The sequence below is a fragment of the Longicatena caecimuris genome (assembly GCF_004341945.1).
GTDB lineage: Bacteria > Bacillota_I > Bacilli_A > Erysipelotrichales > Erysipelotrichaceae > Longicatena > Longicatena caecimuris.
The window spans coordinates 57,672-115,342 of the sequence record NZ_SMBP01000006.1; the positions used below are offsets into that span (position 1 = coordinate 57,672).

Sequence of the window (57,671 nt, forward strand, 5' to 3'; positions counted from 1 at the left end):
AGCTGTTCCTTGATATAATTCGCATCCGTATAATTGACAACTTCAATCATGGCTACTCCCATATCACTCAGCTGTTCACAGAAACTGTGCGAAGATACGATAATGTCGGCCTGTGATCCTCTGGCAGTCGAGGTATCTACCACCTCAACCTCGACATCTTTCATATGTAATTGTTTTAATGCGGTTTCCACCGTCATTCTCAGAATAAGACTGCTGCCTAATCCCATGGCACAAACACATGCTATTTTCATTCTTCATCCTTCTTTCCTTGTCATGAATTAAATATCGTCAGTACTTCTTCTACCGTCTTGGCATGTTTTACCCTTTGTACACATGTCTCATCTGACAATATTTGCGAAACCTTTTTTAATAATTCAATATGCGAATTATTATCTGTCGCTGCCAGACAGATAACCAGCTTGACCGGATTATTTAAAGAATCCATAAATGCCACTTCATTGGCTAGCGTCACCACACTGATATCTACCTGATGGACACCGGAAGAACAGCTTGCATGGGGCATGGCAACACCTGGTGCTAATACAAAATAAGGTCCATATTCCTGCATATTTTCGATAATGGCATCAATATAACAGGATTCTATCGATCCTACATCAACCAGCAACTGGCCACTAACTCTAACTGCCTCCTTCCAATCCTTAACCCTGACCTGCAATGCTACTCTTTCTTTATTCAATAAACGCAAATCTAACACCCCGTTTCTTTCCCTGTTATGTTTTTATTCACCCATCTGTGTCAACATTCAACTGCATATCCGCAATAAACTGTTCATAGTTTTGATGCTTAATCAGTTTATTCACACCGGCGTTTAAGATAAGATTGTGATATAACGTTTTAAATACACGCTCCCATATCTGATACTTCTTTTTTGGAATATTCAACAGAAAGATTACTTGTACCTTCTGCTTATCCCAAAGAATTGGTTTCTTTAAGACCATGATGGATACCGCAAAGCGTTCAATATCATTCAGCATGGCATGTGGTATAGCAATCAATCCCCCCATTTCCGTTGTGGAGATCTCTTCCCGCTTAAATATGGAAGCTTTTACTGCTTCATCGATATACCCCTTCTTCATCATGGCATTTGCCATAAACTCAATGACTTCATACTTGTCATGCAGTTGCTGTTTGGTAAAGAATAGTTCTTTTCTAAAGATGGTCGTATAATCGATTGCTTCCGCCTCGCTATCCTTTTGAATGACTTGTGAGATCATCTTAAAATCATCTTCATCCGGAAATAAACCGATCTTAATGATTTTATTGCTGTGCAGATTGCTTAGATCAACCGTCGTCAAAATGAGATCAACGGCATTTAATAAGGCTTCATCTACCTGTTGTGCAGGACTGGTTCTGACAATTTCCAATACATCACCAAATTTACGGATTAATTTTTCCTTAAGCAGCAACGCCATCGCAACACCGGCAATACAGACAAGAGCCACTTTGATGCGTGGATGAGATTGCTGAGGTTGTGCATCGTTATGAAATCCTTTGCGCTCTAAAGATGCCCCAAAATGAATGGTCAGAAAGCCGATTTCTGCTTCTCTTAGTAACAATGCATAACTTTTTTCAATCGTTCTGCCTGCGATAGTGGCGAGCTCAAATGCTAACGGATAAGAATTTTTCAAAATATCGATGAATTCATTGCGAATATTCATATCAAAATGAACTCTTTGCATCGCCGTATTCAAATGCATTGCCAATCCATTAATCAGCTGTAAATCATCTGCCAAATCAATGTGCATGGTTTCTTTAATTTCTTCCAGAATATGAATGACGATATCCTTATACTGATAATCATCATCGACATTCTCAATAAAGAACTTCTGACTGGCGATGAGATGCTGGCTCAGATAGAAAATTTCATTCATTAGGGAGATACCTAATTCTTTACTGATGTTTGTGATGATCGCATAAGCACATTGATATTCCTTTGAACTTTTCAGCATCTGTATATCCTCATGGTTGTACATGACATGCTGTTTTCCCTTACTGCGTTTCAGCATAATCAATGTATGGATATTTAAATTTTTAAAAGCAATATCTGTTAACTTTAAATCATATTGAATGATGGCATTGGTTAAAATATTTTTAATAATTTCAATATCGCGATGATCAAAGATATCCTCATAAAAAGCTTGGGAATATTGAATGACATTGCTCTTTGCATTAAAGACATATTGTGAAATGCAAAAGCGTATCTTGGCTTCATCTCCAACGATATGTAAACCATCCTGTTTCGTATTACTAATCTTTAATCCATATTCCTTTAAGATTGTTTTGATTATCTGTAAATCTTTATGCAAGGTAGAATCACTGATAAAAAGCTGTTCTTCCAACATGTCTGTGGTAAGCAGATCTTTTTCCTTCAAAGAATGAATCAACAGCTGTGATGTAATGTACCAGATACGTTCATCCGCATTGGAAGGTACAATGTTTTTTAATGGACGAAAGCGTTCCGCAGCTTTTATTTCTTCTAGGAAGTTTTGAAACTTTTGGTTATCATTGATTTTAAGAAAATAGCCGATGCCTATTTCTGATACGATTTCTGCATCATATTGAACAAGCAGAGTGTTAAGTTCTTTAATATCATTGCGGATCGTTCGGCTGGATACACCAACGCTCAAGGCAATCTTATCGCCATTGGCAATATCTTTATGATCAAGAAAATAATACAGAATCGCAATCCATCGTTTGTTATAATTTTCCATTGGTACCTCCTTCGATGTTAGTATATAAAAATACCAAAGAATATAATAGGTATCCTTTTTCCACTTAAAAAGGAAAAACAGAAAACAGATGTTGAAGCAGATGCCAAAGTTTGGTATAAACTGGAAGTTAAACCATCCACCTCTTCCAAATCCATTTATTTCTGTATTGTTTTATCATAGCATTTTCTTTATTATCATAAAACGAGGTTTATCATTCTAAAAACTGATAAACTTTACATTATAAATATCATTATTCAAGCCGCGTACATCCAGTACACAAGCATATCGATGCAACTTATGTATAAAACCATTCGATAATGAATTCCAGTATGCAAATAGTCCAAATATCTTTCTAAACCTATAAAAAAACATTATGTAATTTATTAAAGCAGCAAATAGTCAATCAAGTTTCTTACATACAACCATCATGCAGTCTATGTAATAACAATCATGACATTCCTCTCTACCATGATAAAACCATAAAAAAGTAATACACAGGACATTTGCTGTTTCTGATACGCATCATAAAAGGAAGAATACCAAAGCAGTATCCTTCCTTTTGATGCTATTTGAAAAAACAAGTGTTTAATCTATTCATTCCATATGGTTATAAAAGGATGACATTATGAAGAAAGATTACAATCCGCCAATTCATCAGAAGCCGTCTGCAATTTCATTTGCAACAGCAGTTCATAACGGGTAATGGCATCCATGAGAGAAGTGATGCGACAATTTAGGCGGAAAAGTTGTGAGGCAGTAGCATCTTCCATCTGTATAATTTTCTGCATCTTACTGCCTTCTGCCTGGATGAGATTTGCTAATGCGGCTTCCTGTAAGGCAATGGAATCCATAATATCAATCCAAGCCTGACAGCGTGGTGTTGCAATCGGTGTCGTGATCGTTGCTGTATTATTTTCAAGATTGGGATCCGGTGTCTGGGCACTTACGCGTGCCGTGTTGGTTAGTGGTGCAGTTACATCATTCGCAACTGTTGCCCGTAACAGAAGTGTTCTTGTCTCATTCACATTTAGATTTCCTAAAGATAAACTTCCACCCCATGGCTGAAAACTATTACCGCCATCCAACGAAACTTGTGCATTGTTAAGACCTGCAGCCAATTCATCACTCACCACCACATCCTCTGCGATCGATGGGCCTGCATTCGCAATGGTTAGCGTATAGGTGAGTGGTTCATTGGGCTGGGCATTCGTTGGTGAAACGCGTTTTGTAATGGATACATCTGCTAACGTTCCCACAACCGTTACCGCTACTTCATTGGAAGTTACTTCAAATTCCTGTGGAATTCCACCTTCTACCGGTGTATAAGAATATCGCATATCGGCATGATTTAAGGTAGGATTTGTTGCAGGTATGGCATCTGCACGTACCGTAAAGGTCACTACTACACTGCTATGAGGAGCCACATTCGGTAAAGCAAAGCCTGTATTCGGCTGCAACGTAGGTTGCGAAATACCATTCACAATGACACTGCCAGGCACAAAGCTGAGCCCTTGTGGAATCAGATCTTGGAAGAAGACATCAGTTAAGGGATTATCACAAGTATTTTCTAATGTTACCGTATATTCAAAAGTCTCTTGTAAATATACGGTCGAGGTGCTAGCGGTTTTTACCGGAATAAATTCACGAATGAGTATTTCATGCAAAGCAATATCATCTATAGCATAGTCATTACCGATAACTTCAGGCCCTTCACTGAGAAATTCGACAGTTAACGTCGTATTGTTTTGGGAATTGATCACACTGCCGATTTCCTTCCACTCCGGTGCATTTGTATTTACCGGAATTAAAGCGCCAAGGGTAGCACTATATAGGACAGCACCATTTTGATCAAGTATTTCCACACCTAATTCTGGATTAGGATATCCCGTAACACGAAACAGATTTAAGATCCAAGAACTAAAAAGATAATTCGTATTTGGTGTGACATTTACGGTTTCGCGAAAGAAAATAGCCCCCGGATTAAACCCATTTACGATCATCATTCGTCCAGTTTCATTGCCAGAGGTATGATCCGCAATTCTCCACCAAGCGCCGATTTCTGCACTCCTTGAATTATTCATAATATTTTGTACGGTATATTCCCCATCTAGCGGTGTAAAGGTTTCAGGATTTGGCAATACATAGGTGAAATCAGGTGACACCCCGGGATATGGCTCTGTTGGAGCACCTGTATTCGCAGGCGTACCCGCTGGGAAAGTCCCAAAAGTTCCTTCATCTGCAGCTTGAATTAAGTTTTCCCCGGAAATAATGGCACATTGATCTAGAATTGCTTCAATTGGTGTATAAATAACCGGACCATTGAAGAAATTCTGATTTCCGATATCTGCTTGATTCACCGTAATGAAAAGAGTATCCGGCGTTAAAGAATCAATGTTGGTCGCTCCAGTAGGCGGATTGAGTACGGCACTTATCGGTGGATTCGCACCTGTTGGAATACTCCCTACACTGGCATTGGTAAAATCGGCAGGTGATGTTACCCCACCATTTGTTCCATAAGACTCGACGATACGATAACTGCCATTTGGCACATTGATAAAGCTATAATTTCCATTGGCATCTGTTAAGACGGTTAGTCTTGCCCCTGTCGCAACATTTTGTAAAACGATAGGGATATTGGCTATACCACTGTCTCCAGTATTAACACTGAGACTGCGATCACGATCAAAGATGACTCTTCCTGAAACTGTTGCCACTAGCTATCCACCTCTTCTTCTTCGTTAATGTTACATTCCTGGTTGCTTAGCTCTAATTTGGCCTGTAAGACGGTTTCTAAACGTGCTGCGGCATTGATCATATGCTCAACGGATTGATTCAGCTGTAAAAGCTGTTGTGTACTCACAGTATCCATATTGATGATTGCCTGCATTTTTTCCGATTCGGCATTTACGATGTGCGAAAGAGCTCGTTCCTGCATCGCAATGGATTCGATAAGATCCGTCATCACCTGTTCCTGTGTACGGTTTCCCGGGGTGATCGTCGGCATTCCCATATGCATTCCTCCCTCTTTTTATTTGCATTTACTTACATAGTTTATTCTATGTATGAACAAGCGGAAATGTGCACATGAATACGCATGTTTTAAAAATCATCATCATACACTACAAAAAGAACTACCATGGAGGTGATGAATATGGAATATACACTGCAGCTTACGGATGAAATCGCATTACAAAAAGATGACCTTGCCACTTATGAAGGAGCCGCCTTTACCGGTGAAGAGTATTATCTGACAGTTCCTTTAGAACACAGCATCCATATTTATGGGGCAGATTTTACATTTTTTACGTCATGCACATGTCCACATGCTTATGCGGCGATTTGCTATGATTCCATAAATTATTGTTTTTGGGTAAGTGATGCCCAACAGCATAATGTAGTATACTGCTTGGACAGCGATTTAAATGAGCTTCAATGCTTTTACGTGCAGATGAACCTAACCGGCGATATTCAACAAATCGCATATCAGGAAGAACGTGATACCTTGCTATTGTCGTATACAGATGGAATTGCAGAAATCACAAAAAACGGAGAGTTTCTGCATAAATGCCCGCTTCCCCTACCAGTCTGTCACACTGCGTTACCCTTTGCGGATGCCTTTGCACTTATTCGAATCAGCCAAAACATGTCTTTTTTTGATATCGTCTCATCGCAAGGCGATATGTTAGAAAGCTATGATCTGCCCTTAGAAGGTGTCATAAAAGATATGCTGTGGGATCATGATAAGATGGCTACAGGCTCATCCTTATGTTTCTTATTGTTGCTGCAAAAACCGGATGGCTGTTGTTTTTGTCGTTGTATCTTAAAGCCCTGCACCTGTAAGCAACCATGCTGTTGCGAAATGGATTGTAAAACCGATTGCATATGTAAACTATTATCATCCATTGCCTGTATGGAGGCAGCCCTTTCTCATATTCTCAATGCAGAGGGTGAAAAACTACAGCGAGCCATAGCATTATCCGATTCTATTTGTGAGTTACTGGAAGTAAATCGCTCTATCATCCAGACCATTACCAATGTTACGATGTTGGAACAGGTACTATATGCCAAATTAACAGCGATACAAGAACGACAAAATGATGTATCGTGTGAATAGAAAAGGAAGGGATGCTTTTTCAGAATCTGTTTCAGAACCCCCTTCCTTTGTAATGAACAGGTTCTTCCTTAATCCAACAAATCAATCAAGGAAAAAACCATTGTATAATAGAGGAAAAGGGTTCACGTTAAGAAAGCTTCTTTCTACAGTACTATAATACTGTAAAAGAAGCTTTTTTAGGATATTTTACTAACATGATTACTAAAAGATATGGCTTATGCACTATTCACTGCGCAAAGCTTCCACCGGATCTTTACGAGCTGCTGCTGATGCCGGGAACAAGCCTGCAATATAAGTCAATACCATACTGATAATGACTAAAATGATAGCACCAGAAATCGGCAATTGGGCAATATTTTCAATTGCAAATTCCTTTTCTACAATGATATTCGCCGGAATACATAATAAGGCTGTTACGAAAACGCCCAACATTCCTGCGGCAAAACCGACAATCAAAGTTTCCGCATTAAAGACACTGCGGATATTGTGCTTGCTGGCACCAAGTGCACGCAAAATACCAATTTCTTTCTTACGTTCAATAACCGAAATGTACGTAATGACTCCAATCATAATACTTGATACAATTAAAGAAATAGCTACAAAGGCAATTAATGCTGCACTAATCGTATTCACGATATCAGTCACGGAAGTCATCATCGTCCCTACCAGATCCGTATAATGAATCGGATCTTTTCCTTGTTTCTTTAAATCGGCATTATAACGATCAAGAAAATTCAGAATATTTTGTTTGGATTGAAAGTTCAAAGGATAAATATTTACCTGCTGTGGTGTATTCACATCCGCATAACCTAATGCCGTCATATTACGTTCATATGTCGTTACCACCGGATTCATCAGCGTATTTAAGAAATTCATCAATTCCTCTTCACTCATATTCATCTGGAAAGCATCTTGAAACGCTGTTGTATCTATCTGAATGCTGTTTTTCAGCTGTGCCGGCAACTGTGCCATAAGCTGTTGCATAACTTGCTGCGATTGTCGCTGTATTTGTTTTTCAACGAGTGTGCTCATTTGTTTGACATACGTCTGCATAACACCTTCCATCTCTGTCTGCAAAGCTTTACTTAGCTGTTTCGATAATTTCGTCGTATCAATGGCACTTCCCAATTGCTGCCCAATCTGTGCCTGCACCTCTGGTTTTGCCAGATACGTGTTGAGATCTTGTGACATCTGGGTAGGATCACTTACACCATTTTTTAATTCTTCCGAAATGAAATTCATCATAAGGGAAGAAAAGATTGTCGAGAGCTGATCGGTTGGTATCTGGACCTGACTGGCAACAGAAGCAAACACCTCTTCCATATTGGCGTTCACTTTAGGAAGCTCATCGTTCGGTATTTCAAATTTATCGACCTTAACTCTTATTTTACTCATATCAAAGGCAGAAGTATCCATTTTGAAAGCATTCTGAATCTTTTGTTCATCAATGGAAACAACATCCGCAAATTCCAACTTCGGCTGCTGATCATTGTTTTCTTGTTGAAAAGATTTCCCTGTAAACACATTAATCGTCGGATTTTTTAATTGTTCCTGGACAATTTTTTGCTTTTCGGCTTCCTTCATTAAATAGCTTGTCAGCTTTGGTGAATAATTAATGCCTGAGGATAAAGAGGAGATAGCCGCATCTGATTCAGGTTTGACAATGCCGACAATTTTCAATTCCACGCCATTCGCTATGATTTTTTTCATATACTTCTTATTTTTTGATTCATCATTCCATATCTTATGTTTTTCATCATAACGATATTTATCCGCAGGCAGAATGACCTTGAATTTAGGAGACAATAACGTCTCATAAGAATGTTTCGTTACTGTCTTTTCCTTTTCCACTTTTACTTTCTTACCATTTTGTGAATCTTCCAATAAATTGCGTAATTCTTCACGGTCGTTGATTCCCATGGAATATAAAACAAAATCCGATACTTTGCCACTGGAGGACAAGACTAGCACCATTTCATCATATTCCTTCGCCCAACGCCCTGCTACTACCTCATATTGATTTTCATACATCTTGGTTTCTTGTGGTAATTCATGAAAGGCATTCATGCTGGTGAAATTTCCCATCCCCATCATGGCACTCATATTTTGTGCCGGATCATTTGCGGTGTTAAATAACAAATCCGGATTCACTTGTTCAATCGTTTTATCCGTATCCTTTAAATAAATCTGTGGTGTGATATTGTAGGTATATTGTATCGTATTAACATAAGGTGAGATTGCTGTTTCATGTGTTTCCAGATATGTTTTTAATGCTGTCATATCGTTTTGTTTTTGATAAGAAAACATATCTTTGATCATGCTGATTTCACTAACGCCTTGCTCATCCTTCTTATCTTTTACTTGCGTACTCTGTCCATGTTCACTCATCATACTGGTAAGATCAATACCACTTTGCTGAATCGTCAATGGATACAGGCTTAACGTTTCCCGCTCTACATCTTCGATATACAAATTGATACCATTCGCTAACGATAAGATTGCCGCGATACCGATGATACCGATGGAACCGGCCAAAGCGGTAATAAACGTACGTGCTTTCTTGGTCATCAGATTACTGAAAGACAACGATATGGCGGTACGTAAAGACATCTTAGCTTTTCTTATCGTGCGTTGCACTACCCCTTCTTGCTCATCCAACGCAAATGGATGACTGTCCGCGGTAATTTTCCCATCCTGCAGCTGTACGATACGGTTTGCATACTGATGTGCAAGTTCTGGATTATGTGTTACCATAATGACCAATCGATCTTTGGCAATATTCGTCAATAGATCCATGACCTGAATACTTGTTTTGGTATCCAGTGCCCCGGTTGGTTCATCCGCTAACAAGATTTCCGGATTATTGATCAAAGCTCTGGCAATCGCAACACGCTGCATCTGACCGCCGCTTAATTGATTTGGCTTTTTGTGTATATGCTCTTTTAATCCAACTTCTGTTAAAGCCGCAATTGCTCTTTCTTTGCGCTGAGCCGCCGGTATACCACTTAATGTCAAGGCTAGCTCTACATTGGAGAGAATCGTTTGATGAGGTATTAAATTATAACTTTGAAAAACAAAACCGATACGATTATTACGATACGTATCCCAATCTCGTGAGGTATATTTTTTGGTGGAAATCCCTTCAATGACAAGATCACCACTGTCATAATGATCTAAACCACCGATAATATTCAGCATTGTTGTCTTACCTGAGCCCGATGGTCCAAGAATTGCCGCAAACTCATTGCTGCGGAAATTAATGGATACCCCATCCAATGCTTTTTGTTCAAAGTTACCAGTCTTATAAGTTTTACGTATTGTATCCAGTCTTAACACTTGCATACCTCCTTGTCTTATTGTAAGCATGGTTTTCATGCCTTATGCATCTATTCTTAAGATAATCATAAAAGATGCTGTTATCAAATGGAGAAGATTATTTGAAAAACAGATAATAATTGATATGCTGTATACAAGAATACAGAGGAATCCTTTTTTATGAGCAACCATTTCTTATATCATTTCATGATGCATAGGTTACAAGATAGATTATACCATATTTTATAATCTAACAAAAAGTAATTCCCCTCAAGATATGTAGTCGGCAACAAGCGAAACCGATATGGAACAAACTGCATCAATACTTTACAGAAATAAAGAACTGCGTGTTTCATTAAGCTTTGGATATAAGAAATGGTAATATCCAAAGTGCTTTTTAATAAAAAGAAGCGGAAATAACTTAAAAAGCATCTTATAATGGATATTACAAGATGCCAGTGCGAATCTTACTATCGTCAGGGTTTCATAAATTCTTATGTTATGCTATGACTACATATAAAAAATCTGATCCTTATATTTTTCGATGAGCGCTTTATTGAACGCATCTCCGCCATCAACATTCGCCGAATGAAAAATCGGCGGCTCTATCTGTTGCTTTAATAACTTTTCTACAACTTGAATGACCAAACTGTTAATGATGGCAGCTCCCGTTATTGTAGAAGTAGGCGCTACTTTCTGCTTCATACCATCCATCAACATGCAGGAATCTTCAAAATCCCCGCAATTATCAATTACGATATCGGCGATTTGATATAAGTTTTTTCCACATGCATGACGACTTTTGACCTGTTTGGAATATGTGACATTGGTGATGGCGATTACCGCAATTCCTTTTTTCTTCGCTTCCAATGCCATATCAATGGCGATTGTATTTCTACCTGAGACAGAATGAATGATCAAGACATCATGCGCTTTCATCTTACTATTATCTGCTAAGATCTTACCATATCCAGCCAAGCGTTCCATTTGCGATGTCTGAATGATCGGCCGTACATCTAGCATGACTTCTCTTGGTAAAATAGGATTTACCACTACCAGACCGCCTGTACGATAAAACATTTCCTGTGCCAAAATACCGGCATGAGATGCCCCAAAAATAAAAATGCTATGTTGTTGTTTTATCGTTTCCACAAGCAAATCACTTGCCTGCTGTACATAAACATCTTGCTCATTGGCAATTGCATGCAAAAGTTCTATCACATGCTCAATATACAATTTGCTATTTTCCATAAACAGCTCCTATAAATTACGAATGCGATAAAAATACTTATCGACTAACTGATCATTATGATCTGCACATTCCGGTTTCATAAATGCCATATGCCCATTGTAATACACATCCGGTTCCATGCCTTCTTCAACCAATAATTCAACCATCTGCACCAAAACAGCATTTTGCAAATATACTGAAGGTATCGTACTGGTAGCGCCAACCTTCATATCAAAGCCTTCAATCGCAACTGCGGCATCCCCAATCAAAGAGCAATTATCCAATACAACATCGGCAATGTCCTTTAATTTTACCCCGTCTTTATGCTTCGTTTTTAAATAATCACTATATGCACATGCCGTAATGCCAATCACCGGTATTCCCTTTTCCTTTGCTCGCAGTGCCGCATCTACCGGCGCAATATTGTTTCCGGAATTAGAAATGATGATCATACAGTCTTTAGGGGTAATACGATGGTAATCTACCATTAACTTCCCGATACCATATGTATTTTCAATGTGATAACTTTTGGTTATTTCGAAGCTGCCGGTTGCACTTTGTTCTAATAAAGCACAATAATTAGCCGGTGTAGCTGCTCTCCAAAACGCATCATCCGTAACTAAATGTGAATGACCTGTACCAAAACCATAAATAATACCGCCGTTCTTTGTTGTATTGGCAAGTATTTTCGCCGCCTGCATAATATTTTCTTCCTGTGTATCCAATACCTTTTGTACTACATCTTGCATTGTCAAAAAATAATTTTTCCAAGCCTTCATGATATCCTCCTTTTGTTCTCATGTTTTTCTCTGCATGGTTTTATGCTGCATGCAGTAAGTAACTTATAGACGACTGTTATCTAAACTTTCGATTAATTCTTGATAATCCTGATTTTTCGCATAATATGTAATGCGCGTCTTTACATCGGCCCAGTTTGATATTAAATGATACATATGATGTACCATTTCTTTATCACTTTCTGCATTCATATTCATAAAAAAGATATAACGCACATGCTGCTTTTCCCATAACATATGATTTTTAAGACTTAAAAACGCAATAAATGGCGTATGGTAATCATAGCGGGAATGCAAACAGATGATGTCATTTCCAACTTCATTTCCTAAATGATAAATACCGTTTACCAATTTCGTAGCTTCCGCTTCCCCCCACATAGCTGCCAAGAGCTTTTCTAGCTCCTTGTACACATCTTGTTTATTTTTACACAACAACCCTTCTTGATATAAAGAAGGCAGCAAATATTTGCGGATAGAACAATTGATATCATATTCACTCTTTAATAACGATAAAATCTCATGGTAATAAAATTCTACCTTTCCCTGTATATATACAACCGGTACTTTACTGCTTGGCATAATAGGGATAGTCGTTATTACGATATCATTGTGTTGAAAAGAGAAATTTTCCAATTCTATGACATCACAAGTAACAATATCATCAATAAAACCTTTAAAATTTTCATTCAGCGTATTCAGCGTCATGATCATTTCCGGTCTGCCATAACCACTTACTAATATTAAACGTTTCTTGATTCGGCTCTGATAACGATTTAAAGCTAGATTGAAATATAGTACCAGATACCCAAATTCATTATGGTCTATTTCAATCTGTAATTCCTCTTCAATCACATCAACAGCTTCCAACGTTAGCTCCACTGCAAATTGATAACGCCGATTATTTTCCAATAATAATGGATTCCGTAAAGTCAATTGCAGGCGAATACGCTCTGCCATGGATGGAATATGCAGCTTTAAGAATTCATATATCTCCGTATCCTTTTTGAAAGATATGGCGAAGCGCTGCTCAATACGTTTGAATACCTTTTGTAATAAAGCATCCATATAGGATAAATCAAATTTGCGGATATCTTCATTTCCCATCACTGTCTTAGATAAGATATGCATCGTTAGATAAATCGTTTCATGTTCAGGCAAAATGATATTCATCTGCTCTTCCAACATTTGCTTCAATTCTATGGCAGCTTTGTACGCTTTATGTTCTTTCATCTGCTGCATTACAGCGTCATCAAAACGAACATATTGATAAAATTTACAACGACGAAGCTCTATAACGATATGTATGACCATATTTTGAATAGAAGCATCTGAGAAATGAATGTTATGTTTATTTAAAACATGCAATAGTGCCTCTCGTATATAACGTATCTCATTTTGATTATATTCACTGGAAAACATCACATTGTTTTGAACAAAGAAATCTTGCATCTTATCTTGAAAGAAAAAATCATTGATACAAATACGTTTCTGAATTTCACTTCCTTCTACGATGATTCCATTGTTGTTTGATTGAACGATGATAAGGTGATAATTATGTAATAAACGTTTCACTTCTTTAATATCCAAAGAAATCGTATTGCGGCTTACGTATAGTTCATCCGCTAGATCATCTAATTTTATCGGATAATCTAAAGATAAAAGCTTTCGGATGATATATATGGAACGTTCTTTTTGCGTATGCGGAAACTGCCGAGGCGATTCACTCTGGATACGATTCTTGATAGGTAAAAAAGCTTCTTCATTCAAGATATGCAACCGATAGCCTACACCACGTTTAATTTCTAATTCAGCACCATAGGCTGTTAATTCCATCTTTAAACCTTTTAATGTACTCTTAATGGTTCGTACACTGATATCCATCTGATCCGCCAGTTGTTTACTGGTGATATAATCTTGGGTATCCTTGAGAATACGGATGATACCTTTTAATCGCTCATTTAACAATATCATATTTCTCCTCCTGCTTTTTCCATAAATATCCTGCTGTTTGGATATTCAAAATTAAGAGTACATTATAGATACCTGTTCTTTTTCAACCATGCATAAATGCGCAACATACCCTCTTTTAGCGTTTCTCTTGGGCAGGCAACATTCACACGCTGATATGCTCCATATGCTTTTCCAAAACCAATTCCCGGCTGTAATTCTACATGCGCTTCAAATTTCAGGCGTTCAGCAAAGTCTGCCGGTACCTGCAATGCAGAAAAATCAAGCCAAGCTAAATAGGTAGCCTGAGGAATTTCATATCTTACCAATGGCATAGTATTGGCAAGAAATTCCTTTAAGAACAGAAAGTTATCATAAATGTATGCACAGCACTCCTCCCTCCATTGATCCCCCTTTGTATATGCTGCAATCAAAGCCTCAATACCAAAAATATTGATGCTAGATAAACCGCTTGCTTTCGCTACGGATGCAAATGTTTCTTGTAACACCGCATTTTTAACAATTGCATACGATATTTTTAATCCGGCTAAATTAAACGTTTTGGTTGGTGCACCTAACAGAATCAAATTGTCATGATATGCACATCGGCATTTTAACGCACTCACATGATGTTGATTCGGCATGATGATATCCGCATGAATTTCGTCAGATACTACCCATACATTATAGCGCTTACACAGTTCCATTACATTGTTAATTTCTTCCAATGTATAACACTGCCCCGTTGGATTGTGTGGGTTGCATAAAATAAACATACGAATGGATGCATCTTTTTTCAAACATTCTTCAAAATGCTGCAAATCCATGTGCCATCCGCCTTGTCCATGTTGTAAAGGATTATAAACGACTTCTCGTTGTAAACTTTTTGGTATATTAAAGAAAGGCGGATATACCGGAGGTTGTACGATTACCTTTTCATCATGTTTTACCAACATATCGATCAACGTATAAAAACCATATACAACGCCTGTATTGAAGATGATTTCTTCTTTTCTCACCTCCACATCATGCTGTCGTTTTTCCCATTGTATGATAGCGTCATACAATTCCTTTGGAGGATCTGTATAACCATATATCGGATGCGCTGCCCGTTTTCTTATTGCTTCACTCACTTCAGGCAGACATTCAAAATCCATATCCGCAACCCATAAAGGAATCACATCTTCTTCTATTTGATAACGGCTCTTATAACGATCCCACTTGGTACAACTGCTGTTCAAACGTGATTGGGCTTTATCGAATTGATACATTTCATCACTCTCCTTTTCTTACATCCGGTTTACGATGCTTTATTTGGTATTATGCAGAATAGGACAGAAAACATCACAGAAGCCGTGATGTTTTCATTCTCATAATTTATTAATCAGCTCCATTAGATCATCATCTGCATTATCTGGTACCTGTTTGCCGGTAAGTTTTACACCACGTCGTGACAATTCTTGAAAATCTTTAATTTCTTCATCTGTTACATTGATACTTTTTTTCACATTTCGCGTTCCATCACGCGCTGGAAGATTTCCAACATTGATTTCTTGAACCTCTACACCATGATCCATCATACGCAAGATATCTTTAGGTCTGCGTACGACCAAAATGACACGCTGACCTTCATATTTACCACTTACTAAATTTTTTGTAGCTTTTTCGATATTCAATAACGATGATTTTAAACCTGCCGGAACAACTAAACGTAACGCTGCTTTTTGAACATCATTTTCATACATGGCATCATTCGCCACCATGATTCTTGTCGCGTTTACAGCATTACACCAATATACCGCTACCTGACCGTGAATCAAACGATCATCAATACGAACATGTACCAAACCTTTTGTCATAACACTACCTCCATCAGCCTAAAATGCCGGCTACACTACAGACAATTCCCAAAATCATCACAAAGATAATAGCTTTAAAAGATGTCATTCCCTTTCTATTTAATAATGTATACACCAATGCTACTAATAAAACCGGAATCAATGAAGGCATAATTTGATTTAAGATGTTTTGTAGTTCCATTTTAACTTCGCCGCTTTTAAAGACAAATGGTACATTGGCATTTACAACACTAGGTATCAAAGCTCCTACGACCGTAAGTCCTAAGATACTTGCAGCTTCTGTTACTCGATTCATCTTATCCCCAAGATTTTGAATTAGTTTTGTCCCTTCACGATAACCGATACGAATAAATTGACCTCGCAAAGCAACACGGATACAACCCCAAATCAAATACATGATAATCCCGATAGGATTTCCTTCTAATGCCATATAAGAACCAATAGAGAAGAAGATCGTATTGGCAATCACACCGAATAAAGTATCCCCGATACCGGCAAGTGGTCCCATCAAACCAGTTTTGATGGCGGATACAGCTTCTAAAGCTTCAATTCCTTCTTTTTCTTCCATTGCGATATCTATACCGAGTATGATTTCCGCAAATTCCTGATGAGTATTAAAGAATTGTAAATGTGTATTCAGTGCTTTTTTCATATCCTCCTGCTCAGGATACAATTTTTTTAATACAGGTATCATAGAGAAACAATATCCCAAACCTTGCATCTTTTCATAATTCCATGCTGCCTCACCTAATAACAACCAGCGATATCTAACTTTTTTAATGTCTTGTTTTGTAATTGGCTCATTCATCTTCATCAGCTCCTTCCATAACGGATGTTAATTCTTTTTCGCCACTTCTGCGATATGCCAATAATGCCAGAGCAGCACCGACTAAAGCAACTCCCAACATAGGAATACTCATGTATGCAGATAGAACAAAACCGATTATCAAATATGCTGTATATTTTTTGGTAGGAAGATATTTCAACAAGATAGCAATACCAACAACTGGTAATAATCCTCCGGCAACTTTTAAGCCATCACCTAACCAATCCGGGAAGTAAGCAACAAAATTTTGTACTAATTCACTGCCTAGCAGTAAACATAAGAATACTGGTATTGCTCTTGAGAATCCCCAACAGAAGATACCAAGGACATTCATCCGTTCAATGCCTTTTATATTACCGCTTTCCATATAACGATCCGCACGGTGTTGAAAGAACGTATTCGCAAAACGAGCAAATACATCAAGCTGAACCAATAACATTCCAACCGGTACAGCCAAACCGATACCGAACTCCACACCTTTGCCACTGATCGTACCCAATGCCGTACCAATTAAAGCAGCAGACATGAAGTCCGGAAGTGATGATCCCCCAAAATTAGAAACACCTAAAACCATCAATTGTAAGGTTGCCCCTACAGTGAGTCCAAAGCTCAGATTCCCCATGACCACACCGGCAAAACAGCCGGCAATTAAAGGTCTGTTTAAACCAAAATCCATATGAATCGCATCGTTTATAGCAATAAATGCATAAAGCGATAACAATATAATTTGTAGAAAATTAATTTCCATTTCCTTTTTCTCCTTTACTCATCTTCCATATTTTGTTTTGTTTTCAGTAATAACTCATTCACATTAATCACATTTTCTTTTGCAACGGAAATGAGATTGTCCACAATTTGTGATAATTCCCCATTTCTTTGTAAATACGCTTCCATAACAAGAGGCAGGCTGATGCCGGCTATTAAATAACTCTTTTTTGAACTGGAAAATAACTGCGTAATAGCACTGCGGCAAGGTGAACCGCTGTAGATATCTGCTAATACGAGCAATGGCATAGAATTTTGCCAATGGATACAGGTGTGAATTTTCTTTTCCAAATCTTCACTTGAATCATCCTCTTCAAGTGCGCAGTATGTTATATCTGGTTCCTCACCTAAAATCATTTTCATCGTCTGATGATACCCCTCTGCTAAAGCACCATGCGATAGTATCAGCATCTCGTACAAGTGCCTCTCTCCTTCCTGTTTATTCTTCATCATCTATTCGTTTGCGAACATTTACGATATCTTCTACAGCTGTTTTTTTCACGACAGCAGCCAATGTCTTTACATCATAATTTAAGCTTTCACGAATGGCACTAATCAACATTACCAGATTCATACCCGTAATAACCTCTACCTGTGGATATTGCAAGGATAATGCAGCTATGCGTGTTGTCGCCCCGGACAGCAAATCGGTTAAAATTAAGACAGCGGCGTGATGCGATATAAAGTTTTTTACTTTTTTGTGAACATCGTTTATATCATCATCCGCATAAAGTCCGATAACATGGACTTGCTGCTCAATTTTTATAAACATGGAGGCACTATCCAATAACTCTTTGCCGATGTTTCCATGTGTTACGATCAAGATCGTATTATCCTGTTCCATGTCTGACCTCACTTAGATCTATCAATTGTTCCTTTTCTGCAGGTATTTGACGAATTTCCAACTTAACACCTTTGTTCATGAGCCGCTGACAAATTTCAATATCTTCCTTGCGCAAAATCACAAAACGATTCAATACTATGGCTTCTTTATCTGATTTATTACGGTAACCGCCCACATTAATAGAGTGAATCGTAGGTAATATCTCATGAAGCTGCCAAGCATCACTGAAATTTTCAACGATGACCATCACGCGATCATCATTTTCTAAGGCATCTAATAAAGCATCTCGGCATGCAGCAAGTTCATAAAACAGCAGTTCAACATTTTTAGGCTTCGCTAAATTCAATGTGACTTTAGAAAATTCATCATTCTCCACTTCATCATTGATGATAAAAATTTTGTCAATATGATAAAAGGATGTCCAGCTTTGTGCAACCTGTCCATGCAACAGGCGATCATCTACACGCAATACTTTGATCATGTGCTACCTCCTTCGCTTTTCATATCACTACTTCGGAAAAGATCGTTTTCTCCATTTAAAATATAACGTTTCCACTATTATTTTAAGATAGATTAGGTTACAGCGATATGTAAATCGTTGCACCTATATTCGTGCAATTTTTATTATGACGCATGCTAAGTTAGTAAAGACGTGTATACTTTTGATAAAGGTCATCGTTAATGTTTTGCTTTGCTAATCCGTTTAGACTGACAAAGACAGGTGGAGTTCCTCCTTTTTCAGCAATATATTGTGCTGTTAACACACTGATTGCCTGAACGATGAACGTATTCGCAATCGAGGAGGTTGGCATCATAGCAACATTACATCCTTCTACCGCTAAACAGGCATCACCTAATTCTCCGCAGTTATCAATCACAATATCCGCGATATCCATCAGCTTCTTACCGCTTTTTGCTCGTGATGTCGTTGCCGAAGAATGCTTGATGCTAGTAATCGCAATGACACGAGCACCTTTTTCTTTTGCACATTGTGCCAATTCAACCGGATATGCATTACGCCCCGAATTTGAAGCAATGACAAGAACATCATCTTTTGTAATATGGTAAAGTTCACAAAGAATCGCTGCATAGCCGGATAATTTTTCGATATAAGAACTTTTGGTAGGATGTTCCGTCATGGTCAATTCATTGGTAAGGATGGGTACCGTAAACGCTAACCCTCCGGCACGGCCATAAAATTCTTCACAAACCGTATGAGAATGCCCACTACCACTGACAAAAAAGGTATGTCCATTTAGGAAGGCTTCTGCAATCCATTGCGCGCTTTGCTCAATGGCAGTTTGCTGCGTGGATTGAATTTTTTTGACGACCTGTATACCGGTTTCAAAAATTTTCTGATACATTCATTCATCTCCTTTCTGCCCTTATTGTAAGAAGAGAGCAATGTTTTTCACATATAAAAAAATGCACGTTTTATGGTGCAGGGAAAAATGACAAAAAAATGCACCATGCATAGGTGCAGAATTATTTTGGATAAATGCGCATATAGCTTAAAATTATCTACTAATATGCCTTCGATATGAAAATTATGTAGGATCATCAACGTTTTTTCACTTATGGTGGGTGCAAATTCTCTCCTACTATGGCGCACTAACCTTTTTATGAATCAATTCGATTTACATAAAAAGGCCCTTGTTTTTCAAAATATAAACTTACAATTTTGATTATCAATATATGCCTTTAGAAGAATCAGGCAAATTCTCATAGTCTATTACGCAGATACCTACTATCTATTTTTATTTATTTACGTCTTTCTTTTCGTCTTAATAACGTTACTGTTTCCACATGAGGAGTATGTGGGAACATATCAATCGGTACTACTTTTTCCACATGATAACAACTCTGCAATACTGCCAAATTTTTCCCAAGCGTTGCTGCATTACAAGACACGTAGACGATTTCTTTAATTTTGCTGCGCAAGATGCATTCCAACATCGCATCATCCAATCCACTGCGCGGCGGATCGACAACCAATACGTCAATCGTACGCTTTTTCGATAAATAGACAAGCTTATTGGCCGCATCATCACACACAAAAGACACATGTGCACAGCCATTCTTTTTCGCATTGCGATTCGCATTTACAACAGCATCCTTAATGCTTTCAATGCCGATGATTTCTTTTGCTTTATCCTTAAGGTATAAAGAAATGGCACCGATTCCACTATAAGCTTCAACGATGAATTCATGATTGCCTGATATCATGGACGCAATGGTGCGATATAGCTGAATTGCCTGTTTGGTGTTTAACTGAAAGAATGAACGAGGTGAAATTTCCAAATCCAAACCATCCAGATGCAAGGGCAATAATTTCTCCCCTGCCAAAAAAATCATTTTCGGACCAAAAATTTCCGGTGTTTTCTTAATCGTATGTATGCTTTGCCACAAGCTGTACATGCCCGGTAAGCGCATTAGCTTATCAATTGTCTGAGGCAACAATTCATCTTCTCCGGTAATGATCGTACATTGATAGCGATTGTCAAATCCTCGTACGACTAGATTACGAATCCCACTTTTCTGATGGTGATCATAGCCAAGATAGCCATCAGCGTTTAATATATCCATAATACGTGCGCGCATTTTTTCTAATTCATCTTCATGTACAAAACAACGGCGGATATCAATAAAATAATTTGAATTGGGCATAAACAATCCGCTTCCCAAACGATTCTCTTCCATCGCGCAAGGCATCTTAAATTGATTGCGATAGCCAAATATATCTGCACTCGGTAAGACATTCTGTATTTTTCTTGGATTTACCTGTGCATATTTGATCAAAGACTGTTTCAACACATCTTTTTTATATTCCAATTGCCGTGGATAGCGAGCGATCATCAAAGGACAGCCTCCACAGATATGCTGCATACGACATTTCGGTTGAATACGGTCCTTACTTTTCTTTATAATGCGGTTTACTTCTCCGATGGCATAACGCTTTTTACGCTCTACCACACGAATATCAACCTCTTCATCAACCAATGCCCCTGCTACAAATACCGGCAATCGGTCAATGTAGCCGATACCTTCCCCATTGATTCCCGTTTTTTTAATTACTACTTTCATATGTTTACCTCTATTTCCTATAGCTTTTCTTTTATTTTATCACTGATGGTTCGTGCCCAGTGAAAGATGCGTTCATTTTTCATTGGCAATTCTGCTTCACGACCATATGTTTCTTCCATCACCAAATTCAAACAGAATCCGAAGTATATGATACAGGAAATCAGATAAATTGCCAACAACAATGTGACAAGGGATGCCAATGGTCCGTACACGTCTTGATAAGATGTAAAATATTTTACAATTGTTACAAATAACGTGGCCAATCCCATAATACAAATCGTCGAAAACATTGCCCCCAATAACCCAAAGCTCCAATCATGACGGCGAAAACTTAATGCCCGATACATCATATAGAAGAACATCAGCATGATCAAAGAAGAAATTAGAGGGAGAAATTCTAAAAAGTTTGTCGCAATAAAAATGGCAGCTACAATAATAATCGCCAGATTGACAAAGAGTACGACTGATTTAATACGAATCGACCATTTTGGAACATCGACTTCTTCATGAGATGCGCTAATCAAAAGAAAAGAAAAAATACTGCGACTTGCCAGATAAAAGGAAACACACATCGTAACGATAAAGGATAAGATACTATAATCCTTACTCGTAAAAAACTGAAACAGCTGATTGATCGTTTCCAAGTTGCCATCCGGTATAAAATTCATGATAAAGTTGAGAATGATCGTATCATCAAGATAAGCGAATTTAAACATCAATGCAAATATCAGCAAAGATGGAGCCAGTGCTAATAAAAGAGAAAAAGAGAGCGAGTATTTAAAAAGGCTCCCTTCAAAGGAAGTGAATTCACGATACAAACATTTTATTTTGTACATAGCTCACACCTACTTTATCTCCTGCATATAGTGTACCACCTTTTTTGCGTCTTCACCAAGAACAAAATAATAATATTGCCCAATGCGCCCTTGCAATGCCGAATCTATTAGCGTATTCCCATCCATGAGTATCCCCGCATAGCGCTGCTTCAAATCTTCTTTATGTTCTTGAATAGCTTTTTTCAGCATGGTATCTGCCTGGGGCTTGGCTAAAAACAGGGCTACCTCACTCAATTGTGCCGGAATAAGTGCCTGTTGAACACGGCAATCCTTGATTTGTGTCATATCCATATGATATTGCTTCTCTACTTCCTGTAAGCTTAGCGCTTCATCCTGTAACAATCCCATCTTCCAATGACCATCCGCAATCTCTTCATTTATTTCCTCTATGACTTTTTCCATATCTATATTCCCATCTTCAAAACTTCCTGGTTTTGTACACGCGCATAGAACAAAAAGACAAAGCCATAAACAAATGATCTTTTTCATATGCATCCCTCCTGCTTCAGTATATGAAATCAGGTTTTTATCCATACCTTTCAAGGGATGACGCTTTCTTATTGCGCTTTCATTTTTAACAAAAAAAGAAGCTGAACATGTCAGCTTAATCGTTAACGGCCCATTCTGGAACATCGTTTCCTCTGCGAATCAATACCGCTTTTTGGAACTCTGTCTGATTCAGGAACTCTAAAATATCATGTTCCTCTTCTTCATTGCAGCCAATCAATAATTTTACTTCACAATCCTTTTTCAGGATATCGGCACTGATAACAACTGCCTGTACCAGATTGCTTTTTTCACTGCCCTTAAATACATCAATCGGTGCTTGATCAGAACCTGTTGTATCATTTAAATATCCATAATCAACAGGGTAAATCATATTGCTATACTTGTAATGACAAGTGTTGCGTGGGCGGTCAATGACCAGTTTGCTTGATAGATACAAGGTATCTAATTTTTGCCAGAAAAAGGCATTATTCTCAAATGAACTCATAGTCGTCCTCCTATTTAAAATGTAACTATAACTTTATCTCTGGTAATATCCTGAATGCTCTTGCAACCGGACATTGCCATTGCTTCTTTTAATTCAAGCTGAATCTTTTCCATATAAATGCGGATACCTTCTGCCATGCCGCCGATCACTGCCTGTGATGCAGGGCGGCCAATCAGAACACCGTCAGCTCCTAATGCCAATGCTTTAAAGACATCATTACCGCTACGGAATGCACCATCCACAAAGACTTTCATACGTCCATCCACAACGTTTACGATTTCTTCCAACATTTCAATACCACTTGGACTATCGTCTAAAACACGTCCACCATGATTTGAAACGATGATTCCATCTGCCCCAGCTGCCAAAGCTTTGCGCGCTCCCGCTACGCTGAGAATGCCTTTTAAAATAAAGGGCACCTTGCACATGGCTTTTATTTCCTTTAAATCCTCTACGCTTTTAAAACCAACGGGCGTCACACTGTTTCGCAAGTTAGAAAGACCACTGGCATCAATATCGGAAGCAATGGCCAATGCATTTCCTTCATTTGCCAGTTCAATGCGCCATTTCATATGCTCATATTGCCATGGTTTGATGGTCGGGATACCATATCCATTGTGTTGTTTTACAATTTCCATTGGTCCTTTAAACATTTCATCATGCATACCATCACCGGTGAATGCTAATGTATTTGCCTGCAGACAACCCTCAACCAGTTCTCTGGTATAATCATCATCACGCATCTTAGCGCCATAATTTTGTTCAATACCGCTGATTGGTGCTGCATACACCGGTAAAGCTACCGGATGTCCGAAAAAATCGGAAGCTGTATCAATTTCTTCATTGGAAGTAATTGTATCCATCTGAATCAAAATCTTTTTCAGCATTTCACTATTTCGCACAAAGGCGCTGCCACTGCCCTTTCCGCCGGGACCCGGAGTTTCACCGCGACAGGCTCTGCCATCACAAACAGGACAGCATCGACATTTGGCACACTGTGATTTTGCGTTTGCATAAACCTCATTCCATGTCTTCATCTTCACACATCACTTTCTAAAATCAAAAAGGATCTCATTACGTATTCTTATATATTATACTGGTGATGAAAGAAATTATCAATAGTTTTAGAAAATTTTCACAGTTTCTTTCATTTCATATCATCTAAAATGTGCATCTTTCTTATTGCACACTATTTCATACCCTCTAAATCGTTCTTAGCGACCCACTCCCAAAATCGATCCGGTTGAAATTGGGTGTAGCCTTTTTGCGCATCCGCAACTTCGCCATTCTTGATGTAATAATAATGCGGTGTCTGATCCGGACGATCCAGATATGCCTTTAACTTATCCACATCCTCATTTAGATGCTCCACTGTATCATCTCGCATGATCGTATCATAAATGACCAAGTTATGATCGTTTATGGTATCCTTAAGCATTTCTAGCATAGCTTCACAATATTCACATTGCTTACGGGTTACCAACAAGACAAAGCTTTGCTTTTTCTGTATTTTTACGATGGCATCATCCACACCAATTTCTATAACCTTGCTTTCAGAATTGGTTTTTTTCGATGTTGTGCTGACACATCCTGTCATCACCAAGGCGAAGGTAAACAAACATATGATAACTTTTTTCATATCATCACCTCAATTACATATAAATGGAAACCCCATTATAACAAAAATCAATTCCCTCTTGCAATCTTTTCCATAATTTCACATAGAATATTACAAATAGTTACATCATCTTCCAAGGAATAACATTTTTTCTTTAATCTTTTGCATTCTGCTGTTTGGATAAAGGAAAAAGATGCAATCTGTTTTTTTGATTACATCTTTCATATTGCTTTCTTATTTCTTTTTCATACGTAATATCCGCATCGAATTTAAGACAGCAAGCAAGGTGACACCAACATCCGCAAAAACGCCCATCCACATATTGGCAATACCAAGAGCTGCCAGTACTAATACAATTCCTTTAACACCCAAAGAGAAAACGATATTTTGCCATAGTACATACATCGTTTTACGGGCAATCCGAATTGCTTCATTTAAAGCAAGTGGATCATCTTTCATTAACACGATATCCGCTGCTTCTATGGCTGCATCACTTCCGATACCACCCATAGCTACACCGACATCCGCACGGGCCAACACAGGTGCATCATTCATACCATCACCGACAAATGCCAGTTTATGTTTGGCATCCTCTTGTTGCAGCAATTCCTCAACTCGTGCTACTTTATCCGCTGGCAACAATTGCATATGCACTTCATCCAATGCTAATTCTTTTGCCACATGTTCGCCAACTTCTTTGCGATCTCCACTTAACATGATACAGCGTTTGACCCCATTTCGTTTTAGTTCCTGAATTGCTTGTTTACTTGTTTCTTTCATTTCATCATTGATCAGCACATAGCCAAGATACACATTTTCTTTCGCTATGTGAATGATGGTGCCCGGTGTCGGACATGGAACGGTCGATATGCCATGTGTCCGCATCAGTTTCTCATTACCTAACAATACCTTCTCTCCATGAATGGTAACCTGTATGCCGTTACCGGCAACTTCTTCATAATGTTCTAGACAAGATGCATCTATCGTTTTTCCATAAGCTTCTTTGATAGACAGGGCAATAGGATGAGAAGAATGATATTCACCATATGCCGCCAGTTGCAGCAATGCTTCTTTACTGCCTTGCTGTGCATCGACCTTTACAACGCGAAAGACACCTTTGGTCAGCGTTCCCGTCTTATCAAATACCACAGTATCAATATTCTGCAATGCTTCTAAATAATTACCACCTTTTATCAAGATTCCCTGTTTACTGGCAGCACCGATTCCGGCAAATAAGCCTAATGGAATGGATACTACTAATGCGCAAGGACAAGAGACAACCAGAAATGTCAAAGCACTTTCCAGCATATCCATAACATGAATTTGATTGCTAAACAAAGGAGGCAATATCGCCAAAGCAACTGCTAAAGCAACAACACTTGGTGTATAGACTCTGGCAAATTTGGTGATGAATTTCTCCATTGGTGCTTTTTTACTGCTGGCATTTTCCACTAGCTCTAAAATACGAGATACCGTTGATTCCCCATATGGTTTGGTAACCTTCATGGTCAATACACCACTTAAATTGACAACCCCAGCCAACACTTCATCATCTATATGGACATCGCGAGGCATACTTTCTCCGGTTAATGCTGACGTGTCCAACGCACTGCTTCCTTTTATAATTATCCCATCCAATGGTACGCGTTCTCCCGGTTTCACAAGGATGAGCTCACCGATTTTGACATCTTCCGGTGTTTTTTTGATTTCCTGCTCTCCATCAAGCACATTTGCATAATCGGCGCGAATATTCATTAAGGAAGATATGGATTTTCGAGAACGATTCACGGCATAGGATTGAAACATCTCACCGATTTCATAAAAAATCATAACCGCAACAGCTTCTTCATAATCCTGTATCGCAAAGGCGCCAATGGTTGCTATACTCATCAAGAAATTTTCATCAAACACTTCACCTTTTAACACATTACGCATAGCTGTGATAACAACTTTACCACCGGCAAACACAAAGGCTGCCAGAAAAATCCATACGCTATAAGCTGTTTCATGAAAGAAAAGTCCTACAAGAAAAAGGAAAATTCCACTATACAGTTGAGCATTGTTGCGAAAAGAAAACATGCTATATTGGGGTTCCATTTCTTGCACCTTTTTTTCTTTTTCCACAAGAACGCCATCTTCTAAGGTTGGTATTACCTCCATGATTTTCATCAGCGTTTCTTCTTTTTTCATCTTATCTTTCATCTGAACAAATAAGATCCCATTTGAAAAGTTCAAGCTGGCATCAGCTACATTTTCCATGCCCGCTACATGGCGTTCTATTTTGGCCGCACAGTTTGCACAATCTAACCCTGTAAGATACAACTTGTCTGCCCCTTGCAGTTCCCGTACTTCTTCTACATGTGCATGTGTACAAGAACAACCATCATGATCATGATGATGTTCATGTTCCTCGTCATGAGAATGTGCATGTTCGCAACAGCTGTCTTCCTGTGCATGTACATGTTTCTGCGATTTATTTTCCATCGGTTTCTTTTGCTTAACTTCACGTGGTACAACCTCAGGTTCAATGCTTGTCACTGTAGAAAGGATTGCTTCCTCTATTGTCGCATCTTCATACTCTACATATAACTTCTTTGTGACAAAATCCACATTGGCCTCTTGTACCCCCTTAACTTTTGCTACTTGTCGCTCTATTTTCATTGCGCAATTCGCACAATCCAAGCCTTCTAAGACATAAATCTTCTGCATTCTCTCTACCTCCTTTATTTACGACGCGCGATTAGACAATACCCCTTGTCTTTCCCCATTGTTAATAGGGATTCCTTTGTAAAACCATTACTTTCCATGCTCTGTAGGATCGTTTCTTTTTCATAACAATGAAACATGGGAAACAGCCTTCGTTTGCGTTTCAGCCAGGATGCTGAATAAAAAGCAATCACACAAATGCTGTCAGGTTTTCCACAGCGATATAGTTCCTGAAACCCTTGATCCAGACTTTCCCAGAAATATATCGTATTGATACTATATTGATACGCAAACATTTCATCTTGAAACGGCAGTTCTTCGACCTTTCCATATACTAGTTCCATGCCTTGCAAAGCTTTATCCTGCCGGGCTTTTTTAATCATTGTTTCACTGATCTCTACTCCATAGTATGTGCCAGAATGAAGACGCAATGCTTTTTTAAGTACTTGCGCATTGCCAAAGCCAACATCTAAAATCGTTCTTGCTTCTGTAGTTTGCAGATGCATGAGTACCATATCATACATCTTATGATTCATAAGATTCATTACTTTAGTTGCTAACCTGCCACATATGCCATTGGGATGGGCGAATTGTTTTCCAATTGTATTTAGCATTAATGTTCTAAGATATGCGCTAAGCCTGCATCATAGATTTGTTGGATATGTGCATCATCTAAAGAATAGAAAACATTTTTCCCGCTTCTGCGATATTTAATTAAACGATTCTGCCGTAAGACCGATAGCTGATGTGATACTGCGGAATGTGTCATATCTAAAAGAAAAGCAATATCACAAACACAAAGCTCTTCTTTAAATAACATACCTAATATCTTTAATCTGGTGGGATCCGCAAACATTTTAAACAAGGCAGATAATTCATTCCCCGTTTCCACACTCAGCATGTCCGCTTTGATTCTGGCAATGACATCTTCATGGATTTGCCGTTCTTCACATTCTAGTTTTTCTTTTGCCATCACATGCATCCTCAACTTTCTAACATATGAACAATTGTTCATATGTTTTGCAAACCTATTATATGTCATTTTTCTATGCTTGTAAACACTTTTTATGAAAATTGAAGGAGTTCGATGAATCGAAAAGACTTCTTTCTCATCCTTCCATTGCTTCGTGATGGATAAAAAAAGAAGTAGAACATCACAAGCAGAGCGTGAATGATTATCCTACTTCCTGTTTTTTACCATAATATTATACAACGTTTTTTCTGCATTCAACCAGTTTACTTTAAGGTTGCCAGTTCGTTCGCATACGCTTTGGCTTTCTTTTGATCGTTTAATCTTTCATACACCTGCTGTTTCAGTTCTAATAGAAAACATAATGTATTTTCATTCGTCGATTGTTCTGTATATGCTTGGCGTATGATAGGCTCCATCGAGTCTAATTTCTGCAAGATCCAACGCTTGGTTTGGGTACTGTTAATATCATCATAATACTTTACGCTATTTGCGTATTGTTCATCCGTGATCAAAACCAACTGCAAGAGGCGCAAACAATCTTCTTCGCGCTCTTTTTGATAGCGGGGAAAGATCACATCCAATTCTTTTTGATAGGTTGGAAATGATGAATAAAACAATCCTATCAAATACTTATACATATCTGTATATTCATTATCCCAAACAGTATCGCCTTTTAATAATTTCTCTTTGTTTTGAAAATAGCTGTTTTGCAATGGTTGTCCGTTTTCTATCTTTCGCTTTACAAGCTGCTTTATTGCTATGTGTGGTGCTTCCAGCATAAATTGTTCTTTACCATCACGATATGCAATTACTACCTTGATACGATTACTCATGTGTCGATTTGCGACATCAAACAGGCTTCTGCCCTTCATCTTCCAGACATGTGGTGTTTGCATAATATCCTGCATGAGATCATCTTGAAATACTTGATTTAAAGGATAACGAGCCATCACTTTGATAGTTTCTTTGTCTTGCTGATAAGCAAAGACAGAAATTGTCAGATCATGGATAGTTCCATCCACTTTTTTCAACAATGTTATTTGATAATCATCATATGTATAAAAATAATCGTATGCAATATCAAACAATTCCCCTTTGACGACATGATCATTCGCATAAAAAGTCTTAAGCAATCGCTGCTCCTTTTTACTTAGATCTGTTATCTCATAGGAAGATAGATGATCATGAAAGAAGTATTGTACTCCCCATATAAGAAGCAATAGACTACATAGTAAGCCGCCAATGACCATTAGCCATTTCCGTATTTTCATAAGAGTCCTTTCATTATTTGCTTATACCTTCTCTATTCAAGAATGATTTTTAAAATACCAAATTGTCCGCATAATGCCATATGCAGCTAATTCTAATTTTTCGGGTGCATTTTCTAAAGCTTGTTGGAACGTCATGGCACGATCGGCAATGCTATAAATACCAACAAAGCCTAACTCATATAGATCCATATAACCAATGCCTAAGGCTCCACTGATACAAATAATTGGCTTATCATGTTTTTTGGCCACTTTCAAAATACCAGCCGGCACTTTGCCATACATCGTCTGACGATCACTTTGTCCTTCTCCGGTGATGACCAGATCACAATCTTGTATCTGATCTTCAATGTCACTATAACTCATTAACAACTCAATGCCCGGCATCATCTTCGCCTGCAAAATGCCTATCAATACAGCACCAATTCCTCCGGCAGCTCCACCGCCTTCAAAAGTATCAATATCCACATGGGTATAACGATAAAGCTGATCGCGATAATTCTGCATCGCCATATCCACCTTTTTGATCTGATTAGGAAAGAAGCCCTTTTGTTTCCCAAAAACATAAGTTGCCCCATTTTCCCCCAACAAATGATTTTTCACATCACAAGCCGCAATCAATTCAATACCTTCTAATTTATTTAAACGATTCAAATCAATATAACGAATCTTTTCCAGATTCATCGCTTGCGGAGATAAATATTTATGATTCATATCATAGAAACGCGCGCCTAAGCTTTGTAACAGCCCCATACCGCCATCATTGGTAGCACTGCCTCCCAAGCCAATGATGATTTTTTTACAGCCTTTTGCTACAGCATCCAAAATAACCGTGCCGACACCGAAACTACTGCCAAAAAATGGTGCTCTGCGCTCTCTTTCATGCATATTCAAGCCGATAATATTCGCCACTTCAATCACCGCACAACGGCCATCTTCAATGATGGTATACTCGCTCATGATTTTTTTACCATACGCATCACTGGTCTGTACCGGCTGTTTTATGCCATGACAGGTTTCATGAAAAGCCGCAACCGTGCCTTCTCCCCCATCACCAATCACGTAGGATACCGTTTCAATAGAGGTATCCAGACGGTGGATACCTTTTTCAATTTGTGTGGCTACCTGTCGTGAAGTCATACATCCTTTGTAGGAATCACAGGCAATTACTATCTTCATCTAATCACTCCTATGAACGCGCAAGTATTCTTTCGTTAATTTTACCACAGTTTTATATAAAAGCACTAGTGAAATCAGATTTGGTATGGCCATAAGACCATTTAAGGTATCTGCGACTTCCCAAACAAAGCCCAGTTCCATACCACAGCCATATATTAACAAAACAAGAAAGAGCAGTGAATAGCAAACAATCATGATACGTGTTTTGAATAAATAATGAAGACAGGTGATTGCATAATAGTACCATCCTAAGATTGAAGGTAAAGCAAAGGATATGATGGCAATGGCAAACAGCATACCACCAAAAGAACCAAACCCTTCTTCAAAGCAAGCTACGGTCAAGGCAACACCTTCCAGACTTTGGCCCCATGCATCACTGGATAAAACGACAAGACCTGTCAATGTACAGACGATAATCGTATCAAAAAATACTTCAAATATGCCCCAAAAGCCCTGTTCTACTGCATTCACATTTACAACAGCGGCATGTGATAAGGGAGAGCTTCCCATACCGGCCTCATTAGAAAATACGCCGCGCGATATGCCATAATGCATTGCCCGGGAAATGGCAAAGCCACTGATACCTCCGGCCGCGCTCATGAAATCAAAGGCATCATCAAAGATGAGCGTGAAGACATGTGGCAATTCATCCATATGCAGAAGCAGTAAATAAATACAAGCCAGCACATAGCCAATCGAAATGATGGGAATGATTATTTCATTAAAACGCATAATTCCTTTCGCCTTGCCTAGCATGATGATACCGATGATCAATGCCAATACAATACCGATAAACATAGGGGAAAGTGGCAGATACGTTTGCAAGGTGTGGGCAATCGTATTAGCCGGTGTCAGATTACCTATCCCAAAAGAGGCAAACACACAAAATACAGCAAATAAAACACCAAAAAATCGCAGATGCAAGCCATGTTCCAGCGTCGTCATCGGACCTCCGATATAACTGCCGTCTTCACTTCTTTCACGATAGTGAATTGCCAAGACAATCTCTGCATACTTGCTCATCATACCGGGGATGGCACTGATGAGCATCCAAAATAAGGCACCTGGTCCTCCCATGGTCAAAGCAGTGGTAACCCCTACGACACTGCCAACACCCAATGTACCGGCTAAAGCTGTCGATACTGCTTGAAAAGGTGTAATTCCTTCTTGGGCATTGGTTTTCTTTAAAGCCCCAAGGGTCTTATGAAATATCAGTTTGATCTTACGAAAAGGTAAAAAATTTGTCACGATCATCAGCCATATACCTGTAAACAATAAAAAGAAAATCATATATTTTCCCCAGACAAAGCCATTCAGCACTTGATTGATGTACATAAGCTTGTTCATAGCCACACCTCACCTATGCTATAGTGTATTCCTTTGTGAAACGAAAAATGATGACGTGATGGCAGCTTACGACCTTTTTATGCTATGCATATCCCTGTTTCTTTCTTGAAAATAATTTGCTTATCCTGCATCAGATAGATAGTACTCTGTGCTTCTTTGATAAAAGATGCATTTACTGCCCACTTGATGAAAAATAGGCGTATAATGATGTTGAAAAAAGGAGGCATTTTTATGAGAGTGTTATGTATTTTAACGGATGGTTATGAAGAATTAGAAGCTGTAGGAACCATTGCTTTATTAAGAAGAGCAGGAATTGACATGGATATCAGTGCCGTATCCGCAAAAGAAGCATGCGGACGTTTCCATATCACGATGAGCAATCTGTTAGATCTGGATACGATCGATCCGAATGCATATGACGTTTTATTCTTCCCTGGAGGACCACATTATCAGATATTAGAAGCCAATGATAACGTCATGGCTATTTTAAAAACCTTCATGGATGCAGATAAAGTTGTTGCCGCTATTTGTGCAGCACCGACCATATTAGGCCGTCAAGGGTATTTAAAAGGTAAAAACTACACCTGCTTTACTAGCATGAATGAAGATTTCGGTGGCACGTATGTAGATCAATATACCGTAACGGATGGCAATCTGATCACCGGAAGAAGTGCAGCAGCTGTAATTGACTTTGCGTTTGCTATCATTGAAAAGCTAGCAGGTAAAGAAAAGGCCGAAGCAGTAAAAAACGAAATCTATTATTATTAAAAGACTTTCATTATCCTAATAAAAAGCATATGTGATTGCTGTCAAATGACGCTAGCCATATGCTTTTTTCCTATTTACAAGTAACTTCTTCCGTTTTACAAATCATCATTTGACAGGGATTCCATTCATCCCATAATGGTAATACCTCTACATCCACAAAATTAAGCGAACGATAAAAGGCATAGGTTCTTAAATAATATTCATCTTTCGCCTCAGGTGCCAATGTTTTCACCTGAAGATAATAATAACCATGCGTCTTCGCATAGGCCACTACCGCTTGCATCATGGTGTTGCCAATTCCCTGACGATGATAGGTTGGCAAAATCCCGAGCACATACAGTTCTAAAGTTTTCTCGCTCGTTGGCTTTAAGGTGATAAAACCAATCAGCTTTGTTTCCTCAAAACAACCAAGGACAGTAAGCTTTTGACTTTCTACTACATAACTTTCTAAAGAATCCGGAAGACCAAACCAATCAGGTAACGCTAATAAGATAGTTTTGATATCCGCTTTTTCATCCATGTTTAATAAACGTATTTCTCGCATTTTTTTCATTCCTTTCAATAAACATAAAAAAACAGCACTCCTTGTGCCGCAAGCATAAAAATCCTAACGGCAAGGACAAAATTAGGTAACATAAAAATGGATGATTCATCCTTATGCCCTATTCTCGTTATCCTTTTACCGTTGCCGACAGCAGAAATATCCACCATCGAAAATATCGCCTCCAAATTAGCTTATCGCTTTGTTTTATTAAGTTTACCATATAGAAAAAGAAAACACAAATTACGAAATCAGCTGGGTTATCATGGTTATCCTTTAAAATAGGATATAAATTATAAAAAAAGTTATGTAGGACACTCACAAGTGAAACGAACTGTGCTATAATAAACAAGCTAAGAAGAAAGAAGGTGTTGTATATGTCTCCAGAGCCGGAAAGCCCATGTCAAAATAAGATAAGAAAACACATAACAGGAGGCAGTATACAAACCAGCCTCCTGTAAAAAGGAGGTACGTATGATTGAATTTTACAAAACTTTTGGCACGATGACCAAAAAAATCGACAAACCAGAAAAAGGATGCTGGATCAGCGCTATTGCGCCTACCCAAGAAGAATGTGATTATTTAATTCAAGAAATTGGTGTTCTCCCTGAATTCGTCAAAGCGAGTTTGGATGAAGAAGAAAGTTCTCATATCGATCATGATGAAGACGAAGGACAAACGCTTGTCATTGTCGATTATCCTAATGCTGATGAAGATGAAAATACAGATGAAAATACATTGCTTTATACAACCTTACCACTTGGTGTTATCATTATGAAGGGTTGTATCGTAACAATCTCTTTATATGATAATCTCAATATCGAAGATATGGCAAAAGGTCGTATTAAAGGGATGAATACAGATCTTAAAACGCGTTTCTTATTATTGCTGCTGTTGAAGATTTCACAGCGTTTCCTAATCTATCTGCGTCAGATTGATCGCGTATCTTCAAGAACAGAACGTAATCTTCACCAATCTATGAAAAATAAAGAATTGATTCAAATGTTGGGCTTAGAAAAATCTCTTGTTTACTTCTCGACTTCTTTAAAATCAGATGAAGTTACGCTCAATAAGATCATGCGTGGAAAGCTGATCAAACTATATGAAGAAGATCAGGACATCCTAGAAGATGTGATGATTGAAATCCATCAGGCAATCGAGATGTGTAATATTTATTCCGGTATTCTATCAGGAACGATGGATGCCTTCGCTTCCGTCATCTCTAATAACCTAAATATTGTTATGAAAGTATTAACCGTTATTACCATCGTCATGGCGATACCAAACATTATCTTCAGTTTTTATGGTATGAATGTAGAAGGTTTGCCAATTCCACAATGGTGGTTCCCTACCTTAGTCGCCATTATTGCCTGTGTCATTGCCACCTTTATCTTTAAGAAAAAAGATATGTTCCATTAAACATACGCCCATAGTCAGCTATGGGATTTTTTATGCGACATCTTAAGATATCTTAAGCCATATATGGAAATAAAATCATATATGCTACAATAAAGCGCAAGGGGGAATCAAATTATGGAAAATCAACAACATACGACACACATTCTGCGACGCATTGTTGTAGGCTTATGCTTAACGATGTTTACGGTGCAATTTGCATATCTGGATGTTTTTTTACCATTGATCGGTATAGGTCTTATGACCTACCATCTATGGACATTACATAGACACAATGCATACTTTCAGCATGCCTTTTTCAGCGAGATTGGATTGGCCATTCTCTTTCTAATACAAACAAGCATAGCTGCTACTCCTTATATGGATGGTATCTTACTGCTATCCATCGTATCCATCGCGTTACAAGTATATTTTATCCAACAGTTTTCAAAGGCGATAGAATCACTTTATATCGATGCGCAGCTAACACAACGCTACCCTATGAAGAACGTACGGATTGCTTATCTGCTCTATATCCTTTTCGTATTACTAAGTTATTTCTTTCTTCTATTTGGAATTATTGCCATCATCATAGGATTGGGATTGCTTATTTATATAGCATATCAGCTGTTTCACTCCATTCATCAATTATTGAACGCCGATATCCAAATAGAAACAGAACAACCTCATGTATCCTTTTTCGCCATCGCTCTTATTTACACAAGCGTTCTCGCCATTGGGGTGTATGGAATGACCAAAATGTTTATGACCTATGAAACCGTGTCCTATGAAGAAGTAACACCAGCTTCTACCCAAGTACAAAAAGCGCTAATCAAGAAAGGCATGCCACAAGCTATTGCTGCAGAATTATGCAATGAAGATGCCCTTGTTCTGAATACGGCAACGAACTTCAAAGTAAAAACCACAAAAATCCATTATGATGAGCTGCCTGCATTTCCTTTCACCAGTGTGACTGCTAGAAGTACGGATGGTGCGATCATAATCTTAGGATTCATCGATTGGAATCAGTTGCCAACGACACATACTGCCATGATGAAAGCACAATTGACGATGCAGAAACTGGAAGAAGATAACACCATGGTTAAGTATGTACAGCTCTATCAAGAGAACAAATACCATTATGCCAGTGAAATTTATGATGATGAATCCTTCTCTTTCAAAAAAGGAAACAAACGTAAGAGTTATTTTATCATGCAATACAACTCGCCCTATCAGGAAAAGTGCCTATTGCATATAGACATCCTATATCGCAATGATGCATTCGTTTATCCTTACCGTGAGTTCACTACGTATCAAGCAGGAAACAGTTTCCCAGATGCTTTGGTACAAACCTATCCCTCCTACGGAGTTTCCCACATCACGTTTGATACAGAAATTAGCGTTGATGGAAAAACCTATTCAAAAGATACGCATGAACAAAACGATGATTTATAAATAACTTTAGATAAAAAATACCTACTGCCATATTGGTTACACAGTAGGTATTTTTCTTATCTTTTTATTTAGCCGCATCCAGCATCGTACTGTCTTCTCCACACAATGCTTCAAAGTCTTTTGTAAAGACATCAACAGCAATTCTTGCGGCATCTACTTTAATCAAGCCTTCAATAACATCCGGAGCAATCGTACTAGCTCCTAACCCATACTTCGCCAATTCCAGCACCTGTTGGGAATTTTTAAAGCTTGCGGCTAGTAATTCTGTTTTTAAACCGGCCTTCTTCAGCATATCATGAATATCTTTAGCAACCTGAATACCATTGCTGCCAAGATTATCAATACGATTGACATATGGTGCTACATAGGCAGCACCGGCTTTCCCTGCCAAATATCCCTGCATTTGATTATAAATAGCTGTTCCTGTTACATTTGCACCTTCTTTGGCCAACAGACGAATTGCCTTTAAGCCTTCCGGTACCACCGGCACTTTAATAAAGGTATTTTCCCCAAGCACTTCCTGAATCTTATGCGCCTCTACCACCATATCCTCTGCTTTGGCGGAAATGACTTGTACATGTAAATCCGCATCTTTCCCAATGAAAGCACGAATTTCTTTCAATACCTCAAATGGATTGCGTCCAGTCTTTTTCAAAATGGTAGGATTGCAAGTGACCCCATCTACTGGATATACCTCATAAATCTTTTTAATCTCCTTAAGATCTGCGTTATCTACTAAAATTTTCATGTTATTTTCTCTCCTTATTCCTTAATAAATTGTTGGATGCCATGGGTTTGGGCAATGGCATAAAATTGTTCCATTTGTTCATTTGTATACAGCTTAGGATTTTCATCAAAACAATATTCCATATCCAGATAGCTATATTTGGCTTTTGCTAATGGATTGTAATTTAACAGTTCATAGCGCACCTTGGAATAGCAATTGCTGATAAAGGTGGAAATAGCCGCAATGTTGTCTGGTGTAGCGGTAAGTTTAGGAATCAATGGTGTACGTATGGTTACAACATCTTTTTTCTCACTCTGTAACAGAAAGGCGATGTTTTCTTTAATTTGCTTATTGTCAACACCAGTATAGCTTTTGTGCAAAGCACTGTCAAATACTTTCAAATCCACGTAAATCTGATCAAGATATGGCAATGCCTGTTGGATGATTTCCCAATTTGTATAAAAGGAAGATTCAATTGCCGTATGCAGCTGCTTTTTCTTACATTCTTTTAAAATCTCAATCAAAAATTCGTGCTGTAAGAAAGGTTCTCCACCGGAAATTGTAATACCGCCTTCCCTTTGAAAAAAGACTTCATCTTTTAATAGCTCTTCCATCACTTCTTCTACCGTATAACTGCGACTATCAAACTGCATCGCACGGGTAGGGCAGGCATCAACAATGCGTTCCCAATCTTCTTGCGCTTCTCGCTGTAGGCACACATGCTGCTGCTTTATGGTGACACCGCCATGCTTGGCGCATTGTACACAACTGCCGCAATGCAAACATTTGTTTTCCATATATAAGACTTGCGGCTCTTTTTTTAAGCCTTCTGGATTTTGGCACCAGACACAGCGTAAGGGACATCCCTTTAAAAACAGCGTTGTCCGAATGCCCTTCCCATCATGTGTCGCAAAGCGTTTGATATCAAACACATTGCCTCGACATTCAGACGTTGTCATAGCTTGTTCGCGCAATGATTTCATTTTGCAGCTCACCTGCCAATTCGGTAAAATATGCCGTATAGCCAGCCACACGCACGGTCAAAGAACTATATTGTTCCGGATGTTTCTGCGCGGCCAGTAAATCTTCTTTTCGCACCACATTGAATTGTACATGTGGGATTTCTAACGCTACAAAGGAGCGCAAGAAATTCGCAAATTTTTGAATACCGGTGTCTGTCTTAAAGAAGTCCGGTAAGAATTTCATATTTAATAAGCCGCCATTGCTTGTTAAATTGTTATCGATACGAGATACAGATTTCAGCACAGCAGTAGGGCCTTTCAAATCTCTGCCATAGACCGCAGACATTCCACCATCGGCTAAAGGTGTCATAGATAAGCGTCCATCCGCACTGGCACCGACATTTTCTCCCATCGGCACATGCGCACTGACCGTATACATTCCGCTATGATAAGGTCCTTTACGATAATTCGTATAAGAGCGCAGGCGCTCACGAAACTTTCTGGCCCATTTGATACCGAGTTCATCAACCCAAGCAACATCATTGCCATATTTCGGTACACGATTCAATAACATCTGGCGCATGACTTCCTGTCCTTCAAAGTTGTTATATAGTGCATTTTCCAAATCCTTAGCCAAAAGGCGTTTTTCTTCAAAGACTAGCTGTTTGATAGCTGCTAAAGAATCTGCCAAATTCGCTATCTGAATCATCTGAATACCGGATAAATTATAATGTGCACCACCGGCGGTAACATCCATGCCTTGCTTCATGCAATCATCAATAACACTGGACAAAAAAGGTGTTGGAAGAATATCGATATGTCCTTTTTCCACCTGTTCACAACAAGGAATCATGCGATCTTCAAAATGATACAGCATCTTTTCAAAAGCCGCTTCTAATTCTTCAAAGCTTTGATAAGTGCTTAGCGAACCATAATCAGGACCCATCTGTTTACCGGTTAATACATCAATGCCATGATGCAAGGTCAATTCCAATACTTTATTCATATTGAACATTGCCGCATCGCTCCACCCCAGATTATTGCCCTGTGTCGTTAATTCCACACAGCCGACTATGGCATAATCCATAGCATCCTCATGAGAAATACCAAGTTTCTCCATTTCTTGTATAATTGCCTGATCATTAAAGAATTGCGGCATGCCACTGCCTTTTGCCACAACGCGAATGGCATGATGCAAGAGTTCATCTGAAGTATGGGTATGCAAGCGTACCGATAGATTAGGCTGAGGTAAGCCTAAATCTTCTTGTGCATCTAAGAATAGATGAGAAAGATCATTTACATAATCCTTTCCCTGGGCATCTACACCACCAATCGCAATATTGAAGCCAATCGGAAAACCGGCAAAATATTTTGCGCTGTGTTGATTGCGCAAATACACAATCTCATTAAATTTCAGCCATAAACATTCAATAATTTCCAAAGCTTTCTCTTTATCTAATCGTCCTTGTTTTATATCTTTTTCATAGTATGGATACAGTGTTTTATCCAAACGTCCCGGAGAAAAGCTACTAGCATTGCTTTCCATATGCAAAACCACAAACAGCATCCAAACAGATTGAACGGCCTCATGGAAAGATTCAGCAGGTTTTTCGCTCAATTTCTTACAAATCCGCGCAACTTCAAGCATATGTGAGCGATATATTTCATCAGCAGTTGATGCACTTGATACTAATAGATCATGATAGCGCATATAGAATTTCTTTACGCCTTCCATGACTAAGATCACAGCCTCATAAAAAACTTTTTGTTCTTCCTTGCAAACAGCCAATTGCTGTTTTGCCTCCTCTAATAAACCGCTCGGCCCCTTTTCCAACCACTCTTTGACATTGGGACAAATATGCCCCTGGGCATGGTCTGTCTGATTGATTTTTACGACCTTGCCAATTGCGGATATTTCATCTCCACAGCGTTGTTTGACTACATCCTCTAAACTTTTTCCTCGCCAATAGGGAACGATAACCTCACGAAATGTTTTGATATCCTCAGGGCGTACATGAAACTTATCCTGTGGTCTAGTGGATATCGTTTCTAATTCTCGATCTACCCAGGAAATCCCGCTTTCCGGAAAAACAACCCCGTATCGTACACCCTTGGTACGATTCCCGACTATTAATTCTTCCTGTTCTACGCCGATTTCCAATTGACATAACGCATTGTACAAAGCATGTGCACGTTTCATGATGATAGGTTCTTGCTCATGTTCCTTATATGTCTGCGTAATGATCAGTGCCTGTTCAATGCTGACATAACGAGGCTGATGAAGCATTTTTTCATTTAACGTCGTAATTCTGTTGTTTTCCTTCAGATTCATTCACACATCCTCCTTATGCCTTCATTATAGTATAATTTTTCTTATTGTCAATCATTTCTTTATTACTTTTTATTACTTTTTATTGTTTTTCTACAATAAAAAAGCTCTCTGACAGAAAGCTTCTTCTCTATCTTATGCATAGTAAAGCTGAAGATCATGTTCTGCGAATGCCTTACATACGTCTTTTGCTGGTTGTTGATTCGTAATCACTCCGGTAAAGTCTTCCAATTCCGCATAGGTATAATTTCCTAACTGGGTGAATTTCTCTTCCTCACACATCATATAGGAATTGCGGCTGCGCTTAATGATCGCCTTCTTCATCATACCATCGTTTGCCATATAAGTCATTACCGCATTCTCATGTACGTCCACACCAACAACCCCCATGAATGCTTTATCAAAGCGAAAATTTTTCACCATCTCCATAGCCAGGCTACCAATGAAACCATCCCTGCCATAATCCAATTCACCGCCAATGAAAATGACGCTCATATCACTTTTTACCAGAAGGTTCATAACATCCAACATGTTCGTCACAATAGTTATTTTCTTCGTTCCATTATTCAATAATTTCGCAAGCTCTATATTAACTGTAGAAATATCTAAAAAAATGATATCGCCATCCTGGATCATCGACATAGCTTTTTCTGCAATCCGCTGCTTTTCTGCAGTATGCACATGTTTGCGCTGTGCCGCAATCTTGCGATGCACATTTTCTTTTACCATGACTGCCCCGCCATAGGCTTTTTTTAGTTGCCCTTTTTCTTCTAATGCTGTTAAGTCCTTACGAATCAGATCTTCACTTACTTGAAACCGTTCGCTTAGTTCTTTTACACGCACTTTTCCTTTTTCATGCAACTCTTCTAAGATGAGTGATTGACGTTCCTCTACAAACATGATATCACCTGGTATATTGTAATGACTCCTCGCCGAAGTCATGTTTAACAATACCTATTTCCTTTCTGGTAGTTTCCTTTTCTATCAGCATTATACCATGATTTATAAGAAATAATACGAATTAACGTGATAAACTAATAAAAAGCAGGAAAAGAAAATGCTATCCTAAAAAAGAATAGCACTTGTTTATTTGACGATGACATCATTACCATCTATCTGTTCCTGTTGTTTAGCCTCATCACTGGCAATATCCAAAATTTGTTCACCATTTCTTCCATACCGGCGTACGATGCGTTTATAGTATAAGATTGTATAAAAGTTTGCAATCGCATCCAGAATCAATAAAAAGCTGAAACAATTATGTAAGAGTTTATCCTCCATGTTCACTAAGATCAAAACCATACCAATGAGCAAAGGTGCAATAGCAAATCCTAAGTTCACCTTCCATTGTGCATCTTGCAGGCGGAATAAATTCATGGAATATTGTAAACGCAACGTACTGTCTAAGACAACCAAACCACTTAATACGATAGGATAATTATCTACGATCACACTTGGCTTACATGCGACTATCACACCGGCCAACAAATACAAGACGCCGAATGAAAAACTGAATTCATTTGGCTTTAAATAATCTTTCTTAAAGAAATACACCAGTATTTGAAACAACCCGACAAGGGCGACAATGATACCGGCAATCATAAAGAAATTTAAATACTGTTCCTTTGAAATACTGTAGGATAAGACAGAAAATATCAGATAAAAGATTGATAACACTAATAATTTCCAATTTTCAATTTTAAAATTCATAGAACTTCCTCCATTTTCTATTTAGTTTGGCTGCTTTTTGGTTTTCCACAAGGAAAGATAATCGCATAGAAAGAATAACACCGGGATAAAGACGAAGAAAAGAGCAAATATCACAAAGTTTGAAGGCAATGCCAGACTTTTCATCGTATACATGATGATGGTCCCAAAGATTTTGTTACCTTTTTCATAGTAATGCGCCTCTTTCTATCCTTGGCATTATTATATCACATTCTCATGTTTATGATATTTTTATTCAGACACTATTCAATTCACTATGCGATTAAGAAAAAATTAATGCCTCTATGTTGCAGAGACAAAAAAGAAACTGCGCTTACAGTTTCTCGATTGGTTTACGTTCTGCCTTTAAATTATGTGTCTTTTGGCTTCTTTTTGCCAATTCTTCATTCACTTCTTCTAAGGTGATATCCTGATCGACCATCAATACTAACAGATGATACAATAAATCACTAAGTTCATTGATCTTATCTTCTTTTTGTTGCGCAAGCGTCGCAATGATTACCTCACTGCACTCCTCACCAACCTTTTTCAGAATTTTTTCAGTTCCCTTGTTAAATAAATAGCTGGTATAAGACCCTTCTTCTCCATGCGCTTTACGCTCTTTTATGGTTTCATATAAGACATCTAACTCTTTCATAGCTCTTCTCCTTCTACATTCCGATAAAAACAGCTGTAATGACCGGTATGACAAGCTGCCCCTGTCTGTTCTACAAGTAACAGTAATGTATCGTTGTCACAATCCACACGAATATCTTTCACATGTTGGTAATGTCCGCTAGTTTCACCTTTTAGCCATAGTTCCTGACGGGAGCGACTCCAATACGTAGCAAAACCGCTTGTTATTGTTTTTTGCAAACTTTCTTCATTCATATAGGCCAGCATCAACACTTCTTTAGTCGTAACATCCTGTACGATGACCGGTACTAAGCCATTGCCTTTCGCAAAATCAATCTCTATCATAAACGCACCGCAATTCCTCTCTCTTTTAGATAATGCTTGACCTGAGGCACACTCACTTCACCATAATGAAACATGCTGGCAGCCAATGCGGCATCTGCGGCATCTTCATCAAAAACTTCGGCAAAATGCTGTAAGCTGCCACAACCACCGGATGCAATCACCGGAACATCAACGATATCCCGAACCGCCTTACACAGCGCTATATCAAAGCCTTGCTTTGTACCATCGGCATCCATACTGGTTAATAAAATTTCCCCTGCTCCCAATTCTACTGCCTGCTTGACCCATGTTAAAAGATCCAAGCCGGTATCTACTCGACCGCCATTGACATATACATTCCAGCCACTACCATCTTGGCGTTTCTTTCCATCAACCGCTAAGACGATACACTGATTGCCGAAAATGGCAGCTCCCTCCTGAATCAGCTTGGGATTCTTCACGGCTGCTGAATTCAAAGAAACTTTATCAGCACCTGCTAATAACATCTTGCGAATATCCTCAACACTGCGAATACCGCCGCCAACCGTGAAGGGAATAAAAATAGCACTGGCGACTTTTTCTACCACTTGCACCATGGTATCACGCTGTTCATGGGTCGCAGTAATATCAAGAAATACTAATTCATCCGCACCTTGTTCATAATAGGATTTTGCTAATTCTACAGGATCACCGACTTCCTTTAATCCGACAAAATTAATGCCCTTTACCACACGGCCATCCTTGACATCCAAACAGGGGATGATACGTTTTGTATGCATAGCTATTCCTCCTTACAAAGGGTTAATGCCTCTGGTAGTGATAAGGTTTTGGCATACATCGCCTTTCCGGTGATGGCACCATATATACCCAATTCTTTTAAGGCCTGAATATGGGTGATATCCTTGATTCCTCCAGAGGCAATGACGTTAATAGAAACACTTTCCTTTAACTTCTTTAACATTTCCAGATTAGGTCCCATCATGGTTCCATCCTTGGCAATATCGGTTACAATAATCGTTTTTACTCCTAACGCTTGCATTTCTTTTGCAAATGTCAGGTAGTAAAGCTTTGATTCACTTAACCATCCTCTGCCACATACATAACCATCACGACAGTCAATACCAACCGCGATATGTGCTTGATAGCGCTTAATGGCTTGTTTTAGGAAAGTGCGATCTTCAATAGCAGCAGTACCTAAAATAACGCGCTCTACACCATGCTCCAAATAATATGCCACATCCTCCATGCTGCGAATACCACCGCCGACTTCTACCGGGATATGTAAGGAAGCAGCGACCTCACAAATCGGTTGCTGATTACACTTTTCTCCCTTCTTAGCACCATCTAAATCCACCATATGCAAGTATTGGGCACCTTCTTTTTCAAAGGCTTTTGCGAGATCTAAAATATTGTTTCCGACCTGTTCCTGCTTGTTATAATCCCCTTGATACAAGCGCACAGGCTTTTGTTCAATGATATCAATTGCTGGTAAAATGATCATGCAAATTCCTCCTTGAACCAACGTAATATGTTCAATCCATCTTCTCCGCTTTTTTCCGGGTGAAACTGTGCTCCTAAGATATTATCTTTACGTACAAGTCCCGGTATCTTTAAGCTGCCATAGCTGGAATATCCTAAGATATCTTCAGGGCGATAGTTCTGTGCATAATAAGAATGCACGTAATAAACAAAAGGAGCTTGACTCAGCTTATCGAAAACGGAAGCCTTTTGCATTGGTTCTAACAGATTCCAGCCGATATGTGGAATCTTTACATTCGGATCTTGCATTTTTACGATACTGCCTTGTAAAAAGCCTAAACCTTTTGTGTACGTACCTTCATAACTATCTTCAAACAACGCCTGCATACCAAGGCAGATTCCCAATAATGGTTTCTTTTTCTGCAGCACTTCTTCTTGTAGTACAGGCAATAAGCCTAATTCTTCTAAATGTTTCATACAATCGGGAAAAGCTCCCACACCCGGTAAAACCAATTTATCTGCTTGTTGTATTTGGGCTGCTTGATTGGTAATGATGCAGGCAGCGTTCAAATGATGCAAAGCGTTTTCTACACTATGCAAATTGCCCATGCCATAATCAATGATGGCAATCATTCTAACATCCCCTTTGTACTAGGCAAAGCATCCCCTATGACCTGTGTAGCTTGCCCTAATGCGCGTCCTAAGGCTTTAAAGATCGCTTCTACCTTATGATGATCATTGGTTCCATAGAAAACATTCACATGTAAGGTAATTCCTGCCTGAAATGCAAAAGCACGTAAGAATTCTTCTACCATTTCACATGAGAAAGTGCCAATCGTATCGCGTTTTAATTCACAATGGTATACCAGATAACTGCGGCCGCTGATATCCAAGCTAACATTCGCCAAGGTTTCATCCATGGGCAGATTCATAGAGCCATAGCGCGCTATTCCTCGTTTATCCTTTAGCGCCTGCTTTACACAGCTGCCTAAGATGATACCGCAATCTTCAACGGTATGATGATCACATACTTCTAAATCTCCTTTTGCTTGCATGGTAATATCAAAACCAGAGTGAAACGCAAGCAATGTCAACATATGATCAAAGAAGCCAATACCGGTGGCAACAGCAGCCTGTCCGCTGCCATCCAAGTTGACCTTACATTGAATGTTTGTTTCTTTTGTTGTCCGTACTTCTTCAGCCAATCTCATAGGTATCCTCCTTATCAAATGCTACTAGCAAATCTTTTATGCATGCATTTTCTTCTTTACTGCCAATAGTGATACGAAAACTATCATCATTCGCATAATTTCGTATTACGATGCCATGTTCCTGCAAACGTTTTAACATTGCCTGTTTGCGCTGACTGCGGCCATATAAATAATTGGCCTGTGAAGGATAAAAGGTGATAGTTTGCAGATTTGCTAATGCTTGATAGAGCTTATCACGTTCTTCACAAATCGATTGTATCAATGGTTGATATCGTGAAGCATGGCGCAATACAACTGCCCCTATCTTCTGATCAACGCTTGATATATTATAAGGCACAATATGTGGCCGCAAGGTTTGCATCATCGCTTTATTACCAATCAAAAAGCCTAAGCGCACACCAGCTAAGCCATAGGCCTTGGATAATGTACGAGTTACATACAGATTGGTATAATTGCTTGTTTCCTTAAGCATGCTGTCACGTGCAAATTCCGCATATGCTTCATCAATGACAACCGGTATACAAGGAAAAGCATCGACAATCTTTAACAGTTCTTGATTGGACAGGGCATGTCCGCTGGGATTGTTAGGATTTGAAAATAAGATCATATCCACGCGCTGTTCACGCCCTTGTTCAATGAAAGCATCGACATCAAAACGACCATCCGCATCAGTCACAAACTTGACTACCTGCGTTTCTTGCATGCCGGCATAATAATCATACATGGAGAAATCCGGTTGTAAGGTATATAGTTTCTTATCTTTCCCCAGGAAATACTGAATCAGAAACCCAAGCATTTCATCACTGCCATTACCAGCCAATATACAAGCAGCATCCAGTTCCATAACTTTGGCATACGCTTCAATCAGCTCTTTGCTTGTTTCATCCGGATAGCGATGAAAGGAAAGTTTGCTGAGTTCATATAACACTTCCTTACGCAATGCTTCATCAAGATCACAATACAATTCATTTGCATTCAACATGATCTTGCCATTCTCTTTAGGAGGTGCATAGGTTTCTACCTGTTTCATTTCTTCAACCTCACCTTCACGGCATTGGCATGCGCATCCAGATCTTCCTGTTGTGCCATACAAATAATATTATCGCCATATGCCTGAATAGCTTCTTCACTATATTGTAAATAACTGCTCTTCTTAATAAAACTATCTACCCCTAAGGCACTTGAGAAGCGAGCAGTACCACTGGTAGGCAAGACATGATTGGTACCACCGTAATAATCTCCAACACTTTCACAAGTGTAATAGCCTAAGAACACACTGCCGGCATGACGCACTTCATGAAGCAGTTGCATGGGCTGCTTTACCATTAGCTCTAAATGTTCCGGGGCGATGGCATTGGCAATTTCCACACATGCAGATAAGCTTGCACAACAAATCGCTGTACCATAATTTTTTAAGGATTGCTCAACAATTTCGCGTTTCGGCAAGACAGCAGTTTGCTTGACTAACTCTTTATTCACATTCTCCAATAGTTTTGAAGATGTTGTCACTAAGATTGCACTGGCCATTGGATCATGCTCTGCCTGAGATAACAAATCAGCTGCTACATAAGCTGGATTAGCATCCGCATCCGCGATGACTAAGATTTCACTAGGACCGGCAATCATATCAATATCCACTTTGCCATAAACTAGTTTTTTAGCTGCTGCCACAAAGATATTACCGGGGCCAACAATTTTATCCACTTTTGCGATGGTTTCTGTTCCATAAGCTAATGCGGCAATGCCCTGAGCACCGCCAACCTTATAGATTTCTGTCACTCCTGCTAATTTTGCGGCTGCGGCAATATTAGGATGTAAAGTTCCCATCTTGGATGGTGGTGTAATCATGACAATTCGCTTTACTCCGGCAATACGTGCGGGAATGGCGTTCATTAAAACGCTAGAAGGATATTGCGCCCGGCCTCCGGGAACATAGATGCCCACACTATCCAGAGGCAAGACACGCTGTCCCAAATAAATGCCCTTAGCTTTTTCAAGCAGATAGCCATGCTGCTTCTGTGCATTGTGGAAATATTCAATATTCGCTTTTGCCTGCCTCATGCTTTCCACAAATTTTGGATCTGCTTGGGCAGCCGCTTCATTGATTTCTTCTTCCCTTACTCTGTAATCTTCTAAATCAATGCCATCAAACTGTTTGGTATAACGCCTGATGGCCGCATCTTTTTCCTTTTTCACCGCATGTAATATTTCCGTAACCTTTAAGATTACTTCCGTGCTGATATCCTCACTGCGGCTATCTAAGTATTCTCGTAATTTTTCGTGATCGTTTGGATCAATTTGTCGTAACATCATTCTCACCCAAGCTTTCTTTTAAATCCTCTAATACTTGTGAAATTTCTTTTCGCTTTAATTTAAAGCTAGCTTTATTCACAATCACTCTGGCACTGATTTCACATACCGTATCAAATACCACAAGTCCATTTTCTTTTAACGTCGTACCGGTTTCCATAATATCGACAATACCATCGCAGAGTCCTAAAAGCGGTGCCAATTCCACACTGCCATCAATCTTAATCAGTTCCACATCCATGCCCTTCGCTAAGAAATACTTCTTTGCGATATTAGGATATTTGGTGCCGATCTTGACATGTCCAACTTTATCAAAAGGACTTTTTCCTTGTAATCCGGCAACGATAAACTTACATTTTCCGATTCCCAGATCCAGCATCTCATAATAATCCTTATCGCCTTCTAACAGCGTATCTTTCCCAACTACGCCAATATCTGCAACGCCATGCTGAACATACGTGATACAATCATTTGCTTTCACAAGGAAATACTGCACATCTTTTTGCGAATCCTGAAAAACCAGCTGTCTGCCTTTATTTTTCACACTTTCTATCCCATAACCGCTTTTTTCCAACAGTTTGATGGTTTCTTTCTCTAATCTTCCTTTGGTTAATGCAATCGCAATGCTCATCGTACATCCTCCTTAATCACACAGACATCCTCATACGCCTCATCCTGCAACAATTCCACGATATGGTCCTTGCGCAGTTCTTTCGCCTTTTGCAAAGCTTTTACTTTTGCCTTCATTGGATAACATAACCTAACACTTGGCTGCTTCGTCGCTACTTTTTCCAAGACTGGTAATACATAATCTAATTTTACGGAAAAGCCAATTGCCGGCATCGGACTGCCGAATTTTTCTGCCAAGGTGTCATAACGTCCTCCGCTTAAAACACTGGTTCCAATGCCTTCCACAAAGCCTTCAAATAATAAACCGCTGTAATAATTCAAATGTGGTACTTTACCTAAATCAAAGGTAATATGTTTTTCATAACCTAATTCTTTTAATTGATCATATAACTCCTTCAAACCGGCAATGATGGCTCTAAGCTTGGGATGAAAACAATAAGGCAATGCTTCTTTTAACACCTCTACATCCCCACACAACCATGGCAGCTGTAGAAAGAAAGTCTGTACTTCCTCACTCAGCGCTAAAGATTCTAAAAAAGAACTCAATTCACTCATGCTTTTACGATCAATCAAATCAGCCAGTGTTTTTATATCTTCTTCATCTAAATGTAAATCGCTGCATGCGCTATGGAAAAAATTGATATTGCCTAATTCTAAGGTATATGCATCTTGTTTCAGTTTCTCCATGACTTCACATGCACAAACAAGAATTTCCAGATCACTTTCTTCGGCACTCTGTCCCAACAATTCAATACCACAATCGGTTACTTCATTGCGCTTACCGGCAAAAGACTCCTTTACTTTATAAACGTTCGCGCAATACTGAAAACGAAACGGCGGCTTTTGATCCTTAAAACGCGTTGTGGCAACACGAACGATCGGTACGGTCATATCCATGCGAAGTGTTAAAATACGACCATTATGATCAAAGAATTTATACATCGACTCATCTTTTACGTTATCAAATCCAACCTGATATGTTTGGTAAAATTCAATAGATGGAGTAATGATTTCTTTATAGCCGTAACTATCAAATACAGCCTCGATTTCCTTCTGCAATGCTTTTTTTACACTGCATTCACCTAAAATCAAATCTCTTGTCCCTTCTGGTATGGCAAATTTTTTCATGTTTGTTCCTCCCTTGCTATCTTTCTATCCGTATGCATCTAGATGGGGATAGCATGCATCGCTTTATACAAAAAAAGCTTTCATCCAAAGGACGAAAGTTACCTTACGTGTTTCCACCTTAGTTCATTGATGCCTCACAGCACCAACCTCTTCGAGTACCAACATACTCTAGCACGATAACGGGTGCAGGGTCATTTCCGATTTCAGCTACTGAAGTTCCCTGAAACTGCTCCAAGATGTGTTCGTGAATAGTTATGCATATCTTTCTTCCACCAATGAAAGACTCTCTGTCATGTTCCCTAAACCTACTATTTCTTTTCGACGCATTCATATTCTATATCTATCTTACTTCCAAGGAATGTAAATGTCAATCATTATTTTGAAATATTTTCATTTAATCTATGAAATTAATTTACATACTGTATTCCATTTACTTCCTTTACCTCCCCTTTAAACCATAAAATGATGTTTCTACGAATGGAACTTATATTATGAATATCCTTCGATAATATAGAAATTCTAATGGTACCCATGCTATAGCAAAATGAATATACCATACGATTTCTGTATTAAAACAGTGAATGCTTTATTGTTATAAAAACCATAAACCCTATCATAAACATAGAACCTAAAAAAAACCATTCCTCCTTATGACGAAATGGTTCTCTTAGGTTTTACCGCCTTTTCTCTGATGATCGTTTCTATGATGCTATCACAAATGAGACTAGTTATTGTTTACTTTCTCTGTTACTTCTTCTTCATATGTATCTAGCAGCCTTCGTGCTTCTTGTTCATCCTCACAGCCAAAATATGCCAATGGATAACATATCCCATGTATCTGATTCAAAAAAATCTTACTAGCCAATTCCATAGGACCCCCATATTTTGCACAGCGAATCGCTGCACGATAAACAGCAGGTTCATCCAGTGCGAACACATCCTTATCACAAGGAGCATCATCACAATCCCAACAGCCAGCAATGCCTTTTTCTTTACAACAATGCTGTTGATAACAACCTGTCTTCTGCATATGCCTTGCCAGTGTTGGATCATTGGATTTACAGCCTTTGCAAAACCAAGCATCTGCGCAAAGCGCACATGCCTTTCCGCAATACCCCAGATTATTCCTTACATCCTTTTCATTCATTCGTGTTACCTCTGTCTTATATCGTTATGCATTTGTTATCTTTATTATAGCATAGGCGATAGATAAAGTAAGCCATTTACTCAGCTTTTTTCATCATTTAAAAACTGTTTCAGCGTAATTAAAAAGTCACAGAAGGTTTCCTTTTGTTCATTTGAAAGACTGCGAAAAAACTGGATGATCGCAACTTCTTTTTCATCTACCTCCATTAGCTGTTTTTCTTCCATACCACACCACTCCTTCGTTTTATATAGTATAGATTTCCTTAGCAGTTGTCCATAGATAATCTGCTATAAATAGCAGATTCTACATCCTATTCACCATAATTTCTGATAATTTTACAAAAATTGTAAGTTCTTAGAATAAAAAAGCTTTTTCATAATTTTATAACCATATGAAAAGAATATAGGACATGTAGAATCTTTTAGGCTCTAAGCTTTAAAGCTTGAAACATTGAATAATTTTTCTAGCTCTCTAAAGTGCTGATGAATACATCTGGTTATACTAGACATATCGATGTTTCCATAAAAAAGAAAACAGCGCCGTTGGCACTGTCACTTAATTAGTTTGCGAATCTGTTTGGCTGTCTGAATAAAATCCTTCTTCCCACAAGCATTTAATCCATCCAACAAGGCCATATACTCCAGCTCATCCTTTTCCTTAACAATACGATGTGGATTATGAAATTCCGGAATTAATAAAATCTGATTCATATTAATTTCCAACGTCAAACAGATATGAGTTAGTATATCTAATGGCGGCTGTGTATTCCCAGTCACATAAGACGAAATCGAACGTTGTGTAGAACCTACGATTCCCGCTAATTCTGATTGTGTCATATGTTTCCGTGCTAACCCTTCTTTGATCGCATAACCAATTGCTTGGTTGATCTCCGTTGTTTTTGCCATACTCCCACTCCTTAAGTATGTACATTATAAAATATTTTGATTAAACATTCTCTACGATACCAAAATAAAGAGTATTATCGTCTATTTATTTTTACAAATCCACTATAATGTATATTTTTTAGAAAGATTGTGTATATCTGCATAATTTTGCTACGCCTCACTCCATCTTTCATGGTATACTGAATGCAAAGAAAGAAGGTGCATTATGGAGTTTTTTAAAACCTATCACGAAGTTGTGATGAAGGCGATGGAAAATGCCACAAAAACCAATGAAGATGCCATTGAAAAAGGCGCAAAACTGATGGCAGATGCTGTCCAAAATGGTCATACCTTATATACCTTTGGAACAGGCCATTCCCACATGATCGGTCAGGATGTGTACGCAAGAGCTGGTGGTTATGCAAAAATTTATCCAATCGTTGAGATTGAGATGACTTTGGCAACCCATCCTACCAAGAGTACCCATGTGGAACGTACGGCAGCTTACGCTGATGTATTGGATGTGTTATATCACATAGAAGATGGCGATGTCATCATCGCCACAAGCAACTCCGGACGTAATCCTTTGGTGATTGAGTATATGATGCGTGCAAAAGCAAAAGGTGCTAAGATTATTGCGATTACTTCCTTATCTCATTCAAAGACGATCAAAAGCCGTCATGAGAGTGGCAAGCGTCTGTTTGAGTTAGCTGATGTTGTCTTAGATAATGTCGCTCCTTATGGCGATGCCGGAGTGGATATTGATAAGGAAACACGTATGGGGCCAATCAGTACGCTGACCGGATGCTATCTGGCACAATTGCTGATGGGATGCTTTGTGGAAGATTTGAAACAGCGTGGGGTAGATGCTCCCGTGTTTAAATCCAGTAATATGGATGGAGCAGACGCCTATAACCAAAAGCTGTTTGATGCCTACGTTATTAAAAAGTAGAATGCTTTGCAGGTAACAGATCCTCTGGGAGATTGAAAAGCGATTTGATCTTTACCTACATAGAAAACAAAATAGAAAAGCTGGTTAAAAACAGTAAGTGAATCCCTAAGTTTAGACATCCAAGGAAAGGAAGTCAGTAATACACTTACGAACCAGCTTTTTTTGTATGCTTTTTTTTATTTAAACGATGCATGCCTTAAGCATGAAAGACAAGATAGGCAGCCCCAATCAATCCACAATCTTCATCCAATTGTGCTTTTACCACCTTCACATTATCTTTTAAGGCATCATATACTTTTTCTTTCACACGTGCTTCCATCTCTTCAATAAAGCCCTCAATCTTTAATGCTACACTACCACTTAAGACAAAGATATCCGGATCTAAAACAGCATAGAAAGTCGCCATTAAATTTGCCAAATACTCCTTGGCATCCTCCATGATCTGCATTGCTGCCACATTGCCCTGTTTTGCCAAATCATTGACTTCACCGGCATGCGCAACCGTTAAACCGGCTTCTTGTGCACGTTTGGTAATGGCAGTACCACTGGAAATAGATTCAATGCTGCCTTTCTTTAAATCCCCCTGTGAAGGTCCATCTTTCCAAAAGATACAATTCGCAATTTCTTGGGCAAAGCCCCGGGAACCATGGAAAAGCTGTTTATCAATAGCTAAACCAGTACCGATACCTGTCGATATCGTTAAAAACTGTACATGCGAATATCCTTTTCCTGCCCCGATTGCAGCCTCTGCCAAACAAGCCAGATTTGCATCATTTTCTAAAATAACCGGCACTTGACACACTGTGGATAACTCCTTGGTAAGAGGAAGATGATGCCAGCCAGGAAGATTGGGCGGAGTTAAGACTACCCCATGTACCAGATCCAAAGGCCCTGGACAAGATACGCCAATCCCTTTTACCGTATGTCCAAAAGCGGCAATCGTATCTGCTATTCTTTGAAACGTGATAGCAGGATGAAGGGGATCTGTCGCAAACTGTTCGCGTTGTAAAACTTCATAAGCTTCATTAATCAGTGCTACTCTGGTATTTGTACCACCGATATCAATACCCACTGCATAATTCATAAATTTACCTAGTATAAGAACATCCTTCCTATACCTATCCTTTCTTTCATATTTTTTAAGTTGTACTGCCTGTTTATAAGGATTCCTTTAAAAGCTGTACTAGCAATATCCTTCTTGTGCATGTGCCACCTGCATCAGCCAAAGTATGCTTTTAGTCATAGCAATTAACATCCAGCTAAGGATCTATCTTCAGCCAAAGTATGCAATATTAGCAATTGACAAAAACCTCACCAGTAGCGCACAACATCCATCACAGCACTTAAACAGACATCTTTCACTAAGAAAAAAAGGGGACTTTCATCCCCAAAGCAGATTATTCGTAATAGCACTTCACTTTGTCGTTGGAGTTGAACAAGCGAATTTTTTCTTCGACTACTTTTCCACAAGCTTCCATTGCGTCTGGATAGATTTCCAGTGGTTCGCGATAGCCTGGATTTTCTGCCAATGTCTTACGACACTGTGTATAGAAAGCAACCTTGATATCGCTGGAAATATTGATCTTGCAAATACCATTTGCTACAGCTGCCGCAATTTCTTCATCCTTGTTACTAGATCCACCATGTAATACCAATGGTACATCTACCTGATTTGTAATGTCTTTTAAGATGTCAATGCGTAATTCTGGTTTCATATCTTTTGGATAAATACCATGTGCGGTACCAATTGCTACAGCGAAAGTATCAATACCCGTATCTTCAATAAACTGTTTTGCTTCTTCTGGCACGGTATAGATAACACCTTCCGTTCCACCTTCAATGGAATTGCCAGTAGTACCAATGGTTCCTAATTCAGATTCTACGGATACATTTACGATATGTGCGGTTTCTACAACCTTCTTTGTAATCGCTACATTTTCTTCATAAGGCAGCTTAGATGCATCGATCATAACCGAAGTCATGCCGGCACGGATAGCACGTACAGCAGTTTCATAAGAATCTCCATGATCAAGGTGGATACATACCGGTACATCTGTCTGTGCTGCTTCGTAGATCATTGCCTGAATCTGTGCATTTCCCACGAAGTTAAATTCATCTGGACTCATTTCCAGGATAACCGGACTCTTTAATTCTTTCACTTTCTTCATTACAACTTTTAACAGCTGGTCTGAACCGATATTGAATGCAGGTACAGCAAAGTGATTCTTCTGTGCGACTTTTAATAAGTCTTTCATATTCATTAACATAAGTATTTCGCTCCTTTTCCCTTATAGGGATTTCCCTTGTGATTTTGATAGTTTGATGTAATGCTTAATGATTTCCTGACTGTCTTTTTCTACCTGATGCATCATTACCCAGTAATTGATGTCAGGGTCTTTTGCTAACTGTTGTTTGATACTTGCGACATTGGCATTCATGAAGTCACAGCCAACGTTGATTTTATTAATACCATATTGAACACAATTTTCTATATTCTGATCCCCTGAGCCACTGCCGCCATGCAGCACCAATGGCATGTTTGTTAATGCTTTGATTTCTTTTAGACGTTCAAAGTCAAATTCCGGCACATAGCCTTTTGGATAGTTGCCGTGTGATGAACCAAAGGAGATGGCTAAGGCATCCACTCCGGTTTCCTGGGCAAAACGCAATGCCTGTTGTGGATTGGTTTTCATATCCTCATTCGTAAAGTTATCCCCTGCACTTGCGCCCATGCAGCCGATTTCCCCTTCTACACTGGCGTCAAACTGTTTGGCGAAGTCAACAATTTCGCGCGTCATGCGAATATTGCCTTCTAGATCATAACGTGAAGCATCGACCATAACACTGCTGTAACCATCTTGCAGGGCTTTTTTTAACAGCCCGACTTCTTCACCATGATCGAAATTTAAGGCAACTTCAACACTCGCACGGTTTGCTAACAGCTTAACGATTGGCGCAATCAATGCACTGTCACAATGATTGACCATATGCTCCTGCACAATGTTCACAATGATTGGAGCACGCAGCTCTTGTGCTGCGTTGATAACGGCACGCGCCGTTTCAATATTAAAGCAGTTGATGGCCATAACGGCATAGTTGCCTTCATTGGCACGTTGCAACATGCCTTTCATAGATACGTACATAGAACCCCTTTCTGTTGAATGTCACGATTGGTACTGGTTAAGCGTAGGTTTGTTTGAGAAGGCAGGAACAACCCCTTATATCGTCCCTTGCACCTTCAAGGTTTAGCCACCTTTTCTTAGATAGCACCAATCGTGTTTTTTTCAACATGTTATCTTAGGAAATCTTGATATCAGATAAATCCATTTCCTCTTCTACTTCTTCTTCCTGTACTTCATCAGCAGCAGTTCTTGGTTTCTTAATCAATACCAGCAGAATCGCTGTTACACAAGTACCTGCCAATAGCGCAAACAATGCACCGATTGGATTTGACATTGCCGGAATTACGAAGACACCACCAGATGGTACAGCACTTGCAACACCTAAGCTAAAGCTGATAGCACCACAGACACCACAGCCGGTTGCTGTACAGATGACCGTACGAATTAAGTCGTTCATAGCAATTGGAATAACACCTTCACTAATCATGCACAGACCCATAGGGAAGGCAACTTTGATGTTTTCTACTTCGGTTGAAGTATAGATGTTTTTCTTCATGAATTTAGAGAATACGAAGGATAAGGTAATACCTAGTGGAGGTACCATAGCAGCTAATACTTTAATTGCTTCTGGTTCCTGGATTCCTTCCAGTAACAGACCATCACAGATTAGGTTAGGTACTTTACTGATAGGTCCACCGAAGTCGATACAGCCAAGTGCACCGATGATGAAGCCATACAGAACTTTTGCGCTCTTATCAAGACCAGTGATGAAGTTTGTTAAGGCTTCTGTAGCCCAAACGATTGGTGTACCGATAACGAAGTACATCAGCAATCCACCAAGAATAGCAGATAAGGTTGGAATGATCATCATAGGCATTAAAGCTTCTGCCCAGTGAGGAACTTTCAAGTTCTTGCGGATGAACAGTGCGATGTAACCAACGATGTAACCACCGACCATACCGCCTAAGAAGCCGGCTCCTAAGAAGGATGCAATCTGTCCCATTAAGAAACCTGGGGCGATACCTGGACGATCAGCGATTGAGTATGAGATGTAACCGGCGATAAAGGATGGCAATAGGCCCATTCCCAGAACACCAAGTGAAGTTAAAGCACTTGGAATTGTCATTTTACTTAAATCTGTAACAACTTCGCCACCCATTAAATTACCAATGGCAATCAATAGACCACTTGCTACAACCAGCGGCAGCATGTAGGAGATGGCAGTGAGGGCATGTCTTTTCAATTCTGCTCCCAATTTTTTCATTTCAATTTTCCTCTCTTTCCTTATTTATTTAATTCAGCTTCGATTTTCTGAAGTAACTGTTTTGGCGCTTTTACGCAAACATTGGTTGGAACCTTAACAGTTCGTTTCCCCTCGAATCGTTCTGTTCCCGTGATGGCAATGTCAATTGCCAGGATGACAACATCGGCAGCTTTGATTTCTTCCGGTGTTAATTCATCTTCGGTTCCAATAGTCCCTTGAGTTTCTACGTGAATCGTGTGTCCCAGACTTTCAGCAGCACGAATCA

The 57,671-nt window shown here is 39.0% G+C and carries 58 protein-coding genes and 1 other annotated feature (2 of these 59 cut by a window edge); of the genes, 5 read left to right on the top strand and 53 right to left on the bottom strand.

The annotated features are described in order from the left end of the window. From EDD61_RS04905 to EDD61_RS04925, 5 genes are all read right to left on the bottom strand, one after another. Nucleotides 1-251 carry the 5' portion of a PTS sugar transporter subunit IIB gene (locus EDD61_RS04905; protein ID WP_008689536.1) on the bottom strand. The gene continues 25 nt to the left of window position 1, outside the view, so the window shows 251 of its 276 coding nt (coding positions 1-251); it begins with the start codon at nucleotides 249-251; its stop codon lies beyond the left edge, outside the window. Nucleotides 252-271: 20 nt separating this feature from the next. Then, nucleotides 272-715: a PTS sugar transporter subunit IIA gene (locus EDD61_RS04910; protein WP_243642688.1), complete on the bottom strand. Its 444-nt coding sequence runs from the start codon at nucleotides 713-715 to the stop codon at nucleotides 272-274. Between the two features lie 28 nt (nucleotides 716-743). Beyond that, on the bottom strand, nucleotides 744-2,732 hold the full coding sequence (locus tag EDD61_RS04915) for a BglG family transcription antiterminator (protein ID WP_132224342.1): 1,989 nt from the start codon (nucleotides 2,730-2,732) through the stop codon (nucleotides 744-746). A 623-nt stretch (nucleotides 2,733-3,355) separates the two neighbouring features. Next, on the bottom strand, nucleotides 3,356-5,446 hold the full coding sequence (locus EDD61_RS04920; RefSeq protein ID WP_119957553.1) for a DUF11 domain-containing protein: 2,091 nt from the start codon (nucleotides 5,444-5,446) through the stop codon (nucleotides 3,356-3,358). After that, nucleotides 5,446-5,742 (bottom strand): alpha-helical endospore appendage domain-containing protein, encoded by a 297-nt coding sequence (locus EDD61_RS04925; RefSeq protein ID WP_008689543.1) that lies wholly within the window; start codon nucleotides 5,740-5,742, stop codon nucleotides 5,446-5,448. Before EDD61_RS04925 ends, EDD61_RS04920 begins: the two co-directional genes overlap by 1 nt. Nucleotides 5,743-5,883: 141 nt before the next feature. Between EDD61_RS04925 and EDD61_RS04930 the strand changes: the two genes are divergently transcribed. Further along, nucleotides 5,884-6,846 carry an alpha-helical endospore appendage domain-containing protein gene (locus EDD61_RS04930; RefSeq protein WP_132224344.1) on the top strand — a complete coding sequence of 321 codons (963 nt, stop codon included), beginning with the start codon at nucleotides 5,884-5,886 and terminating at the stop codon, nucleotides 6,844-6,846. Between the two features lie 222 nt (nucleotides 6,847-7,068). Here the strand turns inward: EDD61_RS04930 and EDD61_RS04935 are convergent, their stop codons facing one another. The 24 genes from EDD61_RS04935 to EDD61_RS05050 all read right to left on the bottom strand — a co-directional run bounded on the left by EDD61_RS04935 (nucleotide 7,069) and on the right by EDD61_RS05050 (nucleotide 32,435). After that, a complete protein-coding gene (locus EDD61_RS04935; protein WP_132224346.1) occupies nucleotides 7,069-10,182 on the bottom strand; it encodes an ABC transporter ATP-binding protein/permease in 3,114 nt (1,037 codons plus the stop codon). Between the two features lie 489 nt (nucleotides 10,183-10,671). Further along, entirely contained in the window at nucleotides 10,672-11,412 is a 741-nt protein-coding gene (locus tag EDD61_RS04940; RefSeq protein WP_008689551.1) for a sugar isomerase domain-containing protein, read from the bottom strand. A 9-nt stretch (nucleotides 11,413-11,421) separates the two neighbouring features. Continuing rightward, nucleotides 11,422-12,171 carry a sugar isomerase domain-containing protein gene (locus tag EDD61_RS04945; RefSeq protein ID WP_008689553.1) on the bottom strand — a complete coding sequence of 250 codons (750 nt, stop codon included), beginning with the start codon at nucleotides 12,169-12,171 and terminating at the stop codon, nucleotides 11,422-11,424. Nucleotides 12,172-12,234: 63 nt separating this feature from the next. Then, a complete protein-coding gene (locus tag EDD61_RS04950; protein WP_132224348.1) occupies nucleotides 12,235-14,160 on the bottom strand; it encodes a BglG family transcription antiterminator in 1,926 nt (641 codons plus the stop codon). A gap of 62 nt (nucleotides 14,161-14,222) precedes the next feature. After that, entirely contained in the window at nucleotides 14,223-15,407 is a 1,185-nt protein-coding gene (locus EDD61_RS04955) for a MalY/PatB family protein (protein ID WP_119957550.1), read from the bottom strand. Nucleotides 15,408-15,506: 99 nt separating this feature from the next. After that, on the bottom strand, nucleotides 15,507-15,995 hold the full coding sequence (locus EDD61_RS04960; RefSeq protein WP_008978706.1) for a PTS sugar transporter subunit IIB: 489 nt from the start codon (nucleotides 15,993-15,995) through the stop codon (nucleotides 15,507-15,509). A 13-nt stretch (nucleotides 15,996-16,008) separates the two neighbouring features. Then, nucleotides 16,009-16,803: a PTS system mannose/fructose/sorbose family transporter subunit IID gene (locus EDD61_RS04965; RefSeq protein ID WP_008689560.1), complete on the bottom strand. Its 795-nt coding sequence runs from the start codon at nucleotides 16,801-16,803 to the stop codon at nucleotides 16,009-16,011. Continuing rightward, a complete protein-coding gene (locus EDD61_RS04970) occupies nucleotides 16,796-17,569 on the bottom strand; it encodes a PTS mannose/fructose/sorbose/N-acetylgalactosamine transporter subunit IIC (protein WP_008689562.1) in 774 nt (257 codons plus the stop codon). The genes EDD61_RS04965 and EDD61_RS04970 overlap by 8 nt, the downstream gene beginning before the upstream one ends. Nucleotides 17,570-17,583: 14 nt before the next feature. Next, complete coding sequence (locus EDD61_RS04975; RefSeq protein WP_008689564.1) at nucleotides 17,584-17,997, bottom strand: PTS sugar transporter subunit IIA; 414 nt, start codon at nucleotides 17,995-17,997, stop codon at nucleotides 17,584-17,586. 28 nt (nucleotides 17,998-18,025) lie between these two features. After that, the gene (locus EDD61_RS04980) at nucleotides 18,026-18,430 is read right to left on the bottom strand and encodes a PTS sugar transporter subunit IIA (protein WP_132224350.1); all 405 of its coding nucleotides are present in this window, start codon (nucleotides 18,428-18,430) and stop codon (nucleotides 18,026-18,028) included. Beyond that, entirely contained in the window at nucleotides 18,417-18,911 is a 495-nt protein-coding gene (locus tag EDD61_RS04985; RefSeq protein ID WP_008689568.1) for a PTS sugar transporter subunit IIB, read from the bottom strand. Before EDD61_RS04985 ends, EDD61_RS04980 begins: the two co-directional genes overlap by 14 nt. Before the next feature lie 160 nt (nucleotides 18,912-19,071). Next, nucleotides 19,072-19,794 (bottom strand): sugar isomerase domain-containing protein, encoded by a 723-nt coding sequence (locus tag EDD61_RS04990; protein ID WP_117547123.1) that lies wholly within the window; start codon nucleotides 19,792-19,794, stop codon nucleotides 19,072-19,074. A gap of 397 nt (nucleotides 19,795-20,191) precedes the next feature. Continuing rightward, nucleotides 20,192-21,514: a 23S rRNA (uracil(1939)-C(5))-methyltransferase RlmD gene (gene rlmD / locus EDD61_RS04995; RefSeq protein WP_132224352.1), complete on the bottom strand. Its 1,323-nt coding sequence runs from the start codon at nucleotides 21,512-21,514 to the stop codon at nucleotides 20,192-20,194. Between the two features lie 17 nt (nucleotides 21,515-21,531). Then, the gene (locus EDD61_RS05000) at nucleotides 21,532-22,350 is read right to left on the bottom strand and encodes a YihY/virulence factor BrkB family protein (protein ID WP_008689575.1); all 819 of its coding nucleotides are present in this window, start codon (nucleotides 22,348-22,350) and stop codon (nucleotides 21,532-21,534) included. Nucleotides 22,351-22,359: 9 nt separating this feature from the next. After that, entirely contained in the window at nucleotides 22,360-22,839 is a 480-nt protein-coding gene (locus tag EDD61_RS05005; RefSeq protein WP_026006697.1) for a DUF4358 domain-containing protein, read from the bottom strand. Between the two features lie 115 nt (nucleotides 22,840-22,954). After that, the gene (locus EDD61_RS05010; RefSeq protein ID WP_008689579.1) at nucleotides 22,955-23,344 is read right to left on the bottom strand and encodes an inorganic diphosphatase; all 390 of its coding nucleotides are present in this window, start codon (nucleotides 23,342-23,344) and stop codon (nucleotides 22,955-22,957) included. Between the two features lie 14 nt (nucleotides 23,345-23,358). Continuing rightward, nucleotides 23,359-24,381, bottom strand: a complete 1,023-nt coding sequence (locus EDD61_RS05015; RefSeq protein WP_008689580.1) for an alpha-hydroxy-acid oxidizing protein — start codon at nucleotides 24,379-24,381, stop codon at nucleotides 23,359-23,361. 152 nt (nucleotides 24,382-24,533) lie between these two features. Next, on the bottom strand, nucleotides 24,534-24,983 hold the full coding sequence (locus EDD61_RS05020) for a hypothetical protein (RefSeq protein WP_132224354.1): 450 nt from the start codon (nucleotides 24,981-24,983) through the stop codon (nucleotides 24,534-24,536). 213 nt (nucleotides 24,984-25,196) lie between these two features. After that, nucleotides 25,197-27,671 (bottom strand): heavy metal translocating P-type ATPase, encoded by a 2,475-nt coding sequence (locus EDD61_RS05025; RefSeq protein ID WP_132224356.1) that lies wholly within the window; start codon nucleotides 27,669-27,671, stop codon nucleotides 25,197-25,199. 14 nt (nucleotides 27,672-27,685) lie between these two features. After that, nucleotides 27,686-28,282: a class I SAM-dependent methyltransferase gene (locus EDD61_RS05030; RefSeq protein ID WP_008978770.1), complete on the bottom strand. Its 597-nt coding sequence runs from the start codon at nucleotides 28,280-28,282 to the stop codon at nucleotides 27,686-27,688. Further along, the gene (locus EDD61_RS05035; RefSeq protein WP_008978771.1) at nucleotides 28,282-28,641 is read right to left on the bottom strand and encodes an ArsR/SmtB family transcription factor; all 360 of its coding nucleotides are present in this window, start codon (nucleotides 28,639-28,641) and stop codon (nucleotides 28,282-28,284) included. The genes EDD61_RS05030 and EDD61_RS05035 overlap by 1 nt, the downstream gene beginning before the upstream one ends. Before the next feature lie 263 nt (nucleotides 28,642-28,904). Continuing rightward, entirely contained in the window at nucleotides 28,905-29,912 is a 1,008-nt protein-coding gene (locus EDD61_RS05040; protein ID WP_132224358.1) for a hypothetical protein, read from the bottom strand. A gap of 36 nt (nucleotides 29,913-29,948) precedes the next feature. Further along, nucleotides 29,949-31,088 (bottom strand): glycerate kinase family protein, encoded by a 1,140-nt coding sequence (locus EDD61_RS05045; RefSeq protein WP_008689591.1) that lies wholly within the window; start codon nucleotides 31,086-31,088, stop codon nucleotides 29,949-29,951. Further along, nucleotides 31,089-32,435: an alanine/glycine:cation symporter family protein gene (locus tag EDD61_RS05050; protein WP_117547115.1), complete on the bottom strand. Its 1,347-nt coding sequence runs from the start codon at nucleotides 32,433-32,435 to the stop codon at nucleotides 31,089-31,091. 231 nt (nucleotides 32,436-32,666) lie between these two features. Between EDD61_RS05050 and EDD61_RS05055 the strand changes: the two genes are divergently transcribed. Then, entirely contained in the window at nucleotides 32,667-33,203 is a 537-nt protein-coding gene (locus tag EDD61_RS05055; protein WP_132224360.1) for a DJ-1/PfpI family protein, read from the top strand. 70 nt (nucleotides 33,204-33,273) lie between these two features. Here EDD61_RS05055 and EDD61_RS05060 read toward each other — a convergent pair whose 3' ends face one another. Then, nucleotides 33,274-33,747, bottom strand: a complete 474-nt coding sequence (locus tag EDD61_RS05060; protein WP_008978775.1) for a GNAT family N-acetyltransferase — start codon at nucleotides 33,745-33,747, stop codon at nucleotides 33,274-33,276. Nucleotides 33,748-34,218: 471 nt separating this feature from the next. On the opposite strand from EDD61_RS05060, the gene EDD61_RS05065 reads away from it, so the two are divergent. Together EDD61_RS05065 and EDD61_RS05070 are read left to right on the top strand one after the other, a co-directional pair. Next, nucleotides 34,219-35,163, top strand: a complete 945-nt coding sequence (locus tag EDD61_RS05065) for a magnesium transporter CorA family protein (RefSeq protein ID WP_008689599.1) — start codon at nucleotides 34,219-34,221, stop codon at nucleotides 35,161-35,163. 114 nt (nucleotides 35,164-35,277) lie between these two features. Continuing rightward, nucleotides 35,278-36,594, top strand: a complete 1,317-nt coding sequence (locus EDD61_RS05070) for a hypothetical protein (protein WP_132224362.1) — start codon at nucleotides 35,278-35,280, stop codon at nucleotides 36,592-36,594. Between the two features lie 64 nt (nucleotides 36,595-36,658). Here the strand turns inward: EDD61_RS05070 and EDD61_RS05075 are convergent, their stop codons facing one another. The 18 genes from EDD61_RS05075 to EDD61_RS05155 all read right to left on the bottom strand — a co-directional run bounded on the left by EDD61_RS05075 (nucleotide 36,659) and on the right by EDD61_RS05155 (nucleotide 52,089). Next, entirely contained in the window at nucleotides 36,659-37,342 is a 684-nt protein-coding gene (locus EDD61_RS05075) for a transaldolase family protein (protein ID WP_008978777.1), read from the bottom strand. A 14-nt stretch (nucleotides 37,343-37,356) separates the two neighbouring features. Further along, entirely contained in the window at nucleotides 37,357-38,304 is a 948-nt protein-coding gene (locus tag EDD61_RS05080; RefSeq protein WP_132224364.1) for a glycyl-radical enzyme activating protein, read from the bottom strand. After that, nucleotides 38,267-40,615, bottom strand: a complete 2,349-nt coding sequence (locus EDD61_RS05085) for a glycyl radical protein (RefSeq protein ID WP_008689603.1) — start codon at nucleotides 40,613-40,615, stop codon at nucleotides 38,267-38,269. Before EDD61_RS05085 ends, EDD61_RS05080 begins: the two co-directional genes overlap by 38 nt. A 132-nt stretch (nucleotides 40,616-40,747) precedes the next feature. Next, complete coding sequence (locus tag EDD61_RS05090; protein WP_017144583.1) at nucleotides 40,748-41,512, bottom strand: DeoR/GlpR family DNA-binding transcription regulator; 765 nt, start codon at nucleotides 41,510-41,512, stop codon at nucleotides 40,748-40,750. Nucleotides 41,513-41,698: 186 nt separating this feature from the next. Continuing rightward, complete coding sequence (locus tag EDD61_RS05095; protein ID WP_132224366.1) at nucleotides 41,699-42,322, bottom strand: DUF308 domain-containing protein; 624 nt, start codon at nucleotides 42,320-42,322, stop codon at nucleotides 41,699-41,701. Between the two features lie 331 nt (nucleotides 42,323-42,653). Beyond that, complete coding sequence (hisE, locus tag EDD61_RS05100; RefSeq protein WP_008689607.1) at nucleotides 42,654-42,977, bottom strand: phosphoribosyl-ATP diphosphatase; 324 nt, start codon at nucleotides 42,975-42,977, stop codon at nucleotides 42,654-42,656. Continuing rightward, nucleotides 42,974-43,300 (bottom strand): phosphoribosyl-AMP cyclohydrolase, encoded by a 327-nt coding sequence (hisI, locus tag EDD61_RS05105; RefSeq protein WP_008978782.1) that lies wholly within the window; start codon nucleotides 43,298-43,300, stop codon nucleotides 42,974-42,976. The genes hisE and hisI overlap by 4 nt, the downstream gene beginning before the upstream one ends. After that, nucleotides 43,297-44,058 carry an imidazole glycerol phosphate synthase subunit HisF gene (hisF, locus tag EDD61_RS05110; protein ID WP_132224368.1) on the bottom strand — a complete coding sequence of 254 codons (762 nt, stop codon included), beginning with the start codon at nucleotides 44,056-44,058 and terminating at the stop codon, nucleotides 43,297-43,299. Before hisF ends, hisI begins: the two co-directional genes overlap by 4 nt. Nucleotides 44,059-44,060: 2 nt before the next feature. Next, complete coding sequence (gene hisA / locus EDD61_RS05115) at nucleotides 44,061-44,780, bottom strand: 1-(5-phosphoribosyl)-5-[(5-phosphoribosylamino)methylideneamino]imidazole-4-carboxamide isomerase (RefSeq protein WP_132224370.1); 720 nt, start codon at nucleotides 44,778-44,780, stop codon at nucleotides 44,061-44,063. Then, nucleotides 44,777-45,391 carry an imidazole glycerol phosphate synthase subunit HisH gene (gene hisH, locus EDD61_RS05120; protein WP_132224372.1) on the bottom strand — a complete coding sequence of 205 codons (615 nt, stop codon included), beginning with the start codon at nucleotides 45,389-45,391 and terminating at the stop codon, nucleotides 44,777-44,779. The genes hisA and hisH overlap by 4 nt, the downstream gene beginning before the upstream one ends. Beyond that, nucleotides 45,388-45,969 (bottom strand): imidazoleglycerol-phosphate dehydratase HisB, encoded by a 582-nt coding sequence (gene hisB / locus EDD61_RS05125; RefSeq protein ID WP_132224374.1) that lies wholly within the window; start codon nucleotides 45,967-45,969, stop codon nucleotides 45,388-45,390. Before hisB ends, hisH begins: the two co-directional genes overlap by 4 nt. Next, nucleotides 45,956-46,999, bottom strand: coding sequence for a histidinol-phosphate transaminase (hisC, locus tag EDD61_RS05130; RefSeq protein ID WP_132224376.1), 1,044 nt, complete (start codon nucleotides 46,997-46,999; stop codon nucleotides 45,956-45,958). The genes hisB and hisC overlap by 14 nt, the downstream gene beginning before the upstream one ends. Further along, nucleotides 46,996-48,279: a histidinol dehydrogenase gene (gene hisD, locus EDD61_RS05135; protein ID WP_132224378.1), complete on the bottom strand. Its 1,284-nt coding sequence runs from the start codon at nucleotides 48,277-48,279 to the stop codon at nucleotides 46,996-46,998. The genes hisC and hisD overlap by 4 nt, the downstream gene beginning before the upstream one ends. Continuing rightward, nucleotides 48,263-48,910, bottom strand: a complete 648-nt coding sequence (gene hisG, locus EDD61_RS05140; protein WP_008689615.1) for an ATP phosphoribosyltransferase — start codon at nucleotides 48,908-48,910, stop codon at nucleotides 48,263-48,265. The genes hisD and hisG overlap by 17 nt, the downstream gene beginning before the upstream one ends. Further along, nucleotides 48,907-50,037 (bottom strand): ATP phosphoribosyltransferase regulatory subunit, encoded by a 1,131-nt coding sequence (hisZ, locus tag EDD61_RS05145; protein WP_008689617.1) that lies wholly within the window; start codon nucleotides 50,035-50,037, stop codon nucleotides 48,907-48,909. Before hisZ ends, hisG begins: the two co-directional genes overlap by 4 nt. Nucleotides 50,038-50,121: 84 nt before the next feature. Further along, nucleotides 50,122-50,368 (bottom strand) — a binding site (T-box leader). 393 nt (nucleotides 50,369-50,761) lie between these two features. Beyond that, nucleotides 50,762-51,184: a DUF3795 domain-containing protein gene (locus EDD61_RS05150; protein WP_132224380.1), complete on the bottom strand. Its 423-nt coding sequence runs from the start codon at nucleotides 51,182-51,184 to the stop codon at nucleotides 50,762-50,764. Nucleotides 51,185-51,264: 80 nt separating this feature from the next. Next, the gene (locus tag EDD61_RS13770; protein WP_008689621.1) at nucleotides 51,265-51,408 is read right to left on the bottom strand and encodes a hypothetical protein; all 144 of its coding nucleotides are present in this window, start codon (nucleotides 51,406-51,408) and stop codon (nucleotides 51,265-51,267) included. Nucleotides 51,409-51,735: 327 nt separating this feature from the next. Further along, nucleotides 51,736-52,089 carry a helix-turn-helix domain-containing protein gene (locus EDD61_RS05155; protein WP_008689622.1) on the bottom strand — a complete coding sequence of 118 codons (354 nt, stop codon included), beginning with the start codon at nucleotides 52,087-52,089 and terminating at the stop codon, nucleotides 51,736-51,738. Nucleotides 52,090-52,294: 205 nt separating this feature from the next. Between EDD61_RS05155 and EDD61_RS05160 the strand changes: the two genes are divergently transcribed. Continuing rightward, nucleotides 52,295-53,020: a sugar isomerase domain-containing protein gene (locus tag EDD61_RS05160; protein WP_008978791.1), complete on the top strand. Its 726-nt coding sequence runs from the start codon at nucleotides 52,295-52,297 to the stop codon at nucleotides 53,018-53,020. A 196-nt stretch (nucleotides 53,021-53,216) separates the two neighbouring features. On the opposite strand, the gene EDD61_RS05165 is transcribed toward EDD61_RS05160, so the two are convergent. The 5 genes from EDD61_RS05165 to EDD61_RS05185 all read right to left on the bottom strand — a co-directional run. After that, the gene (locus tag EDD61_RS05165; RefSeq protein ID WP_132224381.1) at nucleotides 53,217-54,104 is read right to left on the bottom strand and encodes an ROK family protein; all 888 of its coding nucleotides are present in this window, start codon (nucleotides 54,102-54,104) and stop codon (nucleotides 53,217-53,219) included. A 313-nt stretch (nucleotides 54,105-54,417) separates the two neighbouring features. Further along, on the bottom strand, nucleotides 54,418-55,287 hold the full coding sequence (locus EDD61_RS05170) for a ketose-bisphosphate aldolase (RefSeq protein WP_132224383.1): 870 nt from the start codon (nucleotides 55,285-55,287) through the stop codon (nucleotides 54,418-54,420). Nucleotides 55,288-55,308: 21 nt separating this feature from the next. After that, nucleotides 55,309-56,163 (bottom strand): class II fructose-bisphosphate aldolase, encoded by an 855-nt coding sequence (locus EDD61_RS05175; protein WP_132224385.1) that lies wholly within the window; start codon nucleotides 56,161-56,163, stop codon nucleotides 55,309-55,311. 154 nt (nucleotides 56,164-56,317) lie between these two features. Beyond that, nucleotides 56,318-57,406, bottom strand: coding sequence for a PTS fructose transporter subunit IIC (locus EDD61_RS05180; protein ID WP_008689627.1), 1,089 nt, complete (start codon nucleotides 57,404-57,406; stop codon nucleotides 56,318-56,320). A 20-nt stretch (nucleotides 57,407-57,426) separates the two neighbouring features. Continuing rightward, nucleotides 57,427-57,671: the 3' portion of a PTS fructose transporter subunit IIB gene (locus tag EDD61_RS05185; RefSeq protein ID WP_008689628.1), read on the bottom strand. Its footprint extends 67 nt past the window's final position; only the last 245 of its 312 coding nucleotides appear in the window; the start codon falls outside the window, past its right edge; it ends in the stop codon at nucleotides 57,427-57,429.

Coding starts and splice junctions, on each gene's coding strand:
- EDD61_RS05020 (WP_132224354.1), bottom strand. CDS start 24,983: ATGAAAAAAGTTATCATATGTTTGTTTACCTTCGCCTTGGTGATGACA.
- EDD61_RS05030 (WP_008978770.1), bottom strand. CDS start 28,282: ATGCTAAATACAATTGGAAAACAATTCGCCCATCCCAATGGCATATGT.
- EDD61_RS05160 (WP_008978791.1), top strand. CDS start 52,295: ATGGAGTTTTTTAAAACCTATCACGAAGTTGTGATGAAGGCGATGGAA.
- EDD61_RS05045 (WP_008689591.1), bottom strand. CDS start 31,088: ATGAAGATAGTAATTGCCTGTGATTCCTACAAAGGATGTATGACTTCA.
- hisH (WP_132224372.1), bottom strand. CDS start 45,391: ATGATTGCCATCATTGATTATGGCATGGGCAATTTGCATAGTGTAGAA.
- EDD61_RS05035 (WP_008978771.1), bottom strand. CDS start 28,641: ATGGCAAAAGAAAAACTAGAATGTGAAGAACGGCAAATCCATGAAGAT.
- EDD61_RS05010 (WP_008689579.1), bottom strand. CDS start 23,344: ATGAGTTCATTTGAGAATAATGCCTTTTTCTGGCAAAAATTAGATACC.
- EDD61_RS05070 (WP_132224362.1), top strand. CDS start 35,278: ATGGAAAATCAACAACATACGACACACATTCTGCGACGCATTGTTGTA.
- EDD61_RS05090 (WP_017144583.1), bottom strand. CDS start 41,512: ATGTTTGTAGAGGAACGTCAATCACTCATCTTAGAAGAGTTGCATGAA.
- EDD61_RS05180 (WP_008689627.1), bottom strand. CDS start 57,406: ATGAAAAAATTGGGAGCAGAATTGAAAAGACATGCCCTCACTGCCATC.
- EDD61_RS05085 (WP_008689603.1), bottom strand. CDS start 40,615: ATGAATCTGAAGGAAAACAACAGAATTACGACGTTAAATGAAAAAATG.
- EDD61_RS05095 (WP_132224366.1), bottom strand. CDS start 42,322: ATGAATTTTAAAATTGAAAATTGGAAATTATTAGTGTTATCAATCTTT.
- EDD61_RS05155 (WP_008689622.1), bottom strand. CDS start 52,089: ATGGCAAAAACAACGGAGATCAACCAAGCAATTGGTTATGCGATCAAA.
- EDD61_RS04955 (WP_119957550.1), bottom strand. CDS start 15,407: ATGTATCAATTCGATAAAGCCCAATCACGTTTGAACAGCAGTTGTACC.
- EDD61_RS05175 (WP_132224385.1), bottom strand. CDS start 56,163: ATGTACGTATCTATGAAAGGCATGTTGCAACGTGCCAATGAAGGCAAC.
- EDD61_RS04965 (WP_008689560.1), bottom strand. CDS start 16,803: ATGAATGAGCCAATTACAAAACAAGACATTAAAAAAGTTAGATATCGC.
- hisF (WP_132224368.1), bottom strand. CDS start 44,058: ATGCATACAAAACGTATCATCCCCTGTTTGGATGTCAAGGATGGCCGT.
- EDD61_RS04930 (WP_132224344.1), top strand. CDS start 5,884: ATGGAATATACACTGCAGCTTACGGATGAAATCGCATTACAAAAAGAT.
- hisB (WP_132224374.1), bottom strand. CDS start 45,969: ATGAGATTGGCTGAAGAAGTACGGACAACAAAAGAAACAAACATTCAA.
- EDD61_RS04990 (WP_117547123.1), bottom strand. CDS start 19,794: ATGTATCAGAAAATTTTTGAAACCGGTATACAGGTCGTCAAAAAAATT.
- EDD61_RS04915 (WP_132224342.1), bottom strand. CDS start 2,732: ATGGAAAATTATAACAAACGATGGATTGCGATTCTGTATTATTTTCTT.
- EDD61_RS04970 (WP_008689562.1), bottom strand. CDS start 17,569: ATGGAAATTAATTTTCTACAAATTATATTGTTATCGCTTTATGCATTT.
- hisI (WP_008978782.1), bottom strand. CDS start 43,300: ATGATAGAGATTGATTTTGCGAAAGGCAATGGCTTAGTACCGGTCATC.
- EDD61_RS05065 (WP_008689599.1), top strand. CDS start 34,219: ATGATTGAATTTTACAAAACTTTTGGCACGATGACCAAAAAAATCGAC.
- EDD61_RS04975 (WP_008689564.1), bottom strand. CDS start 17,997: ATGCTGATACTATCGCATGGTGCTTTAGCAGAGGGGTATCATCAGACG.
- EDD61_RS05005 (WP_026006697.1), bottom strand. CDS start 22,839: ATGAAAAAGATCATTTGTTTATGGCTTTGTCTTTTTGTTCTATGCGCG.
- EDD61_RS05025 (WP_132224356.1), bottom strand. CDS start 27,671: ATGCAGAAGATTTATGTCTTAGAAGGCTTGGATTGTGCGAATTGCGCA.
- EDD61_RS04950 (WP_132224348.1), bottom strand. CDS start 14,160: ATGATATTGTTAAATGAGCGATTAAAAGGTATCATCCGTATTCTCAAG.
- EDD61_RS04940 (WP_008689551.1), bottom strand. CDS start 11,412: ATGGAAAATAGCAAATTGTATATTGAGCATGTGATAGAACTTTTGCAT.
- EDD61_RS05040 (WP_132224358.1), bottom strand. CDS start 29,912: ATGAAAATACGGAAATGGCTAATGGTCATTGGCGGCTTACTATGTAGT.
- EDD61_RS05015 (WP_008689580.1), bottom strand. CDS start 24,381: ATGAAGACATGGAATGAGGTTTATGCAAACGCAAAATCACAGTGTGCC.
- EDD61_RS04925 (WP_008689543.1), bottom strand. CDS start 5,742: ATGGGAATGCCGACGATCACCCCGGGAAACCGTACACAGGAACAGGTG.
- EDD61_RS04980 (WP_132224350.1), bottom strand. CDS start 18,430: ATGGAACAGGATAATACGATCTTGATCGTAACACATGGAAACATCGGC.
- rlmD (WP_132224352.1), bottom strand. CDS start 21,514: ATGAAAGTAGTAATTAAAAAAACGGGAATCAATGGGGAAGGTATCGGC.
- EDD61_RS05075 (WP_008978777.1), bottom strand. CDS start 37,342: ATGAAAATTTTAGTAGATAACGCAGATCTTAAGGAGATTAAAAAGATT.
- hisA (WP_132224370.1), bottom strand. CDS start 44,780: ATGATCATTTTACCAGCAATTGATATCATTGAACAAAAGCCTGTGCGC.
- EDD61_RS04960 (WP_008978706.1), bottom strand. CDS start 15,995: ATGACAAAAGGTTTGGTACATGTTCGTATTGATGATCGTTTGATTCAC.
- EDD61_RS05150 (WP_132224380.1), bottom strand. CDS start 51,184: ATGAATGAAAAGGATGTAAGGAATAATCTGGGGTATTGCGGAAAGGCA.
- EDD61_RS05170 (WP_132224383.1), bottom strand. CDS start 55,287: ATGTTAATGAATATGAAAGACTTATTAAAAGTCGCACAGAAGAATCAC.
- EDD61_RS13770 (WP_008689621.1), bottom strand. CDS start 51,408: ATGGAAGAAAAACAGCTAATGGAGGTAGATGAAAAAGAAGTTGCGATC.
- hisZ (WP_008689617.1), bottom strand. CDS start 50,037: ATGAAAAAATTTGCCATACCAGAAGGGACAAGAGATTTGATTTTAGGT.
- EDD61_RS05055 (WP_132224360.1), top strand. CDS start 32,667: ATGAGAGTGTTATGTATTTTAACGGATGGTTATGAAGAATTAGAAGCT.
- EDD61_RS04945 (WP_008689553.1), bottom strand. CDS start 12,171: ATGAAGGCTTGGAAAAATTATTTTTTGACAATGCAAGATGTAGTACAA.
- hisE (WP_008689607.1), bottom strand. CDS start 42,977: ATGAAAGAGTTAGATGTCTTATATGAAACCATAAAAGAGCGTAAAGCG.
- EDD61_RS05050 (WP_117547115.1), bottom strand. CDS start 32,435: ATGAACAAGCTTATGTACATCAATCAAGTGCTGAATGGCTTTGTCTGG.
- EDD61_RS05080 (WP_132224364.1), bottom strand. CDS start 38,304: ATGAAATCATTGCGCGAACAAGCTATGACAACGTCTGAATGTCGAGGC.
- hisD (WP_132224378.1), bottom strand. CDS start 48,279: ATGTTACGACAAATTGATCCAAACGATCACGAAAAATTACGAGAATAC.
- hisG (WP_008689615.1), bottom strand. CDS start 48,910: ATGAGCATTGCGATTGCATTAACCAAAGGAAGATTAGAGAAAGAAACC.
- EDD61_RS05165 (WP_132224381.1), bottom strand. CDS start 54,104: ATGAATTATGCAGTGGGTATTGATATCGGTGGTACAAATACCAGAGTA.
- EDD61_RS05060 (WP_008978775.1), bottom strand. CDS start 33,747: ATGCGAGAAATACGTTTATTAAACATGGATGAAAAAGCGGATATCAAA.
- EDD61_RS05000 (WP_008689575.1), bottom strand. CDS start 22,350: ATGTACAAAATAAAATGTTTGTATCGTGAATTCACTTCCTTTGAAGGG.
- hisC (WP_132224376.1), bottom strand. CDS start 46,999: ATGAAACAGGTAGAAACCTATGCACCTCCTAAAGAGAATGGCAAGATC.
- EDD61_RS04985 (WP_008689568.1), bottom strand. CDS start 18,911: ATGATCAAAGTATTGCGTGTAGATGATCGCCTGTTGCATGGACAGGTT.